Origin of the sequence: Methylobacterium sp. yr668, from assembly GCF_900116245.1 — a bacterium.
Lineage (GTDB): Bacteria > Pseudomonadota > Alphaproteobacteria > Rhizobiales > Beijerinckiaceae > Methylobacterium.
The window spans coordinates 55,149-97,847 of sequence record NZ_FOZY01000020.1; the positions used below are offsets into that span (position 1 = coordinate 55,149).

The following is a 42,699-nucleotide window of genomic DNA, read 5'->3' on the forward strand; positions in this document are numbered from 1 at the left end:
GTCGGGCTGCTCCTGGCCGATGATCATCCGGAACAGGGTGGTCTTGCCGGCCCCGTTCGGGCCGACTAGGCCGACCTTCTCGCCCCGCTGGAGGGCGGCCGAGGCCTCGATGAAGACGAGCTGCCGCCCGTTCTGCTTGGTGATCTTGTCCAGGCGTATCATGGCGGCGGGCGCTGTCCGGGAGGTCGCTGTCCGGAAGGTGTCCGGGAGTATCCCGGCCGCTTACGGCATCGGCCGACGCGGCGCAAAGGCAGGGTGCCGCAGTGCGGGATAACGCTTGCGTCCGGCGCAGGCCTGGGCGCATCCCGGGACCCGGGATGAGGCTCGGCCGTTGCCCTGGGCAACATGAGGATCGCGATGCTGTTCGGTTGGTGGATGACGGGCATGGATATGGCCATGCTGGGGCTGGAGGCGCAGGGCGTCATCGCGCAGCGCATGGCGATGTTCGCCCTCGGCGGCCCGGCGGCCCAGGCCGAGGCGCAGCTCATGGTGACCGAGAAGATGCTGGCCGCCGGCGAGGCGGCGCTCATGCTCGCCGCGGGCGCCTCGAACGGCAAGGTGATCCGCAGCTACCGGCGGAAGGTCCAGGCCAACGCCCGGCGGCTGAGCCGGGGGTGAGGCGTGTGCCCGCCGGATCTCCGCGCGCCGTCAGTGCGAGAGGAGCGAAGCAATCCAGCGGCGCCACATCCGGCGACGTCACGTTACCCTGGACCGCTTCGCTGCGCTCGCGATGACGGGGGCGGCTCGTGAAGCCGCGATCCGCCTTCAGTTGTTGGCCGTCCGGAACGTGTCGCAGGACTTGGTCTGGCCGCTCTTGTAGCCGGCCATGAACCAGCGCTGGCGCTGGGCCGAGGAGCCGTGGGTGAAGGAATCCGGCACCACGTAGCCCCGCGAGCGCTGCTGCAGCGCGTCGTCGCCGATCTGAGCGGCGGCGTTCAGCGCCTCGTCGATGTCGCCCTGCTCGAGCTCGGCGTACTTGTCGTTGGAGTTCTTGGCCCAGACGCCGGCGAGGCAGTCGGCCATCAGCTCGATCCGCACCGAGAGGGCGTTCGCCTCGGTCTTGCTGGAGGCCTGCTGCTGGCGCTGCTGGACCTTGCCGAGGATGCCGAGCACGTCCTGGACGTGGTGGCCGACCTCGTGGGCGATCACGTACGCGTAGGCGAAGTCGCCCTTCACGCCGAACTTCGAGGCCATCTCCTTGAAGAAGCCGGTGTCGAGATAGACCTTCTTGTCGAGCGGGCAGTAGAACGGCCCCATCGCGGCCTGGGCCGAGCCGCAGCCGGAGCGCGTGCCGCCGGTGTAGAGCACCAGCGTCGTCGGGGTGTACTGCTTGCCGGTCTGCTGCGGCAGGATCTGGCTCCACACGTCCTCGGTGTTGCCGAGGATCTTGGAGGCGAACCGGCCGCTGTCGTCGGTCGGGGCCTGGCGCCGCTTGGCCTGGGTCTGCGGGTCGACCTGCTCCTGCTGGCTGCGGCCGCCGCCACCGATCTGCTGGGCGCCGCCGATCAGGATCGCCGGGTTGATGCCCGTGAAGTAGCTGATGATCAGCAGCACCACGATGGTGCCGATGCCGAGCCCGCCGGCGCCGCCGCCGGGAAAGCCCATGCCGCCACCGCCGCCGCCCTCGCCCCGGCGATCCTCGACGTTGTCGGAGCTGCGTAGATCTTCCCAGCGCATGGTTGGGTCCCGCCATCGGTGCTGCGCCGGCCGCCTCGGGCGGGCCGGGATTGGCTGTGCGTCGTCGTGTCCGGCCGATGGCGCGCCAGCAGCGGGAACGAAGCTCTAATGGCGGGAGGGGAGAGCCGGTTCCGTCACTCCGGTCAAGCTCGCGGTCACGCTTTCCCGTCGAGGAGGGCGCGCAAGGACCGGAAGTCCCGCCACGCGAGGCGCTTCTGGACCGGCTGGCGCAGCAGGAAGGCCGGGTGGAGCGTGGCGAGCAGCTTCACCTCGCGGCTCGGCAACTTGTACGGGAAGAGGCGGCCTCGGGTCCGCAGGATACCGTCCTTGGTGCCGGTCAGCGTCTGGGTCGCGGGCGCGCCGAGGCAGACGATGATGTCCGGGTCGACGAGTTCGATCTGGCGCTCCACGAAGGGCCGGCACACGGCCACCTCCTGGGGGGTCGGGTTGCGGTTGCCCGGCGGCCGCCAGGGCACGATGTTGCCGATATAGGCGCTCGTCCGGTCGAGCCCGACCGCCTTCATCATCTTGTCGAGGAGCTGGCCCGAGCGGCCCATGAAGGGCTTGCCGATCCGGTCCTCGTCGGCGCCGGGCGCCTCGCCGAGAAACATCACCCGCGCCTCGGGATTGCCGTCGGCGAAGACGAGGTTCTTCGCCGTGAAGCGCAGCGGGCAGGCGTCGAAATCCGCGAGAATCCGCTCGAGCTCGTCGAGGGACTTGGCCTGCCGCGCCCGGGCGCGGGCGTCGCTCGCGGCCTCGTCGGGCTGGGCGCTGGCGGCGCGGCCGAAGGTGCGCGGCGCCGCGGTGGGCGCGGCCGTGGCCGGGGGCGCCGATCCGGGGGGCGGCACGAGCGTGTTGGCGACCGGGCTGACCGGCGGCTGCTCGGCGGCCCGGGGGGGCGCCCGGCGCGGCGCGCGCAAGGTAGGCGCGGGCGTGTCGGCCTCGTTGAAGCGGTCGTGCGGCTGCTCGTCGAGCGCCGCGTCGGCCCCGGCCTCCACGTGGAAGTCGAGATAGGCGATCAGGTCGGCTTGCGCGTCGGTGGGGCTCGGCATGGGACTCAGCATGTGGGATCGCCGGGGCCTGTGGACAACTCGCCGAATCGCTCCGGGTGGCAAGGACTTGCGTGACCGAACAGCGCGGCGCGGCGCAGCGCTGTGACGCCGTTCCCTGCGGCAAAGGGAACTTTGCCTTGAGCTTGAGCGTCGGCAACTTGCCTTTCTAGCTTGGAATCGCTTGAGACGGCATCAGGAAGGCCGGCCCGGCGACGAACCGGGCGCCGGAACAAGAAAAGGAACCCGAGGATGGCGCTGCCCGAACGCGAGAGCATGGATTTCGACGTGGTCGTGGTGGGCGCCGGCCCGGCCGGCCTCGCCACCGCGATCCGCCTGAAGCAGCGCGCCGCCGAGATCGGCGAGGAGATCTCGGTCGTCGTCGTCGAGAAGGGCTCGGAGGTCGGCGCCCACATCCTGTCGGGGGCGGTGATCGACCCGATCGGCCTGGATCGCCTGCTGCCGGAGTGGCGCCAGGATCCCGAGCGTCCGCTGAAGACCGAGGTGCAGCGCGACGAGTTCATGATGCTCACCAAGAACAGCGGCATCACCCTGCCGAACGTGTTCTTCCCCAAGCTCATGTCGAACCACGGCAACTTCGTCGGCTCGCTCTCGAACACCTGCAAGTACCTGGGGGCCCAGGCCGAGGCGCTCGGCGTCGAGATCTATCCGGGCTTCCCAGCCTCCGAGGTGCTGTTCGACGGGAACGGCGCGGTGGCGGGCATCGCCACGGGCGATCTCGGCATCGGCAAGTCGGGCGAGCCCCGCGACGACTACACCCGCGGCATGGAATTGCGCGGCAAGTACACGGTGTTCGGCGAGGGCGCCCGCGGCAACCTGACCAAGGGGCTGATCCAGCGCTTCGCGCTCAACCGGCACAGCGACCACTTCAAGTACGGGCTCGGCGTGAAGGAGCTCTGGCAGCTCGCGCCCGGCAAGTTCGAGCCCGGCCTCGTGCAGCACACCATGGGCTGGCCGCTGCCCAACAAGGCCGGCGGCGGCTCCTGGCTCTACCATTTCGACGACCACCTGCTCTCGGTCGGCTTCGTCACGCACCTGAACTACGAGAACCCGACCCTGTCGCCGTTCGAGGAGTTCCAGCGCTTCAAGACCCACCCGATGATCGCCGAGACCTTCGAGGGGGCCAAGCGCATCGGCTACGGCGCGCGGGCCATCATGGAGGGCGGCTGGCAATCGGTGCCCAAGCTCGTCTTCCCGGGCGGCTGCCTCGTCGGCTGCTCGGCGGGCTTCGTGAACGTGCCGCGGATCAAGGGCTCGCACAACGCGATCCTGTCCGGCATGCAGGCGGCCGACGCCATCGCGGACGCCCTGAAGGCGGGCCGCGCGGGCGACGAGCTCACCGCCTACGAGGCCGGCTGGCGCGACAGCCCGATCGGGCAGGACCTGAAGGCGGTGCGCAACGTCAAGCCGCTCTGGTCCAAGTACGGCACGCTGGTCGGCGTGGGGCTCGGCGGGATCGACATGTGGGCGACCTGCATCCTCGGCGCCTCGCCGTTCGGCACGCTGTCCCACGGCAAGCCCGACCACGCCTGCCTCAAGCCGCTCTCGGAGGTGACGCCGATCGTCTACCCGAAGCCGGACGGCAAGCTGACCTTCGACCGGCTGTCCTCGGTCTACCTGTCGAACACCAACCACGAGGAGGACCAGCCGCCCCACCTCAAGGTCCGCGACCTGGAGCTGCAGAAGCGCTCCGAGCACGACGTCTACGGCGGGCCTTCCGGCCGCTACTGCCCGGCGGGCGTCTACGAGTGGGTGGCGGATGCCGCCGCCAGCGACGGCGTGCGCTACCAGATCAACGCCCAGAACTGCGTCCACTGCAAGACGTGCGACATCAAGGATCCGAACCAGAACATCGACTGGGTGACGCCGGAGGGTCCGGGCGGGCCGAACTACCCGAACATGTGAGGTCAGCCCTCGGCCGAGGGGCCGAGGCTCACGTCTTTGCGAGCGCAGCGAAGCAATCCAGTGAACCGCTCCGTGGGCAGACGTCCCGCCGCCCTGGGTCGCTTCGCTGCGCTCGCGATGACGGGACGGCCGACCAACCCGGCCTCAACCCCCGCGCCATCCTTTCGCCTTGCGGGGCTGGCGGGATGGGTTCAGTGTCCCCAACGTTTTTTCGGGGATGCCCCGCCATTCTCGCGCCCGGCCCCCGACGGGCCGGCGCCCAGGAGCCGCGATCGGTTCATGATGATGACACGCGCCCGCCGGAGCGTTTCGGCGCTCGCCCTGCTGCTCGCCGCCGGGCTCCCGCAGACCGTGCTCGCCGCGCAGCCGAAGGAATCGACCCCGGTGCTCGACTACGAGCCTGCGGACTCGCTCGAGGGCAACTTCCTCTCCGCCTACATCGCGGGCGCGTCGCGGGACACGGCGGCGGCGGCGACCTTCTACCGCGAGGCGGTGAAGGCCGACCCGCGCAACGCGGAACTCGTCGAGCGCGCCTTCATCTCGCTGCTGGCCGACGGCGCCCTGCCGGACGCGTTCCGCACCGCCGAGAAGCTGATCGCCCGCGATCCGACCAACGGCCTCGCCAACCTCTCCCTCGGGGTGCGCCAGATCAAGGCCGGCCAGTGGGCCGCCGCCCGCCAGAACTTTTCCCGGAGCGGCCGGGGCGCCGCCACGGACCTGACCGCGACGCTGCTCACCGCCTGGTCCTACGCGGGCGCCGGCGACAGCAAGAAGGCGCTGGAGACGGTCAACAAGCTCCGGGGCGAGCGCTACTACAACACCTTCCGGGACTACCATGCCGGCCTGATCGCCTCGGTGACCGGCGACAACGCCGAGGCCGAGCGCCGCCTCAAGGCCGCCTACGACGCCGACCACAACACCCTGCGCATCGTCGACGCCTACGCCCGCATGGAGGCCAGCCTCGGCCGCACCGACCTGGCGATCCAGGCCTATTCCGACTTCGACCAGCTCTCGCCGCGCCACCCGCTGGTGCGCGACGCCCTCGAGAAGCTGAAGGACGGCAAGCCGCTCACGCGGCTGATCGGCACCGCCCAGGAGGGCGCCGCCGAGGTGCTGTACGGGCTGGGCTCCGCCGGCTCGACCCAGGGCGACGAGCTGCCCGCGGTGATCTACCTGCGGCTCGCCCTCTACCTCGCCCCCGACCACGCGCTGGCCCGGCTGACGCTCGCCGACACGCTCGACCGGATGAAGCAGCCCGAGCGCGCCAACGAGGCCTACGCGCAGATCCCGGCCAATTCCCCGCTCAAGCTCAACGCCGACATCCAGATCGGCCTGAACCTGGAGCAGATGGGCAAGGGCGACGAGGCGCTGGCCCATCTCGACGCGGCGATGAAGGCCCACCCGGACGACATCGACGTCATCACGGCGCTGGGCAACGTGCAGCGCGCCCGCAAGAAGTACGAGGAGGCGGCGGCCACCTACACCCGCGCCATCGACCTGATCGGGAACCGGCCGCAATCCAACTACTGGACGACCTACTATTTCCGCGGCACCGCCTACGAGCGCGCCAAGCAGTGGCCGAAGGCCGAGGCCGACCTGAAGAAGGCCCTGTCCCTGGTGCCGGCCAACCAGCCGGCCGCCAAGGCCCAGGTGATGAACTACCTCGGCTATTCCTGGGTCGACCAGAACATCAACATCGACGAGGCGTTCAAGCTGCTGCAACAGGCCGCCGACGCGAGCCCGCGGGACGGCATGATCGTCGACAGCCTCGGCTGGGCCTATTACCGCCTCGGCCGCTGGGACGACGCGGTGCGCGAGCTGGAGAAGGCGGTCGAGCTGAAGCCCGGCGATCCGACCATCAACGACCACCTCGGCGACGCCTACTGGCGCTCGGGCCGGCGCCTCGAGGGCAAGTTCCAGTGGCAGCACGCCAAGGACCTGAACCCCGAGCCGGACGACCTCACCCAGATCAACGCGAAGTTGAAGGACGGGCTGCCCGACATCGAGAAGCCCACCGCCACCGCCGAGACGGTGCCGGCCCCGGTCGCCGCCCCGCACAATCCCGACAACCCGGAACTCCCGAAGGGCGCCCCCCAGCCGCACGAGGCGCCGGGCTCCGCCGACAAGGCCAAGAAGTCGGGGGGCTAGGCCTCCCGCCAAGTCCCGCCTCGGGGCGGTGCGGCTGCCGCGCCGTCCCGACGATGCGCGGGCCATTTCGGAACGCGAGGCCGCGAGATCCGGCCCGCGCCCGCCGCCCTGTCGCGGCTTCGGGCGCCCGCGCTGCGGCCCGGAGGCCGTAGGTCGAGCGACCTAATTGCCCACCGATCCGCGCCCGCTATCGTCGCGCCTCCGCAACGTTCCGGAGTGCGACGTGAGAGTGCTGAAGCCTGTCTGTGTCCTGCTGGTCCTCGCCTGCGCGGCGTCCGGGATCGGGGCCGATCCCGCGCGGGCGCAGGACGCGGCGTCGGCGCCGAAGGCCTTCGCGCTCGATTCCGTTCCCGTCTCGGCCGCGCCGCTCGGCCGCTTTCCCTACTTCGCGCTGCCCGACGGCTACCAGCCGGTGAACCTGCCCGAGACGCGGGAATTCGGGCATTTCCTGTTCTGGACCGGCGCAGCGCTCCACGAGGTCGAAGGCAAGGTCTTCCAGTCCCTGATCGGTCCCAAGGACGGCAAGACCTACTCCGCCTACGAGCTGAAGAAGAACATCGAGGCCGTGCTGACGCAGGCCGGCGGCCGGAAGATCGCCGACGGCCGGATCCCCAACTCCGTGACGGAGACGCTGCCGGAGGAGATCCGGATCGGGATGTATGAGGGCCTGGGCGACGTCTACAACGTGCCCGTCCAGACCTGGGTGATCCGCCGGCCGGACCGGCAGATCTGGGTGCATTTCGTGCCCGACAGCTTCACCGCGGCCTGGACGATCCTCGAGACGAAGCCGTTCGTGCAGACCGCCGCCCTCCTGCCCGCCGAGCGGCTGAAGCAGGATCTCGACAAGACCGGGAAGGCGGTGATCCAGGTCAACTTCGCCACCGACAGGACCGAGATCCTGCCGGCCTCCGCCCCGCAGATCGACGCGGTGGCGGCCCTGCTCCAGACGGATCCCGGCCTGCGGCTCGCGATCAACGGCTACACGGACGGGACCGGGGCCGCCGCGCACAACCAGGCCCTGTCCGACGGCCGTGCCAGAGCGGTCATGGCGAGGCTCGTCGGCGCCGGAATCGCGAAGGACCGGCTGAAGGCCAAGGGCTTCGGTTCAGCCAGCCCGGTCGCCGCCGACGACAGCGAGGCGGGGCGGGCGCAGAACCGGCGCGTCGAGCTGGTCAAGTTCTGAGCGGCGCGGGCGCGCGAAGACCCCCGGCGGCCGGGCTCGGACGGACCATCCGGTAGCGCTCCGGCGTCGGAGCGGGGGACAGCGCGATCGACAAGAGTATTTTGTCCGCCAGCTCATAAAAATCGACGCGCATTTTCGCGAGCTTTGACGCACAGTGCGTGGCCGTTCGCGGGCGGCCACGCCGCGTCCCGCCCGGCAGGAGATTCGCACGGCAAGAGCCGGCGGGCGGGCACGTGCCCGCGACCCAGGGAGGAAGGCCCATGCCGTCAGACATCGAGATCGCCCGCGCCGCGACCCTGAAGCCGATCGCGCAGGTCGCCGAGAAGCTCGGCATCCCGGATGACGCGCTCCACAATTACGGCAAGCACATCGCCAAGATCGACCACGGCTACATCGCCGGGCTGGAGAGCCGGAAGCCCGGCAAGCTCGTGCTGGTGACGGCGATCTCCCCGACGCCCGCGGGCGAGGGCAAGACCACCACCACGGTGGGCCTGGGCGACGCCCTGAACCGTATCGGCGAGAAGACCATGATCTGCCTGCGCGAGCCCTCGCTCGGGCCGTGCTTCGGCATGAAGGGCGGCGCGGCCGGCGGCGGCAAGGCGCAGGTCGTGCCGATGGAGCAGATCAACCTGCACTTCACCGGCGACTTCCACGCCATCACGTCGGCCCACAGCCTCGCGGCCGCGCTGATCGACAACCACGTCTACTGGGCGAACGAGCTCAACATCGACGTCCGCCGCATCCACTGGCGCCGGGTCGTCGACATGAACGACCGGGCCCTGCGCGCGATCAACCAGTCGCTCGGCGGCGTCGCCAACGGCTTTCCCCGCGAGGACGGGTTCGACATCACGGTGGCCTCCGAGGTGATGGCGGTGTTCTGCCTCGCCAAGGACCTCGCCGACCTGGAGGAGCGCCTCGGCCGGATCGTCATCGCCGAGACCCGCGACCGCAAGCTCGTCACCCTCAAGGACGTGAAGGCCACCGGCGCCATGACGGTGCTGCTCAAGGACGCCCTGCAGCCGAACCTCGTGCAGACCCTCGAGGGCAACCCGGCGCTGATCCACGGCGGCCCCTTCGCCAACATCGCCCACGGCTGCAACTCGGTGATCGCCACGCGGGCCGGCCTGCGGCTCGCCGACTACACGGTGACGGAGGCCGGCTTCGGCGCCGATCTCGGCGCCGAGAAGTTCCTGGACATCAAGTGCCGGCAGGCGGGCCTGACTCCCTCGGCCGTGGTGGTGGTGGCGACGGTCCGCGCCCTCAAGATGCACGGCGGCGTCGACAAGAAGAACCTCGGGTCCGAGAACATCGATGCCCTGGAGAAGGGTTTCGCCAATCTCGCCCGTCACGTCACCAACCTGCGCGGCTTCGGCCTGCCGGTGGTGGTCGGCGTCAACCACTTCCACGCCGACACCGACGCCGAGCACGCCAAGCTCAAGGACCTGTGCCGCGAGCGGCTCGACGTGGAGGCGATCACCTGCCGCCACTGGGCCGAGGGCGGTGCCGGGGCCGAGGAACTCGCCCGCGCGGTGGTGAAGCTCAGCCAGGCCGAGCCGGCGCCGATCCGCCACGCCTACGAGACCGAGAGCCGGCTCACCGACAAGATCCGGGCGATCGCCACCAAGCTGTACGGCGCCGCCGACATCCAGATCGAGACCAAGGCCGCCGGCAAGCTCGCCACCTTCGAGAAGGACGGCTACGGCCACCTGCCGATCTGCATGGCCAAGACCCAGTACTCCTTCTCCACCGACCCGACCCTGATGGGCGCCCCCGAGGGCCACATCGTCGGCGTGCGCGACGTCCGGCTCTCGGCCGGCGCGGGCTTCGTGGTGGCGATCTGCGGGGAGATCATGACCATGCCGGGCCTGCCCCGGGTGCCGGCCGCCGACACGATCCGGCTCGACGCCAACGGGCAGATCGACGGGCTGTTCTGAGAAACGTCGCGCGGGGCTCGCCCACGGGCGGGCCCCGCCGTTCGTCGTTGCGAGCGGAGCGAAGCAATCCAGGGACACACCGCATCCGGAGATCGCGCGCTGCCCTGGGTCGCTGCGCTCGCGATGACGGAGCGGGTCGGATCAGGGGCCGCCCCTACGCGTCCCCGAACAAGTCCACCGCCAGCCGGGAATGCGCCTCGCGCAGCATCCCGGTATCGACCCCGAGCGGCTGCCCGTCGATCACCCGCCAGCGCCCCGCGACCATCACCCGGTCGGCCCGGGTGGCGCCGCACAGGACGAGCGCCGCCAGCGGGTTGTGGGCACCGGAGAAGCGCAGCTCGTCCAGGGTGAACAGGGCGAGGTCCGCCTCGCGGCCCGGCGCGATCCGGCCGATATCGGAGCGGCCGAGGCAGGCGGCCGAGCCCTCGGTCGCCCAGCGCAGGGCGTCGAGATGCGTCACGGCCTCCGCCCCGTAGGTGAGCCGGTTGATCATGAGGGCGTGGCGCACCCCCTCCATCAGGTTCGAGCTGTCGTTCGAGGCCGAGCCGTCAACGCCGAGGCCGACGGGCGCGCCCGCCGCCTCCAGCTCGCAGGTGCGGCAGCGGCCCGAGGCTAGGGTCATGTTCGAGGTCGGGCAGTGGCAGACACCGACGCCGGCCGCGCCGAGCCGCGCGACCTCGGCATCGGTGAAGTGGATGTCGTGCGCGAGCCAGACCCGGTCGCTCAGCCAGCCGACCTCTTCGAGGTACTCCACCGGGCGGCAGCCGAACATCTGCTGGCAATAGGCCTCCTCGTCGCGCGTCTCGCCGAGATGGGTGTGCAGCCGGCACCCGCTGCGGGCGGCGAGCTCCGCGCTCGCGCGCATCAGGCGCTCGGTCACCGAGAACGGCGAGCAGGGGGCGAGGGCGATCTGCACCATCGCCCCGGGGGCGGGATCGTGGAACAGGTTCAGCACCCGCTCGCAGTCCGAGAGGATCGCGTCGTCGTCCTGGGTCAGGGCCGCGGGCGACAGGCCGCCCGCCCGGTCCGACAGGCTCAGGGAGCCGCGGGTGAGCGCGGCCCGGATCCCGAGGTCGCGGGCCTCCGCGACCTGGATGTCCATCGACGCCTCGAGGCCCTTCGGGAACAGGTAGTGGTGGTCGCCCGCCGTGGTGCAGCCCGAGAGCAGCAGCTCGGTGAAGGCGACCCGCGTGGCGAGCCGGAACGCCTCCGGGGTGATCCGCCCCCAGACCGTGTAGAGCGCCTCCAGCCAGGGGAAGAGCGGCTTGTTGAGCGCCAGCGGATGGGCGCGGGTCAGCGTCTGGAAGGCGTGGTGGTGGGTGTTGATCAGCCCCGGGATGACCACGTGGCGCGACGCGTCGAAGGTCGCGTCCACGGGCGCGGCGGGGCGCGCGCCCGCCGGCACGCACTCGACGATCCGGGTACCCGCCACCACGATCCCGCCGCCGGCGCCCTCGGCCAGGACGGCGCGCGGGTCGCGGATCCAGAGGCGTCCCGATCCCGGTTCCCCTGCCTCGGCCATGCGCGTCCGCTCCCGTCGCCCGAGGGCCTGCGTAGCGGAGGCGTCGGACCGGGGGCAATCCCGCGGGTACACGCTTGAGGATCCGGAGCGGTCGGCGCCCCGGCCGCCCCGGCCAGGGTTGACGGGCCCCGGCCGCCTTGAGAAACGTCATGGGGACTGACCTATCACCCGTTGGGAGCGGCCGCGCCGTGACACGGACAGCCCCGCGCGAGGAGATGTTCGCGCCGAAACCCGTCCCGGGCGCCGCGCCGGCCGCCCTCGGCAGCGACGACCTGATCGAGCTCCTGTTCTTCGCCTACCGGGATTTCGTCGGCGATCCGGACAGGATCCTGGCCGATTACGGGTTCGGCCGCGCCCATCACCGGGTGCTGCACTTCGTCGACCGGTACCCGGGCCTGACGATCGCCGAGCTCCTCGACATCCTGCGCATCACCAAGCAGAGCCTGAACCGGGTGCTCAAGGACCTGATCGGGCAGGGCTACGTCGCGCAGAAGCCCGGTTCCAGCGACCGGCGCCAGCGCCTCCTGTACTGCACCGAGGCCGGCGCCGGGCTCGCGGCCGACCTGACGCGGGTCCAGGCCCGCCGCCTCGCCCGGGCGCTCGCGGCGCCGGATGCCCGGGGCTCCCCGGAGGACTTCCTGATGGCGATGATCGAGCCGGAGGACCGGCCGGCGGTCCAGCGCCTGATGGCGCGGCGCGGGGGCGGGGCCGAGGGGCGCCTCGACGCGGAGGAGCCCGCGTGAGCCACGCCGCCCGGTCCGACCTGCCCGACGAGGCGCCCCACGTCCTCGTGGTCGACGACGACCGCCGCCTGCGCGAATTGCTCGCCCGCTACCTCACCGACCAGGGCTTCCGGGTCACCGCGGCGGCGAGCGCCGCGGAGGCGCGGGCCCGGGCCCAGAGCGTCGTGTTCGACGCCATGGTGCTCGACGTGATGATGCCCGGCGAGAACGGCTTCGACTACGCGCGCAGCGTCCGCGAGACCTCGCGCGTGCCGATCCTGATGCTCACGGCCCGCTCCAACCCGAACGACCGGGTGATGGGGCTGGAGATCGGCGCGGACGATTACCTGCCGAAGCCGTTCGAGCCGCGGGAGCTGACGCTGCGGCTCAACAACATCATCAAGCGCAGCGTGCGGCCCCGCGCGGCCTCCGCCGAGGCCGTGACCTTCGGGCCGTTCGCGTTCCGAATCGACCGGGGCGAGCTGCGCCGCGACGACGAGCTGATCCGCATCACCGAGCGCGAGCGCGAGATCCTGACGATCCTGGCGACGGCGGGCGGCGCCAATGTCGAGCGCGAGCAGCTCGCTGGTCCGGGCGGCGCGGCGGCGGAGCGCACCGTCGACGTGCAGATCAACCGCCTGCGTCGCAAGACCGAGGTCGATCCCGCCAACCCGGTCTTCCTGCAGACTGTGCGGGGCGTCGGCTACCGGCTCGCGGTGGATTGAGCCGCCCGCGGGCCGCCGCCGGGCGGCTCAGACCACCCGCGGCGTGTCGGGTTTCAGCTTGAGGGCCTTGGCGATCCGGGTGGACAGGCTCCCCACGATCGCGAGGCTGGCCGACGGGCCGGCGAGGGCGCGGACGGCCTCCACCGCCTCCTCGGCGCTGGGCTTCATCACCGCGTAGACCGTGGCGCCGGGCGCCGCGCCGGCGCCCTCCGCGGTCACGGAGACGAGGAAGGTCGTGTGGCGTCGCCGCGGGCGTCCAGGCATGGTCCAGCATTTGGCATGTCGGCTAACCATCACCAATGCCTGAGACCCGGAGCCGGCCGGGAAACCGCACGCACCCGGCACGATAACCCGTGCCGGGTCTCTCAGATCAGGGCAAGGTCGATGCCGGGAAGCCGCAGCCCGTCGAGGCGCGTGCGCCAGCGCTGACCGGAGGCGACGGGCAGCGCGTCCGTCAGCGTGCCCGTCGTGACGACAGTCCCGGCCGCGAGCGGTGGGGCCACCGGATCGTTAGCCAGCGCATCGACGAGGTGGGCCAGGGCCGCGAGCGGCCCCGTCCCGAGCACGCAGCCGCCGCCGCCCCGGTCCGCGACGGCCCCGTCCCGCAGCAGCTCGACGGTGAAGCCCGCGAGTTCGCCGAGCCAGGCCGGTCGCGCGTCCGCGGCGATCCTCACCCGCTCGCCCACCACCAGCAGCCCGTGCAGGCCGAAGGCCGCGACGGTGTCGGGCGCCGCGAAGCGCCAGCCCGGATAGAGTGACTGCACGATCTCGAAGCCGCTCGCCGCCCAGTCGAGGCAGGCGATCAGCGCCGCGGCATCCATGCCGGGCTCGGGCGCGCGCGCCAGCCCGAACACGATCTCCGGCTCGATCCGCGGCTCGACGAAGGCGGCGAGCGGCACCGGACCCGACAGGGCGGCCCGGTCGCGCAGGGTCGTGTCGTAGACGTGCCCCCAGATCGGCGCGCGGACGCCGTAGCGCTCCCACAGGGTCGTGTTGGTGAAGCCGATCTTGTAGCCGACCGGCCGCTCGCCGCGCTCCCCGCGCAGGACCCGGACCGCCTCGGCCACCCGGTAGGCCGCCGGCAGGTCGAGGGCCGGATCCCAGTCGGTCAGCGGCGCGATCGGGCGGCGATGCTCGTGCGCGGAGAGGATCGTGCGGGCATGGGCCGCGGCGGAGATCGGCTCGGTCATCGGCGCACGGCGTGAGGGCCGACGGGGCGGCACCCGCGCCGGGCCGCCTCGATCGCGGCCGACTGATCTTACCCGAGGTGACCGTCGCCGGGAACGCGCGCTCTGTCGCTGCGCCGCCGACGCTCGCCGGCCCGTCCCCCGCGCGGAGCGCGCTCCTGGGGCGTTCGCTCCCGGCCCCGCCGCCCGCAGCATATTTTCATTAGAGGAATACCAAAATACGTTTCTTAAAGATGTGTCATCGGAGGCACATACTGCTCACGAATCCGTGATAGCTGGTCATCGGCGCGTATCTTCGCCCAGTAATTCCTGTTTAGAGTCGGTACAATGTCGAGATATGTCAGTGACCGGGCCGCGTCGCGCGCGTTCGATCATGCGGAGAGGCTGCTCCGGATCGGGTTTGTATCGTCGACATCTATACTCACGCTCGGGGCGGCCGCGCTCGCCCAGCCCGCGCCCGCCACGGACATCGAGCTGTCCGAACTCAGCGTGACGGGCGAGGCGCGCGGGCGCAGCCTGAACAGCGACCTGTACGGGCGCGGCGGGGCGACCGGGCCGGTGCCCGGCTACGTCGCCAGCCGCAGCACGGTCGGCACGAAGACCGACACGCCGATCCTGGAGACCGCGCAGTCGGTGTCGGTCATCGGGCGCCAGCAGATCGAGGATCAGAACGCCCTGACCATCAATCAGGCGCTGCGCTTCACGCCGAGCGTCACCACCGAGCAGCGGGGCGGCGCCGGCTCGACGCGCCTGGAGCAGTTCTACATCCGCGGCTTCACCGCGCCGATCTTCCTCGACAACATGGCGCTGCCCGGTAACCGCGACGCTTTCCCCAGTGTCGATCCCTACCGCCTGGAGCGGGTCGACATCATCAAGGGGCCGGCCTCGGTCCTCTACGGGCAGTCCGGTCCGGGCGGCCTCGTCAACCTCGTCTCGAAGGTCCCGCAATTCGTCCGCCACGGCGAGATCTTCGTCCAGGGCGGCGGCTTCAGCGAGGTCCGCGGCGGCTTCGACGTCGGCGGCCCGATCGCGTCCGACATCCCGGGTCTCGCCGACCAGTTCGCCTACCGGGTCATCGGCCTCGGCTGGAACGGCGACGGCCCGGCCGTGACCACCAAGGTCGAGCGCGCCTTCATCAACCCGAGCCTCACGTGGCGGCCCTCCGCCGACACCTCGCTCACGGTCATCGCCAACTACCAGCGCGACCCGTTCTCGGGCTTCTACGGCGGCTTCCCGGCCGTCGGTACGGTGTTCCCGCGCAATTTCGGCAGCGGCGTCTTCGGCCGGCTGCCGGTGAACTTCTACGACGGCGACCGCACCATCGAGCGCTCCGACCGCACGCAGGCCTCCGTCGAGTACCTGTTCGACCACCGGATCACCGAGAACCTGCGCTTCCACTCGGCCGGCCGCTACCTGCGCTCGAACGGCGACTACCGCAGCGTGTTCACGACCTTCGGCGACGTCAACGGCCCGTACACGAGCGGCCCGATCATCGGCCGGTCGGTCGGCGGCACCCAGGTCGACATCGAAGCCTACACGATGGACAACAACTTCATCGCCGATTTCGACACCGGCCCGATCGCCCACACGGCGCTGCTCGGCGTCGACCACCGGACCTTCAGCACGCGGTCCGTCACCGGCCCGTTCCCGGCGACGACGAGCCTGAACGCCCTCGCCCCCGACCACGACCTGCCGATCCGGTTCCCCGCCTTCACGTCGACCTCGCGGATCGACGCGCAGCAGACCGGCGTGTACTTCCAGGATCAGGCGAAGTTCGACCGCTTCATCCTGACGCTCGGCGGCCGCTACGACACCGCCCGGCAGACCGGCCCGACCCGCACCTTCGCGCCGAACGGGCTGACCATCCAGGACGTCCCGGCCGAGGCCTTCACCGGCCGCGCCAGCCTGCTCTACCTGTTCGACAGCGGCGTCGCCCCGTACGTCTCCTACAGCGAGGCGTTCGAGCCGATCGTCAACGGGCGGATCTTCGACGCCGCCTTCGGCTCGGCCGGGCGCATCCCCGTCCCGATCGCCAGCAACCAGTACGAGGCCGGCATCAAGTACCAGCCCCCCGGCACCGACATCCTGCTGACCACCGCGTTCTTCGACATCCGCCGCTCGAACGCCACCACCACCGACCCGGTCAATCCCGGCTTCGTCGTGCAGACCGGCGAGGTCGGCGTGCAGGGCGTCGAGTTCGAGGCGCGGGCCACCCTCGCCGAGGGCCTCAGCCTGATCGGCGGCTTCTCGCTCCTCGACATCCGCAACGTCCGCGACACCGGCTTCACCACGAACGACCTGACCCGCCGGCAGGTGCCGCTCCAGGGCCTGCGGCCGGTGCAGGTGCCGGACACGACGGCCTCGCTGTTCGTCGACTACCGCTTCACCGACGGCCCGCTCATCGGCCTCGGCCTCGGCGGCGGCGTGCGCTACCTCGGCCCGTCCTGGGGCGATCCCGCCAACACGTTCCAGGTGCCCGAGAGCGTGCTGGTCGACGCCGTCGCCTCCTACGACATGAAGCACCTCGACCCGCGGCTCGCCGGCCTCAGCGCGCAGATCAACGTGCAGAACCTGCTCGACGAGCGCTACGTGACCGGCTGCTTCACCTACTCGGGCTGCTATTACGGCCTGCCGCGCACGGTCTACGCGACCCTGCGCTACCGCTGGTGAGGCGGTCGCCGTGGGCAAGACCTTCCGGCAGTCGATGGCGTGGCTCCACGCCTGGTCGGGCCTCGTCGTCGGCTGGGTGCTGTTCGCCGTCTTCGTGACGGGCACGGCGAGCTACTACCGGCCCGAGATCTCGCAGTGGATGCGGCCCGAGCTCCGCACCGACCGGACCTTCGGGCCGGCGGAGCTCGCGGCGGCGGCCGAGCGCGGCGTCGCCCACCTGCAGGCCCATGCGGGCGGCGCGCGGACGTGGTTCCTCGCGCTGCCGCGGCCGGACCGGCCGGTGCTGGAGCTGTTCTGGCGGACCGGCCCGGGCCGGCCGCCCGGCCACGTCCTCCTGGATCCCGACAGCGGCGCGCCGGCGGCGGTGCGGGCGACGCGCGGCGGCGACTTCCTCTACCGCTTCCACTTCGAGCTGAATCTGCCGCCGCTCTGGGGCCGCTGGATCGTCGGCGCCTGCGCGATGATCATGCTGGTGGCGCTGATCTCGGGGATCGTCACCCACCGGCGCATCTTCGCCGACTTCTTCACCTTCCGGCGGGACAAGTCCGCCCAGCGGGGCTGGCTCGACGCGCACAACGTCACGGGCGTGCTCGCCCTGCCGTTCCACCTGATGATCACCTATACCGGGCTCGCCACCCTCATGGTGATGTACGTGCCCTGGGGCCTGAACACGGCCTATCGCGGCGACAGCCAGCGCTACTTCGCCGAGTCCGGCCAGATCACCGCGCCGCGCTCGCCCGCCGGCCAGCCCGGCACGCTCGTGCCGGTCGGGCCGCTGGTGCTCCGCGCCCTGGCGATGCGGCCGGAACCCCTGGAGCGGATCACGGTGGTCAACCCGGCGGACGCGCGCGCCACCGTGGTGGCGGTGTTCGAGGAGCCGCACGGCCTCTCCCACGAGCACCCGCAGATCGCCTTCGACGGCGTGACGGGCGCGGTCCTGGAGGTGCGCGCGGGCGGCCTGCGGCCGGCGACCAAGACGTTCACCGCGATGGTCGGCCTGCACGAGGCGCACTTCGCCGGCCCGGCCCTGCGGGTGCTGTTCTTCCTGTGCGGCCTCGCCGGCAGCGCCATGGTGGCGACCGGGCTGCTGCTCTGGGCGGTGGCGCGCCTGCCCAAGGGGGACGCGCCCCGGGGCTTCGGCCTGCGCCTCGTCCAGGGCCTGAACGTCGCGACGATCGCCGGCCTGCCCGCGGCCGTCGCCGCCTATTTCCTGGCCAACCGGCTGCTCCCCGCCGCGCTGCCCGCGCGGGCGGAGTGGGAGGTCGGGGCCTTCTTCGCCGTCTGGCTGCTCGTCGCCGTGGCGGCGCTCCTGCGCCCGGCCGGGCGGGTCTGGCCGGAGACGCTGACGGCGGCGGCCGCGTTGTACGGCGCCGTCGCGGCCGCGGATGTCGGGCGCCTCGTCGCGCTCCGGCTCGGCGGCGACGCGCCGGTCGAGCCGGTCCTCCTCGCCTTCGACGGCGCGATGCTGGCCCTCGCCGCCCTCTTCCTGCTCGCGGTCCGCACGATCGCGCGGCGCGGCGGAGCGTCCCGCGGCCCCGCGAAAGCCGCCGGGCTCTCGATCGCGGGGCACGCGCGGCGGGACCAGGGCCGGCCCGGCATGCCGGTACCGGGAGATCGGGAGCCGATATGATAAAATTGAACTGGTATATTGAATCCAGTGCGGCGAATTAATTCAAAATAACTCCCGAAGCCTGACATATATCGGATGCGCGTCGACTGTATCTGTGCAGAATGGTTCGGCCGGCATGCCAGCCGGTCGCGCCTGTGTCGTCGATTTTCACGCCCTTAATCCTTCGGCCCAGGCGTTCCAGCGCGGTCCATCCCAAGCGCACGCTGGACATGTCCCCGAGACCCAGAACTTGAGCCTCGAGGCGCGGCCCTCGGGGCTCTTTTTCTGCCGCGCCGGGCAATGCGGGCCCGGCGGCTGTTCACGGGCCCCGCGTCCCCGTACCAGAAGGCCCAGGGAGCGGCAGGACGGGCATGCAGCGCATCACCATCACCATCGACGACGCCCTGCTGACGGCGGTCGACGACCTCTGCGCGCGGCGCGGCTACGGCAGCCGCTCGGAGGCGGTGCGCGACATCGTCCGCGACGCCCTGGCGCCGGTCCGCGCCGCGGAGACCGGGGGATCGGCGGCCTGCTACGGAGCCCTGAGCTACGTCTACAGCCACGGCACCCGCGACCTGGCCCGCCGGCTGACCGGCGAGGGGCATGAGCACGGCGTCTCGATCGCCAGCCTGCACGTGCACCTGACCCACGACGCGTGCCTCGAGGTGGCGGTCCTGCGCGGGCCGGTGGCCCGGATGCAGAGCTACGCCGACGCCGTCGTCACGCAGCGCGGCGTCCGCTACGGTCACCTGCACCTCATCCCGGAGGGTGACGACGCCCGCACCCATCCGGGCCACGGCGACGACGGCCCGGGGTGAGGGCGCCCCCCGCCCGCGATCCGGCGCCCCGTCGACTGCGCCCCACGCGCAACACGGCCGGCCTAATCCGCCCGTATGATTTTTTCGTATGTTTATCATACGGGCGGCGTGCGAGAGTCCGGGGATCGCCACGCCTCGCCCGGTCTGCCGGTGTCCCGCCCGACTTCCCGCTCGACTTCCCGTCCTGTCTGCCGTCACCGGCCTGCCGCCCCCGGCCTCCGCGCCGTGACCCGGCTGCTCGCCGCGGGCGGCCTCGTCGTCGCGACCGCCGGGCGCGGCTGGGCGGCGCCGGGTGAGGGCGCCCCGACACCGTCGGCCGTCACCCTGTCCGAGATCTCGGTGGTCCCCGCGGCGCCTCCGGTCATCCCCGCGACGGACGGGCCCGGCGCCAGCGCCGGCTATGTCGGCGGCGTCACCGGGATCGGCGGCGCCCTGCTGAGCGTCGACGCGGCCAGCGCCGGCCTCATCGGCGGGGCGGTCCTCAACGCCCGCCCGGTCACGCGGCCCGGCGAGGTGCTGGAGGCAGTGCCGGGCCTGATCGTCACCCAGCACAGCGGGGAGGGGAAGGCCAACCAGTACTTCCTGCGCGGCTTCAACCTCGACCACGGGACCGACATCGCCATCAGCGTCGACGGCATGCCGGTCAACATGCGCACCCACGCCCACGGCCAGGGCTACGCCGACCTCAACTTCCTCATCCCCGAACTCGTCGGCGCAGTGGAGTACCACAAGGGGCCGTACTTCGTGCGCGACGGCGACTTCGCCTCCGCGGGCTCGGTGCGCATCGACTATCTCGACACCGTGCGGGAGAATCTCGCGCTGACCTCGATCGGCAGCTTCGGCTACAAGCGGGCCCTGTCGATCGCCTCGGCCCCGCTGGGCGAGGGCACCCTGCTGGTGGCCGGCGAGGCGCAGGTCTACGACGGGCCGTGGACCGTCCCGGACGCGCTGCGCAAGCTCAACGGCGTCGCCCGCTACAGCCAGGGCACGGCGCTGGACGGGTTCGCGGTCACCGGCATGGCCTACGCGTCCCGCTGGACGGCCACCAACCAGATCCCGGAGCGGGCCGTCGGCGCGGGGCTGATCGGCCGCTACGGCACCCTCAACCCCACGGATGGCGGCGACACCGCCCGCTTCTCCCTGTCGGGTCGGTTCAGCGCGACGGACGACACCGGCATCACCCGGGCCTCGGCCTACGTGATCCGCTACCAGATGAACCTGTTCAACGACTTCACCTACTTCCTCAACGATCCCGTCGGCGGCGACCAGTTCCACCAGCTCGACCAGCGCGTCCTCGGCGGCGGCGAGGTGCTGCACATCTTCCAGGGCGACCTGTTCGGCCGGCCGCTGGAGGTCGAGGTCGGCGCCCAGACGCGGACGGACGCGATCCGCGTCGGCCTGTTCAACACCGCCTTCCGCCAGTACCGCTCGACCGTGCTCGACGACCGCGTGCTGGAATCGAGCGGCGCCCTCTACCTCGACACGCGGGTGCGCTGGACCGAGTGGCTGCGCACGAGCGTCGGCGTGCGGGCGGACGGCTACTACGCCGACGTCCGCTCGGACACGCCGGCGAACTCCGGACGGGCCACCGACGGCATCGTCAACCCGAAGCTCGGCCTCGTGCTCGGACCGTGGTCCGACACTGAGATCTACGTGAATTACGGCGGCGGCTTCCACTCGAACGACGCGCGCGGCGTCACCGCCACGGTCGATCCCGCGAGCCCCCTGTTCAACATCACCCGGTCGCCCTTCCTGGTGCCCTCCACGGGCTACGAGCTGGGCCTGCGCAACCGGTCGATCGCCGGGCTGGAGACGAGCCTCGCCCTGTTCCGGCTCGACTTCGCCTCGGAGAACATCTTCCAGGGCGACACCGGCACCACGGAGCCGAGCCGCCCGACCCGCCGGTTCGGCGTCGAGTGGACGAACCGCTACGCGGTGACGCCGTGGCTGTCCCTGGACGGGGATCTGACGATCACCAACGCCCGGTTCTCCAGCTACGACCCGGCGGGCAACCGGGTGCCGGAGGCGCCCACGACCATCGCGTCGGCGGGCGTGACCTTCGGCGAGCCCCTCGGCTGGTTCGGGAGCCTGCGGGTCCGCTATTTCGGGCCGCGCCCGCTCATCGAGGACAACGCGATCCGCTCCCGGGCGACCGCCCTGCTCAACGGCCGCATCGGCTACCTGTTCGACACCGGGGTGAGCGTCTCGCTGGACGTGCTCAACCTGACGAACAGCAAGGCCGACCAGATCACCTACGCCTACGTCTCGCGCCTTCCGGGCGAGGCCGCCGAGGGGCTGATCGACCGCGTCTTCCACCCGGTGGAGCCCACGGCCGTGCGCCTGACGATCGCCGGGCGGTTCTGACCGCCGGCGCCACGACGACACGCGGGTCCCGACCCCCCTCGCGGCAGACCCACGCCGTGACGGACTTCGTCCCGGCGTCCCGGTCGCGTCAGCCGCCGCTGCGCGAGACCCGGTAGTCGCGCGGGGTCAGGCCGTACGTCTCCCGGAACGCGCGACTGAGCTGGGCGCCGCTCCCGAAGCCGTAGGCCTCCCCGATCGCGCCGATCGACCGCGGCTCCAGCGGATTGTCGAGGGCGGCCCGCACGGCCGCGAGGCGCTGCCGCGCGCGGTAACGCGCCACCCCACCTTCCGGCTCGAACAGGCGGTAGAGCTGGGAGCGCGATATGCCGAGCGCCCGCGCGATCGCGTCGATCCGGGGCGGCGTGTCGAGCTGGCCGCGGATGAGCCGCTTCGCGGTCCTGAGCCGGGCGGCCTCGAGCGGCGCGGCCGCGCGGGCCGCTCCCTCCAGGCTCGGGCGCGCGCAGGCCGCGACCATGTGGAGCGTGGCCTGCGCGATCGGGGCGGCGTCGGTCGCGGTGATCGCGCCGCTATGCGCGGCCAGGCTCCGGATATGGTCGGCGAGCAGGCGGCCCGCGCCGCCGGTCAGGATCAGCCCGTGCATCGCGTCCTCGTCCGGCAGCACGGTGGCGATGGAGGCGCGCGGGACGGCCAGGATCAGCGAGTCCGTCTCCGGCACCCGGCTGCGGCGGTACGGCTGCGACAGGTCGTTGAGGCTGACCGCGCCCGCCGGAACCTCCGCCACGCCCCGTTCGGTCTCGACGCTGTAGGCGTGCCGGCTGAGGTGCAGGAGGAACCCGTCCTGACCGTCGCGCCGGATCCGGGAGCGGGATCGGGCCGGCCCCTGCGGTGCGGCGCTCATGACGCGCAGGGCCATCGGGCCGATCAGCGTCGTCTCGATCCGGCCCGAGAAGCCGTGCGGATCGGCATCGAGGTCGTGGGCTGCGAACAGCGCGCGCCACGCGGCGAAGCGGTCGCGCTCCGGCAGGGCATCCGTCGTGAAGAGGGAACGGGGTACGACGTTCACGGCGGGACCGATGAGCGAGGGTTGAGTGATTTTACCTTACGTTGCGCGATCGACGAGTGCGCATGGGACACAATCTACGATCTGACGCGACCCGCTCCCGTGGGGCGAATGTTTGTACCCCGGGGCCATCGTCCCATCGCGGCAGTGCCGCGATGGGACGACCATCGGGCCGCCAGGGCTTGCGAGAAACATAACGCGTTATATAATTGATGTCGGGAGAACCGACATGCCGGCAGATATCCTCGACGAACTCGGGCCGCTGTTCCTGGGCAGCCGCCTCAAGCGCCTCGCCGACCGCTTCCAGGCCGACGCCGCCCGGATCCTGCGGGACGAGGGGCTCGGCATCCAGCCGGCCCAGTTCCCGCTCCTCGCCGCCATCGACCGCTACGGGCCGCTGACCATCGGCGACGCCGCCGCCGCCCTCGGCGTCAGCCAGCCGGCGGCCACGCGCACGGCGGCGAGCCTCGTCGCGCTCGGCTTGCTCGAAGAGGCGCGGTCGGACGCGGACCTTCGCCAGAAGGCGCTGTCGCTTAGCGGCGCGGGCAAGGCCCTGATGGCGCGCGCCAAGGACGCGCTCTGGCCGCGCGTTGACAGGGCCGTCGCGAGCCTGTGTGCCGGCCTGTCGGGCCCCCTGCTGGACCAAGTCGCCGCCCTGGAGCGCAGGCTCGACGCCGTCCCGTTCGCCGCCCGCATCCGCCAGGACGGCGCGGCCGGCGACGCCGCGACGGGCCTGACGATCCGGGACTACACGGACGCGCTGGCGGACCGCTTCCGCGACATCAACGCCGAGTGGATCGAGGCGATGTTCGCGCTGGAGGAGAACGACCGCCGGATCCTGTCCGATCCCCGCGGCGAGATCCTGGACCGCGGCGGGCTCATCCTGTTCGTTGAGTCGGCGGATCTCGGGATCGTCGGCACCTGCGCGCTGATGCGGACGGAGGCGGGCTGCTACGAGCTGACCAAGATGGCCGTGTCCGCGCGGGCCCGGGGCCGCAAGGCCGGCGAGCACCTGCTGCGGGCGGTGCTGGCCCGCGCGGCGGCCATGGAGATCGAGACGCTCTACCTGCTGACCAACACCAAGTGCGCGGCCGCCGTGCACCTGTACGAGAAGGTCGGGTTCCGGCACGACCCGGAGATCATGGACCGGTTCGGCCGGCGCTATGCCCGCTGCAACGTGGCCATGCGCTATCCCCTGTGACGCCGCGCGCCCGACGCGCCGAGGGCGACCCGTTCCCGGTCGTGCCGCCCGGCGCGGCGACGAAGCGCGGATCCCGGCCGTGCGCGGGCCCGCGCGGCGCCGCAGCGAGCCGCTCCCATCCGCGGAGGACAGTCGCGCACTCTGCGTCAGATCTCGTTCAGCAGTGACGATGCGCGGACAGACAAAATGATGGGCGCGAAGAGTTCAACTGAAAATTGATTTGGGCGATCTGTTTGTGAGAGTATCAGCAACAGATCCCGTAACGGAATCTTATCGTCGCGCTTCCATCTTGGCGGTCTCGCTCTGGAGCTGCGCTCGGACAATGAAAGCTTGGTTCGCGAAACTCTCGATCCAGCACCGGCTGGTCGGAGCACTCGGGCTGCTCATCGTCTGTCTGCTCCTCGTCGGCGGCGTGGGCCTGCACGCCGTCGGCGATCTCGCCGAGGACCAGATCCGCCTCGGCAACGGCACCCTGCCCAGCGTGCGCTACGCCGGCGAGCTGCGCGGCAACGTGATCGACGTGCGCGTCAGCGTCGTGAACCACATCCTCTATCCCGAGGCCGCCCACATGCGGGCCGAGGAGGCGGCCCTGGCGAAGAAGACGGAGGCGGTGGCCGCCGCGATGCGCAACTACGCGCCGCTGATCGACGGTCCGAAGGAGCGCGCGCTCTTCGACGTGTTCGACCGGGAATGGAAGAGCTACCTCGCGGCGATCCCCGCCGTGCTGGAATACTCGCGGACGGGCCGCAAGGATCTGGCGCTGCGCGAGAGCTTGGTCGGCGTCCGCCCCCACATCAAGGCGGCCTCCCAGGCGCTCGAGGAGATCGTGGCGCTCAACAACGCCAGCGGCGAGACGGCGATCGCCCAGGGAGCGGCCGCCGCCTCCGGCGCGAAGCGGCTCATGCTGGCGATCGGCGCCATCGCCCTCGTGCTCGCGACCGCGCTCGGCGCGCTGATCGTGCGGAGCATCGCCGCCAGTGTCCGCGCCGTGCTGGAACCGATGCGGCGGCTGGCGGCCGGGGACCTCGCGGTCGCGATCCCGCACCAGGGCGAGCGGAACGAGATCGGCCAGATCGCCGACGCCGTGCAGGTCTTCAAGGATTCGGGGATCGAGGCGCGGCGGCTGGCCGCCCTCCAGGCCGAGGCCGACGCCGCCAAGATGCGCCGCGCCGAGCTGCTCGACCGCATCACCCGCGGTTTCGAGCGGGAGGCCGGGGCGCTCACGGACGAGCTGACCGCCGCCGCCACCGAGATGGAGGCGACCGCCGCCTCGATGACCGAGATCGCCGCGCAGACCAACACCCTCGCGGCGAGCGTCTCGGTCGCCGCCGAGCAGACCTCCGGTAACGTCCAGCAGGTCGCGAGCGCGACCGAGGAGATGGCGGCCTCCGTGCAGGAGATCAGCGGGCAGGTGACCCATTCGGTCGAGATCGCCGCCTCGGCCATCGCGCGCGCGCAGGAGACCGGCACCATCATCCGGGAGCTGTCCGACAGCGCCGACCGGATCGGCGCGGCGGCCGGCCTGATCTCGGGCGTGGCGAGCCAGACCAACCTGCTCGCCCTCAACGCCACCATCGAGGCGGCGCGCGCCGGCGAGGCCGGCCGCGGCTTCGCGGTGGTGGCCGCCGAGGTCAAGACGCTGGCCGAGCAGACGGCCCGGGCGACCCAGGAGATCTCCGCCCGGATCGGCGCGATCCAGTCCGCCACGCGGGGCGCGGTGGAGGCGGTCCAGGGCGTGAGCCGCACGATCGACGACATGTCGGGCATCGCCACCCACATCGCCTCGGCGATCGAGGAGCAGGGCGCGGCCACGCGCGAGATCGCGCGGAACGTCCAGGCGGCCGCGCACGGGACCCGGCAGGTCACGGGCCATATCGGATCGGTGCGCGAGGGGGCCGGCGAGACCGGATCGGCCGCGACGCAGGTTCTCGACGCCGCGCGCACCCTCGCGGTCCGGTCCGACGGGCTCAGCCGGGCCGTCCGCAGCTTCCTGGACGAGGTCCGGGCCGCCTAGAGCTGCGCCCGATCGAGGCGCGACGGGGCGATCGCCGAGCCCGTGCCGTCCGCGGTGCGGGCCCCTCTCCCGCACGGCAGAGGAGGCATGGCGCGGCTGCCCCGCCGGAGCGTCTGTCTTCCGGATCTGTCTTCCGGAACGGTGCACAACGACTTGGACCGCCGCCCGCGTGAGGCCCCGCGGGTCGACGCGCCGGTCGGCCCGGGGATCGGGCAGCCCCGCCCGCGCTCAGTTGCAGCCGTCGCAGATGCTGCGCTCGATCTCGTTGAGCCGGGCGCGCTCGTGCTCCTGCACGGCGCGCGGCGGCACCTCGCCCGGGCCGAGGGACGTGCCGGGGGGTTTGGTCACGCCGAGGCTGTTGGTGTTCGGCGCCGTGATCGTCGTGGCCGGGCCGCCACCCGTGCCGGTCTGGTCGGGCGCCAGGCCCTGGGCCGCGAGGGTGGCCGGGACGGCCAGGCTCAGCAGGGCCAGGCCCGCGGAGCGGAAGAGGGTTCGGGTCATCGTACCTCCCGTCGTCGAGCGCGCGTGAAACAGCTTGGCAGTATCCGTCGCCTCCCGAAACCGCCTTCGTCCAGTCGTGAGCCGGATGGCCCCACTATCCACCGTAATCCGACTGGCCGATAGAGTCCCGACTGCGCTCAGAGCGATCGCTTGGCGGACCGGTTCGGCTGCCGGCCCGGTCGGTCCGATCCTATCGCGCGATCATCGGGCGAAATCTATCCAGTCAGATCTTAGTCGATCGCTAATAAATATTAGCTAAGTATTTACAAGAGCGGGATCGGGTCCCGTCGGGAGCGGATCCGGGAACAGGGAGCCTCGCATGTGCGTCGCGTGTGACTGGGCGCCCCATTTCCAGGCCTTCGGGGGCGGGCGCGCCGTCAATCGGCGCGCGGTGCTGCGGTCGGGCGCGGCCATCACCGCGACGGCGCTCGCGCTGGACCTCGTCCCGACGGGCGCCCGCGCCGAACCGGGGAGCGGCCGCGCGGCCGCGGCGGGGCCCGCCGACGTCGTGTTCCACAACGGCCCCGTCTACACGGTGGCGGGGCCGGCCCCCTGGGCCGAGGCGGTCGCGGTGCGCGGCAACACCATCGTCCATGTCGGTGACGCGGCCGGCGCGCTGGCGCTGGCCGGCCCGGCCACGCAGGTGGTGGATCTCCAGGGCCGGCTGCTGATGCCCGGCTTCGTCGAGGGCCACACCCACCCCTTCCTCGGCGCGTTCCTGACGTCCGGGGTCGACCTGCAGCGCGAGAACCTCGCCCAGGTCCTCGCGGCCATCGAGGCCTACGCGAAGGCGCATCCGACCGGGCCGATCCGCGGTTTCGGGTGGCGCGTCGACATGTTTCCCCCGGAGGGCCCCAACCGGGCCGACCTCGACGCCATCCTGCCGGACCGGCCGGCCTTCTTCTTCGCCATCGACGGGCACAGCCTGTGGGCCAATTCCAAGGCGCTGGCGATGGCCGGCGTCGACCGGGACACGCCCGACCCGATCCCGCGCTTCAGCTACTACGCGCGCGACCAGAAGGGCGACCCCACCGGCTACGTGCTCGAGGTCAACGCGGTCCTCGGGCTGGTCAACGCCGTGGAACCCATCAGCGTCGCCGCCATGGGCAGCCTGCTGGAGGGCTGGCTGCCCAAGGCCGCGGCCGCCGGCATCACCACGGTCTTCGACGCGGGCGTCCCGCCCGTCGGCAGCGATCAGGCCGCCATCATCGCGCTCTACGTGGAGGCCGAGAAGCGCGGCACGCTGCCGTTCCGCGTCTCCGCCTCCTACTCGGTGAAGTCGCTGCCGATCGACGACACGGTCGAGCAGTTCAACGCCGTGCGTCGGCAGGTCTCCGGCGAGCTCGTGCACGTCGACATCGTGAAGATCGTCGGCGACGGCTCGCAGGGCGGCTACACGGCGTGGCTGATCGAGCCCTACGCCGACCTGCCCGACTCGACCGGAGGGTCGCCCTTCACCGAGGCGCAGTGGCACGACCTCGTCGGCGCGGTCGACGCGGCGGGCTTCGACGTCCACGTCCACGCCTGCGGCGAGCGGACCGCCCGCGTCGCCCTCGACGCCATCGAGAAGGCCGTGGCGAACAACCCGGCCCGCGACCGGCGGCACGCCATCGCCCACTTGGTCTATGTCGAGGACAGCGACGCGCCCCGCTTCGCCCGGCTCGGCGTGACCGCGCAGTTCTCGGCCAACTGGTCGTCGGCCGACCCCGACACGCTGCAGAACATGATGGCGCGCTACGGCGCGCACCGCGCCAGCCGGATGTACCGGACCAGGATGATCCTGAAGCAGGGCGGGCGGGTCTCCTTCGGCACGGACTGGCCGGCGGCCGGCTACGTCTCGACCTACGAGCCCCTCACGTCGATCCAGGTCGGCGTGACGCGGCAGCTGGTCGGCCGGCCGGACGCGCCTGTGCTGAGCCCCGCCGACGAGCGCCTGACGGTCGCGGAGGCGATCCACGCCAACACGATGGGCGCCGCCTACCAGCTCCGCATGGACGACAGGATCGGGTCGGTGGAGGTGGGCAAGCGCGCCGACCTGATCGTCCTCGACCGCAACATCCTGACGATCGATCCGCACGAGATCCACCGGACCAAGGTCGCCCTGACCATGATGGACGGCGTCGTGCGGCACCGGGCCTGAGGACCTGGCCGACCGGTCAGGGGCCCGGCGCGGCGCCGGCGGCCGTCCCGCCCGGATCCGCGAGCCGGTCCGCCACCATCCGGCAGAACGCCTCTGCCGCCGGCGGCATCGTCCGCCCCGCCTTCTTGATCAGGCAGACCGGACGCTCGAACAGCGGGTCGTCGATCGGCCGCGAACGGAGCAGGGGCTCGGCCCGGATCTCCCGCGCCGCGCCCGGGAGGATCGTCAGGCCGAGGCCGGCCCGGACCATGCTGACGGCGGTCATCATGTAGGTGGCCTCGCAGGCCACGCGGGGCAGCCGGCCCGAGCCGACGAAGGCGCGGTCGACCACCGCCCGCACGCTCGTGGCCGGGTCCATCAGGATCAGGGGGTGCTCGGCGAGCGCCGCGATCGTGACCTGGGGCAGCGCGCCGATCGGGTGATCGGCGGGATAGATCACGTGCAGGGCGTCGCGCGTCCGGTGCAGGACGTCGATCTCCGGATCGCGGACGTCGCCGCCGACGATGCCGAGATCCGCCTCCTCCTCGCGCACGAGGTCGAGCACCCGCTGCGCGATGACGTCCTTGATCCGGAACGTCACGGCGGGGTGCTCGGCGCGGAAGCGGACGATCGCGTCGGACAGCACGCCCGCCGCGAAGGACGGCAGCGTCGCGACGCGCACGACCCCGTGGCGCCGTGCCGCGAGGTCGCGGGTGTCGACCACCACGGCGTCGAGGTCGCGCAGCACCCGCTCGAACACGGGCAGCAGCTCGCGGCCGAGCCGCGTCGGCGCGACGGTGCGGCTGGTCCGGTCGAGGAGCCGCGCGTCGAGCATCTCCTCCAGGCGCTGGATCTGAACCGTCAGGGCGGGCTGCGACAGGTTCAGCAGGGCGGCCGCGCGGGTGAAGCTGCCGACCTGGACGACGGACACGAAGGCCCGCACCTGCCGCAGGTTGAGATCCATAATCTCAGGCTATTGCTGCGATCCGATCTTTTCAATTGTGTCATGAAGCCGTCCGCCGTTTCCTGACCCGATACAGGCGCGGGTCCGAACCGCGCCGGCGCCAACGGGAGGAACGGATGCTGGCCCTGCTCGGCCTGTGCACGATCGCGCTGCTGCTCGCCGTCATCCTGACCAAGCGGATGTCGCCCCTCGTGGCGCTGATCGTCATCCCGGTCGCGGCCGCCCTGATCGGCGGGTTCGGGTTCGATACCGGCAAGTTCGTCCTCGCCGGCCTGCAGAGCCTCGCGGGCGTCGTCGGCATGTTCGTGTTCGCGATCCTGTTCTTCGGCATCGTCAGCGATGCCGGGATGCTCGACCCGATCATCGACCGGATCCTCGCCCGGGTCGGCACCCGCCCCACCCGGATCGTGCCCGGCACCACCCTGCTGGCGCTGCTGATCCACCTCGACGGGTCGGGCGCGGTGACGTTCCTGATCACCATCCCGGCGATGCTGCCGCTCTACGACCGCGTCGGCATCGACCGGCGCATCCTGGCCTGCGCCGCCTCGATGGCGGCGGGGGTGAATTTCCTGCCCTGGACCGGGCCGATGATCCGCGCCTCCGCGGCCCTCAAGCTGCCGATCCCCGAGATCTTCTCGCCCCTCGTGCCGGTACAGGCGGTCGGCCTCGTCTTCATCTTCGCCGCCTCGTACTGGCTCGGCCTGCGGGAGGAGCGCCGTCTGGCCCTCGTCCCCGGGACGACGGGGTCCGCGGGGTCCGCGCCCGGCCCGGCCACGACCGCCCGGACCCTCAGCGACGCGGAGCGGGCCCTGCGCCGGCCCGACCGCTTCTGGATCAACATCGTCCTCACGGCCGCGGTCCTCGGGACGATGGTGTTCCTGGCCGAGAAGGTGCCGCCGGCGCTGATGTTCATGCTCGGCACGGCGCTCGCGCTGGTCATCAACTATCCGCAGGTCGACGCCCAGCGGCAGCGCGTCGACGCGCACGCCAGGGCCGCGATCCTGATGGCCTCGATCCTCCTCGCCGCCGGCGTGTTCACGGGGATCATGCAGGGCACCGGCATGCTCAGGGCCATGGCCCAGACGGCCGTCACCTTCGTGCCTCCCGAGATGGGGCGCCACATCCCGTTCGGGCTCGGCCTCGTGTCGATGCCCCTGTCGATGCTATTCGACCCGGACTCGTTCTACTTCGGCGTCCTGCCGGTGGTGGCGGAGGTGGCCCACCAGCTCGGCGTCCCGCCGGTGCAGGTCGCCCAGGGGGCGCTGCTCGGCCAGATGACGACGGGCTTCCCCGTCAGCCCGCTGACGCCCGCGACCTTCCTGGTCTGCGGCCTGACCGGGATCGACCTCGCCGACCACCAGAGATTCACCTTCCCGTTCCTGCTGGCGGCCTCGGTGGTGATGACCCTCGCCTGCGTCGTCTTCGGCGTCTTCCCCATCTGAACCCCTCTGACAGCGGAGAGCGCGCCATGAGAACCGTCCGCCTCGGCGCCGGCGCCGGCTATGCCGGGGACCGCATCGAGCCCGCCGTCGAACTCGCCGAGCGCGGCGACCTCGACTACCTCGTGTTCGAGTGCCTCGCCGAGCGCACCATCGCGCTGGCGCAGCAGGCGAAGCTGCGCGACCCCGAGGGCGGCTACGATCCGCTGCTGGAGGCGCGCCTGCGGGCCGTCCTCGGGCCGTGCCGGGCCCGCGGCATCCGCATCGTCACCAACATGGGCGCGGCCAACCCGGTCGCCGCCGCCCGGAAGGCCGGGGCGCTCGCGCGGGAGATGGGCCTCGCCGGCCTGCGGATCGCCGCGGTGACCGGCGACGACCTGCTCGACGCGGTGCGCGCGGGCGACTTCGTCCTGGAGGAGAGCGGCGAGCCGGTCGCCGGCCTCGGCAACCGCGTCGTCTCGGCGAACGCCTATCTCGGCGCGGCGCCGATCGTGGCCGCCCTCGCGGACGGCGCCGACGTGGTCATCACCGGCCGCGTCGGCGACCCGGCCCTGTTCCTGGCCCCCCTGGTGCACGCCTTCGGCTGGGCGATGGACGACTGGGAGCGCCTGGGCCGCGGCACCCTCGCGGGCCACCTCCTCGAATGCGCCGGCCAGATCACCGGCGGCTACTTCGCCGATCCGGGCTGCAAGGACGTACCGGACCTCGCGCGCCTCGGCTTCCCCATCGGGATCGTGGCCGAGGACGGCACGGTCGAGATCACGAAGGTCGCGGGCTCGGGCGGCCGGATCAGCCTCGCCACCTGCAAGGAGCAGCTGCTCTACGAGGTGCACGACCCGGCCCGCTACATCCAGCCGGACGTGGTCGGCGACTTCTCCGACGTCGAGATGGAGCAGGTTGGCCCCGACCGAGTCCGGGTGCGCGGCGCGACGGGCGCGCCGGCGACGGGCCTCCTGAAGGTCTCGGTCGGGTACGTGGATTCCTATATCGGCGAGGGGCAGATCTCCTACGCCGGGCCCGGCGCCCTGGCCCGCGGCCGGCTCGCCCTGTCGGTGGTGCGCGAGCGCCTCGCCCTCACCGGCGTGGCGACGACCGAGCTGCGCTGCGACCTGATCGGCGTCGACGCGCTCCACGGCGCGGCGCTGTCGGGCGGGCGGGAGCCCTACGAGGTCCGCCTGCGGGTCGCCGGGCGGACCGAGACCCACGCCGAGGCCGTGCGGATCGGCAACGAGGTCGAGACGCTCTACACCAACGGCCCGGCCGGCGGCGGCGGCGCCTGGAAATCGGCCCGCGAGGTGGTGGCGGTGCAGTCGGTCCTCGTCCCGGCCGCCCTCGCCCGGCCGCGCGTGCACGTCGTCGAAGCCTGAGAGCCGGGAGACCCGAGGATGAAGCTGCGCGCGCTCGCCCATGCCCGCACGGGCGACAAGGGCAACACATCGAACATCGCGCTGATCGCCTACGACGCGGCCGATTACGAGCACCTCGCGGCGCACGTCACGGCCGAGCGGGTGCAGGCGCATTTCCGCGGGATCGTGACCGGCGACTTGACCCGCTACGCGTTGCCGAAGCTCGGGGCGCTGAACTTCGTGCTCACGGGGGCGCTCGGCGGCGGCGTCACCCGCTCCCTGGCCCTCGACGCGCACGGCAAGGGCCTCGGCGCCGCGCTCCTCGATCTGGACATCCCGGACCGCAGCGCCGGCCGAGCCGCACGCGGAAGCCCGAGACGGTGAGGGTCGAGGCCGCCGGGGCCTGATCGCGATGCGGGTTCGAACCAGAGGCCGCCCATGACCGTTGACGGTCGTTCAGCGTGACCGTTCGAAGAGCCCAGATGGACCGCCCCCGCCGCGTCGGACTGCCCTGGTACACCCCGGAGCAGTACCCAGCCCTGCGCACCAGCCTCGCGGACGGTGCCAAGCTGCCCCCCGACTACGAGACCTGGCGCGTCGCCACGGAGCAGATGGAACGGGAGGTGCAGCGCAGCGGCGTCGAGGTCGTGCGCGTGCCGGTCGAGCCGGAGATCTTCGCGGCGTGGTGCGAGCGCGCCGGGCTCCCGCGCGACGCCGCGGCGCGCGCCCGGTACGCGGCCGCCGCGCTGGCGGCGGACTGGGCCGTCTGAGAGTGGGCGTCGATCCGGGCGTCGATCCGGGCCCCGAGCCGGGCCCCGAGCCGGGCGACGTTCGGCGGGCCCCCGCGCCCGCGTCACGGATCACGTCGATCCCGCCATCCCTGCCGGGTTGTCCTGCGAGGACTAGCACATCGCAGTAGAGAGGTTGCGCGCAACTCTTTTCCGCCGATCTCACGCGACTCGTCCCGACGGGTCAGTCCGGGGAAATCTCGCAAATTAGAATTATTACATGTTGATTTTGTCTCTGATCTGCAACTGAACTGCCGTTATAGGCTCACAGGCGGGCTTGACCTATTGCGTTCCTGTGCGGCGGCCGCGCAGATGGAGGTCTCGCAGCCGAATCCGACCGCGGCGGCTGCAGCGCCCAAGAGTTGCCTGCATGTGCGTCGATTTCGCTCCCGCTCCGTCCGATCGACCACAGAAGCGCCTCCCGTATTGGGGGCCGCTCCTGCTGTCGGCGGCCGTCGGTATCTCGTTGCCCGCCGACGAATTGGCCGCGCAGCCGGTGAGCGGCGGGCAGTCTGCTGTCACCCTCGACGAGATCCAGGTTGTCGGACAGGGAGGATTGTCGCCCAACACGGCGACCGGGCCGGTCAACGGTTACGTCGCCAAGGCGAGCGCGTCCGGCACGAAGACGGACACGCCGATCATCGAGACGCCGCAGACGATCAACGTCGTGGGGGCCCGCCAGATTCGCGACGAGGGGGCCTCGACGCTGGCCGAGGCCCTGGCCTACACGCCCGGCCTGAGCAGCCAGGCCGTGGGCGGCTTCGCCAAGGTCTCGGACGGCTTCACGATCCGCGGCTTCACCGTCGAGGCGGGCAATTCGGGGCTGCTGCGCGACGGTCTGAAGCTGCAATCGGGCGTCTATGACGGGACGCAGGAGCCGTACGGGCTGGAGCGCCTGGAGGTCCTCAAGGGCGCGGCGTCGATCCTGTACGGCCAGCTCTCGCCCGGCGGCATCGTCAACGCCGTCAGCAAGCATCCGCTCCAGACGCCGTTCAACGAGATGAACGTCAGCTTCGGCCAGTACAATCGCAAGGAAGTGTCGGGCGATTTCACCGGACCGCTCACCGACGACGGCGCGTGGTCGTACCGGCTGACCGGGCTGATCCGGAACAGCGACAGCTATCTCGCGTACACGCCCGACGACAAGCGCTACATCGCGCCCGCGATCACGTGGCGGCCGTCGACGGCGACCTCCGTCACGCTGCTCGGCTACTATCAGGAGATCCACACGCGCTTCCAGCCGCCGCTCTCGGCGGTCGGCACGCTGCTGCCCAACGGCCGGTTCCCCCGCTTCGCCATCGATCGCTTCTACGGCGAGCCCGCCTTCGACCGGTACGATTCCCGGTCGGGCGCGATCGGCTACCAGATCGACCACGCCTTCTCGGACTCGGTCCGGCTGCGCCACGCCCTGCGCTACTACCAGTCGGGGGTCGACTGGGACTACCTGACCCCGACATCCCTACTGGCGAACCGGCAGGTCGCGACGCGCGGCGTCAGCATGCGCAATGAGAACGCGACGGGCGTGGCGTCGGACACCTCGCTCGAGACGAAGTTCGTCATCGGCCCGACCGCGCACACGCTCCTGACCGGCATCGACTACTACCGCAGCTTCCTGAACTCGGAGCGCTACACCAACGGCACCGTCGGCAATCTGAACGTCTACGCCCCGGTCTACGGCCTGACCTACCCGCGGATCAATTACGCGATCAACACCGGCTCGAAGAGCCTGCTCGACCAAGTCGGTATCTACGTCCAGGATCAGGTCAGGTTCGACCGCTTCGTCTTCCTGGCCGGCGGCCGCCAGGACTTCGCGCGCACGCAGGTCCTCACCTACCGCACCGGCGCGCAGCTCGATCAGAACGACAGCGCCTTCAGCGGGCGGCTCGGCCTGCTCTATCTCGGCGATTACGGGCTGGCGCCCTACGTCTCCTACAGCCAGTCCTTCCAGACCTTCGCGGTCACCGACCGGAACGGCAATCCCTTCCAGCCGTCGCTCGGCGAGCAGTACGAGGGCGGCCTGCGCTGGGAGGTCCCGGGCGCCGACACCCTGCTCAGCGCCGCGTTCTACCGGATCAACCAGACGAACGCGCTGGTGGCGGACCCGGTCAACCCGGTCTTCAGCACGCAGGCCGGGCAGGTCCGCTCGCAGGGCTTCGAGGCCGAGGCGCGGACGAATTTCGGCCCGCTGGAGGCGGTCGCCTCCTACTCGTACACCGATGCCCGGCAGACGCGGACCACGGTCGCGGCGAACTTCAACCAGCGCCTCGACCTCGTGCCCTACAACCAAGCCGGCGTGTTCGGCACCTACGACATGGGCCTATTCGGGATCCCGGGCCTGCGGCTCGGCGGCGGCGTGCGCTACGTCGGCAGCTCGAACATCTCGGGCGCGACCTTCGACTCGCGCGCGGCGACCCTGTTCGACCTCGTGGCGCTCTACGATTTCGGCGTCGCCGACCCGAGCCTCAAGGGATGGCGCGCCCAGATCAACGCCCGCAACGTCCTCGACCATTCCTACGTCACCTGCGTCACGGTGAATGGCTGCCGGTACAGCGAGCCGCGCAACGTGTTCGGGACCCTCACATACCGGTGGTGAGCCTCTCGCCGGCGGTCGCCCCCACGCGGGGCGGCGGGTCCGGACGCGGTGGGACTGCGCCCGGGCATCCGCGTCGGACGGCCGCCGTGAGCCCGCCAGCGTCGTCCCCGGCCGGATCGGCGCGCGGTCCCTGATCCGACGCATCCCTGCGCCCGCCGCGGACCGGACGCACCGCGCGCTCCGGGTCCCCGCCGCCGCCGCGGCCCCTCGTCCCGCGCGCGGGAGCAGAGATCGGCGCCGTCCTGTCGGGATCGACGCGGGCCCTCGCGGAAGGGCCCGCGCCCGGATCAGGCTTCGGCCGCGTCGAGGGCCTCGGCGAACGCGTCCTGGAACGCGGTGCTCCGGAGGATGTCCAGGTGCCGCGCGCCGGGAATGATCCTCAGGTCCGCGACCGGCGCCAGCGCGCTCCAGTCGCGCAGGCGCTCCGGTCGCGTCAGCGAATCCGCGGCCTGGAAGACGTGCACGGGCCGCGCCAGCGGCGCGAAGGCGTGGCGCTTGGCCCGCACGCGCTTGTCCAGGAGAGCCCACAGCTCGAACTCGCGCGCCGTCAGGTCGGGCCCGTCCGCGGGCAGCTCCGGGTTGTCGATGAGGTAGGCGTCGAGCGCCTCCCGCTCGTCCGCGTCCATGCGGGCGATCAGCCCGCGCCACTGCTCGGCCATCCGCGAGCCCTCCAGCCAGTCCGCGCGCCGCCGCGCGGCCAGCGCCCGCGCGTCCGCGTCCAGAGCCCGCGGCGCCGCGAAGGGCACCGACTCGAACACGTCCACGAGGCCCAGGAAGTCGACGCGCACGCGCCCGTCGAGATGGCGCGCGGTCTCGTAGGCGAGGTCGCCGCCGGACGACCAGCCGACCAGCGCGCACCGGCCGCCCGGCGCGTGCGCGGCGATGCAGTCCGCGTAGGAGCCGCTCAGCGCGGGCACATCGTACCCCTGCCAGCGCGCCTCCGTGTAGACGTGGCTGACGAAGCCGTGGACCGGCCGCTCCGGGCCGAGCCGCGCGGCCAGCGCGGCGAACTCGGTGGCGTTGGCGATCAGGCCGGGGACGCAGAAGAGCGGAATCCGTCCGCCCTCGCGGCGGAGATGGACGATCTCCGGCCCGCGCGGAGCCGCCGGCGCGACGCGTTCGGCGAGGTCGGCGAGGCTCTTCGCGCCGAGGATCTGGGCGAGGGTGAGGGTCTTGCTCCCCGCGACGCCCTGCCGGCGGATGCGCGCGAGCATCTTCAGGCTCAGGATCGAGTCGCCGCCGAGGTCGGTGAAGGCGTCGTGGCGGCCGATCGCGGACGGATCCAGGCCGAGGAGGTCGGCCCAGAGGGCGGCGAGTGCCCGCTCCGTCCCGTCCCGGGGCAGATCCTTCCCGTCCGTCCCGCGCGCCGCCTCCAGCGACGCCAGGGCGCGCCGGTCGAGCTTGCCGTTGGGGGTCAGGGGCAGCGCGTCGAGCCGGGTCAGGCTCGTCGGCACGAGGGCCGGCGGCAGGCGCTCCGCGAGTCGGGCCCCCAGCGCGGCGAGGTCGAGGTCCGGATCGGCCACGACGTAGCCGGCGAGGCGCGGGCCCTCCGCCCCGTCGGCCTCCGGTTCGGCGAGCGCGATGACGGCGGCGTCGCGGATTCCCGGAAGGTCGCGCAGGGCCGCGGCCGCCTCGCCGGGCTCGACCCGGTGGCCCCGGATCTTCACCTGGTCGTCGGCCCGGCCCACGAAGGCGAGGCTGCCGTCGCGGAGAAGCCGGACGCGGTCGCCGGTCCGATAGAGGCGCGCCCCGGGGCCGGCATGCGGGTCCGGAACGAACCGCTCGGCGGTGAGGCCCGGCCGGTCGAGATAGCCCCGCGCGACCTGCGGCCCGCCGAGGTAGAGCTCCCCCGTCGCGCCCGGCGGCACCGGTGCGAGGAATCCGTCGAGCACGCGCGCGCGGACGCCCGGGAGCGGCGTCCCGATAGGCGCGCCGCCGGCCCAGCGTCCGGCCCCGTCCTCCGGGCCGAGCGCACCGCCACGGTGCTCCGCCCCCGCGCGGACCTCCTCGCACAGCGCGCCGACCGTCGCCTCGGTCGGCCCGTAATGGTTGACCACCCGGCAGCCGGGCTTCAGCGCGGCGATCCGGTCGACGAGGGGCCAGCGCAGCGCCTCGCCGCCGAGGATGAGCAGCCGTTCGGGCAGCGCGGCGGCGGGATCGGCCGCCTGGAGCAGGGCGCCGAGGTGGCTCGGCGCGATCTTCAGGGCGTCGATCCTCCGGCCCCCGGCCGCGTCCCCTCCGACCGCCGCGGCGAAGCGGTCGGGGTCGAGGGCGGTCTCGTGGTCGAGGAGGTCAAGTTCCGAGCCGCCGGCCAGCGCGCCGAACAGCACGGTGTTGCCCAGGTCGGCCGCCACGGTCGAGGCCATCGCGACGCGGCCGCCGACGGGCAGGTCGACGCGCGCGAGCATTCCGGCCACGTACTGCGCGAGGCCGCCGCGGGTCACGACGACCCCCTTGGGCCGGCCCGTGGAACCCGAGGTGTAGAGGATGTAGGCCGCCGCGTCGGGATGCGGCGGCGCGGCCGCGAAGGGCGGGGCCGCCGCGTCCTCGGCCGGGTCGAAGCGCGCCGCGATCACCGGCCGTTCGGGCCGGTCGTCCGGAACAGGGTCGCCCAGGACGAGGCAGGCCCCGCACTCGGCCACGAGGTCGGCCCGGCGGGCGGCCGGGAGGCCGGGATCGATCGGCACGTAGGCGGCGCCGGTCTTGAGGATCGCCAGGAGGCCGAGCACCCATTCGGGGCCGCGGCCGAGATGGAGGGCGACCCGCGTCTCCGGCCCCGCCCCGTCCGCGGCCAGCCGCGCGGCGAGGCGGTCCGAGGCGGCATCCAGCTCGGCCCGACTGTGGGAGCGCCGGCCCTGCCGCAGGGCGGGCGCCTCCGGTGCCTCGGCCGCGCGGGCGCGCCAGGCCGCGACCACGTCGAGCGCGACCCCGTCGAGCGCGGCCGGGTCCGTCGCCGCGGCCGGGGCGGGGCTCGCCAGCGCGTAGAGCGGGCGGTCGGGTTCGGCGACGGCCGCGGCGAGCAGCGTCGCGAAGGCCTCGGCCAGGCCCGCGACGGTCTCGGGGTCGAACAGGTCGCGGGCGAAGGCCAAGCGGCCGCACAGGCCCTCGGCGGAATCGACGAGATCGAGGCTGAGGTCGAAGTGGACGTCGCCCCCGTCGAGGCCGCGCAGCCGCATCGGCCGTCCGGCGAACCGGGCGTCGGGCGGGGGCGCGGCCTGCTCGGTGACCTTGACCTGGAACAGCGGGTGGAGCCCGGGCCGGCGCTCCGTCGCCGACGCCGCGACGATCCGGTCGAACGGCAGGTCGGCGTGCGCCTGGGCGGCCAGCAGCCGATCGCGGACCTGCCGGAGATGGACGCGGAACCCGTCGCGCGGGTCGACCCGCGCCCGCAGGACCCCGATGCCCGTCAGGTGGCCGACCATGCCGCGCGTCTCGGGCCGCGCGCGGTCGGCGAGCGGCAGGCCGACGCGCACGTCCGCGCCGTCGCCGTAGCGGGCCAGCGTCAGGGCGAACCCCGCGAGGGCGGCCATGAACGGCGTCGCGCCCTCGCGGCGGGTGAGGCTCCGCAGGGCCTCGCTCACTTCGGGCGGGATCCGGAACGCGTGGATCCCGCCCGAAGCGGCGCGCTCCGCGCGGCGGGGCCGGTCGAGGGGCAGCGGCGTCTCGGCCGGGGACTCGCCCAGTTCCGAGCGCCAGTACGCGGCCTGGCGCGCGGCCTCCCCGGCCTCGAGCCGGCCGTGCTGCCAGAGGGCGTAATCCGCGTACTGCACGGGCAGCGGTGGCAGGCCGTCGGCCCCCGCCTCCCGCGACCGGGCCGCGTACAGGGCGTCGAGGTCGCGCAGCAGCAGGGGGATCGACTGCCCGTCGGCGGCGATGTGGTGCAGGCCGAGCAGGATCCGGTCGGTGCCGTCCCCGAGGCGGTGCAGCTCGACGCGGAGCAGGGGGCCGCCCTCCAGATCGAACGGCGTGCGGGCCAGGGCCTCCGCGAGGGCGTCGCTGCCGGCGGCGTCGAGCCCCTCGCGGACCCGGATCGGGACCGGGGCAGCCGGGTGGACGCGCTGGCACGGCTCGCCCTGCGGATCCAGCCCGAAGGTCGTGCGCAGCGGCTCGTGGCGCCGCACGAGGTCGTCGACGGCGGCCTGGAGCCGTGCCGGATCGAGGGTCCCGGCGATCTCGACGATGCCGGTCAGGTTGTAGGCCGGGCTCAGTGGCTCGCGTTGCCAGGTCAGCCACAGGCCGCGCTGCGCCGCCGAGAGCGGCAGCGCCGTCCTGTCGCCGTCCGCCGGGACGATCGGCAGGGTGGCGAAGTCGATCCCGTTCTCGGCGAGCTTGGCGAGGAAGGCCCGGCGCTGCACCGGCGCGAGCCGGGCGAAGCGTCGCGCGATCTGCGTGGCCTGAAGGGTCATGTCCGCGTCGCTCCTGCCGCCGTCTCGATCGCGTCGAGCCAGCTCTCCATGTCGGTGAGGTCGGCCGCCCCGGCCCCGCTGGTGCTGCCGGTGCTCCCGTCTGCGTCGATCCGGGCGGCCAGATCCGCCAGCGTCGGGTGATCGAAGACCGCGCGCAGCGGCAGGCGCGGTCCCAGGCTCTCCTGGACGGCGGCGACGAGCTTCATGACGAGGATGGAATCGCCGCCGCGCTCGAAGAAGGTGTCGGAGCGGGCGACGGCGTCGGGCCCGGGCAGGCCGAGCACCGCGGCCCAGAGATCGGCGAGGCGCCGCTCGGTCGCCGTGCGCGGCGGGTCGGCGTCCCGGGCGGACGCGTCCGCGTCGGGCTCGGGCAGGGCGCGGGCGTCGAGCTTGCCGCTCGTCGAGAGCGGCAGGGCATCGAGCAGGACGATCGCGGCCGGCACCAGGGCCTCGGGCAGGTCGCGGGCCAGGGCGCGGCGCAGCTCCTGCGGGTCGGGGTGCGCGCCCGGCGCGGGCACCGCGTAGGCCACGAGCCGCGCGGGGCCGCCGGGTTTGCGGCGGGCGACGACGGCCGCCTGGGCGATGCCGGGTTGCGCGCGCAGGGCGGCGGCGACCTCGCCGGGCTCGACGCGCTGGCCGCGGATCTTGACCTGCTCGTCGGCGCGTCCGCGGTAGTCGAGGGCGCCGTCGGGGCGGCGGGCGGCGCGGTCTCCGGTGCGGTAGAGGCGCGCGCCGGGCCTTCCGAACGGGTCGGGCACGAAGCGCTCGGCGGTCAGGCCGGGGCGTCCGAGATAGCCGCGGGCGAGGCCGGTGCCGCCGATGTAGAGCTCGCCCACCACCCCAACCGGAACCGGGTGCAGCGCGTCGTCGAGGACGTGGAGCTGCGTGTTGGCGATCGGGTGCCCGATCGGCACCCGCGGGGCGTCCGGCTCGGGCCCGCAGGTCCAGGCGCTGACGTCGATGGCCGCCTCCGTCGGCCCGTAGAGATTCGCCAGGTCGGCCCGGCTCTGGGCGCGGACGGCGGCCGCGAGGTCGGGGGCGAGCGCCTCGCCGCTGCACACGATGCGGGACAGGCTCGGGCAGGCGGCGAGCCGGCCGGACGCCAGGAACGCCTCCAGCAGGGCGGGCACGAAGTGCACGATCGTCACCGCGTCCCGCCGGATCAGGGCGGCCAGCGCGTCTGGATCGCGGTGGGCCTGCGGCGGCGCCATGACGAGGCGTGCGCCGCTGACGAGGGGCAGGAGGATCTCCCAGACGGCGACGTCGAAGGAGACCGGGGTCTTGTGCAGGATCACGTCGGCGGGGCCGACCGCGAAATGGGCCCGCATCCAGGCGAGGCGGTTGGCGATGGCGGCGCGGGTGTTGGCGCAGCCCTTGGGCGTGCCGGTCGAGCCGGACGTGTAGATGAGGTAGGCCAGGGCGTCCGGGTGCGGCGCCGCGGCCGGCAGGGCGGGATCGTCCGCCGCCTCTCCCGGCTCCGGGGTGAGGATCCGCAGGTCCGGAAGCTCCGCCGGCCCGGGCATCCGCGCGGCTAGGCCGGACTCGGTGACGAGGAGGCGCAGGGCCGCCTCGCGGGCGGTCGCGACGAGGCGCGGGCGCGGCAGCTCGGGGTTGAGGGGCAGGATCGCGGCCCCCGTCTTGAGAACGGCGAGCCAGGCGACGAGCAGCGCGCAGGACCGCTCCAGCCCGACGCCGACCAGAGTGTCGGGACCGGCCCCGGCGCGGGCGAGGCGGCGGGCCAGCGCGGAGGCCGCGCTGTCGAGGGCGCGGCGGGTGAGCGCGCCGCGCGCGTCGGTCACCGCGATCGCGTCGGGGTCGTGCGTGCGGTGGTCTGCGAAGGCGGCGAGGACGTCGCCGGCGCCGTCCGGGTAGGCCCGGGCGGTCGCGTTCGCCGACCCGATCATCGCCCGGTCGCTGTCGGGCAGCGGCGGCGGCAGCGCTCCGAGCGGGGTTGCCGGGTCGGCCTCGGCCAGGGCGGCGAGCTGGGCCACGAAGGCGGCGAGCAGCGCCTCGGCATCCGCGTGTCCCAGGCGATCGGCGGCGTAGCTCAGGCGTAGGGCCAGCCGCGTCCCGTCGGGGCCGGTCTCCGGCTGGACCACCAGGGTGACGGGGTAGTGCGTGGTCTCGGCGACGATGGCCGGGCCGAGGCGCAAGGCGTGCGGGTCGGCAGCGTCGCCGTTTCCGTCCCCGTTTCCGTCGCCGTCCCGTCCGTGGCGCGCGGCGGCGAGGGCTTGGTCGACGGGGTAGTTCTCGAACACCACGAGGCTGTCGAACAGGCCGCCCGTCCCTGTGCCCGTCCCTGTGCCCGTGCCCGTGCCCGCGGGGCCGGCGAGGCGCTGGACGGCGGCCAGGGGCAGGTGGCCGTGCTCGCGCAGGCCGAGACCGGCCTCCTGCACGCCCACCAGCCACGCGCCGAGCGGCCGGGCCGGGTCGAGGTCGACGACCACCGGCAGGGTGTTGATGAACAGCCCGAGCACGGTCTCGGCCCCGGGCAGGTCGGCCGGGCGCCCGGCCACGGTCGTGCCGAAGGCGACGCGCGCCTGCCCGGTGCGGGCGGCCACGAGCCGGGCCCAGGCGGCCTGGACGCAGGTGTTGAGGGTGAGGTGCGCGGCCCGGGCGCGGGCGAGCAGCCGCCCGGCGGCGGCCGGCGGCACCCGGTGCCGGACTTCGCCGTGATGCCGGACTTCGCCGTGATGCCGGACCTCGCCGTGGCCGGGGGGGCGCTGTCCGTCGCGGGCGCCGGGCGTGCCGGGCGGGTCGAAGGTGTCGGCGA

General features: G+C 72.5%; 30 protein-coding genes (1 of these 30 cut by a window edge). 19 read left to right on the plus strand and 11 right to left on the minus strand.

Translation table 11 applies throughout. The features are described 5' to 3' along the window. Nucleotides 1-162, minus strand: the 5' portion of a protein-coding gene (locus BM419_RS21960; RefSeq protein WP_091927663.1) for an ABC-F family ATP-binding cassette domain-containing protein. It extends 1,461 nt beyond the left edge of the window; only the first 162 of its 1,623 coding nucleotides appear in the window; its start codon is at nt 160-162; its stop codon lies off the left edge, out of view. Between the two features lie 195 nt (nt 163-357). Here BM419_RS21960 and BM419_RS21965 point away from each other — a divergent pair, with 195 nt between their 5' ends. Continuing rightward, entirely contained in the window at nt 358-618 is a 261-nt protein-coding gene (locus BM419_RS21965) for a hypothetical protein (RefSeq protein WP_020094308.1), read from the plus strand. A gap of 147 nt (nt 619-765) precedes the next feature. Here the strand turns inward: BM419_RS21965 and BM419_RS21970 are convergent, their stop codons facing one another. Both BM419_RS21970 and BM419_RS21975 read right to left on the minus strand, forming a co-directional pair. Beyond that, nucleotides 766-1,677 (minus strand): KPN_02809 family neutral zinc metallopeptidase, encoded by a 912-nt coding sequence (locus BM419_RS21970; RefSeq protein WP_056533500.1) that lies wholly within the window; start codon nt 1,675-1,677, stop codon nt 766-768. Nucleotides 1,678-1,832: 155 nt separating this feature from the next. Next, on the minus strand, nt 1,833-2,741 hold the full coding sequence (locus tag BM419_RS21975) for a uracil-DNA glycosylase (RefSeq protein ID WP_091927664.1): 909 nt from the start codon (nt 2,739-2,741) through the stop codon (nt 1,833-1,835). Between the two features lie 237 nt (nt 2,742-2,978). Here BM419_RS21975 and BM419_RS21980 point away from each other — a divergent pair, with 237 nt between their 5' ends. The 4 genes from BM419_RS21980 (at nt 2,979) to BM419_RS21995 (ending at nt 9,917) form a co-directional block, all read left to right on the plus strand. Then, nucleotides 2,979-4,652 (plus strand): electron transfer flavoprotein-ubiquinone oxidoreductase, encoded by a 1,674-nt coding sequence (locus tag BM419_RS21980; RefSeq protein ID WP_091927665.1) that lies wholly within the window; start codon nt 2,979-2,981, stop codon nt 4,650-4,652. Between the two features lie 279 nt (nt 4,653-4,931). Continuing rightward, entirely contained in the window at nt 4,932-6,800 is a 1,869-nt protein-coding gene (locus tag BM419_RS21985) for a tetratricopeptide repeat protein (protein ID WP_020094312.1), read from the plus strand. 223 nt (nt 6,801-7,023) lie between these two features. Then, nucleotides 7,024-7,983: an OmpA family protein gene (locus BM419_RS21990; RefSeq protein WP_091927666.1), complete on the plus strand. Its 960-nt coding sequence runs from the start codon at nt 7,024-7,026 to the stop codon at nt 7,981-7,983. Nucleotides 7,984-8,243: 260 nt separating this feature from the next. Continuing rightward, nucleotides 8,244-9,917 (plus strand): formate--tetrahydrofolate ligase, encoded by a 1,674-nt coding sequence (locus tag BM419_RS21995; protein ID WP_020094314.1) that lies wholly within the window; start codon nt 8,244-8,246, stop codon nt 9,915-9,917. Between the two features lie 154 nt (nt 9,918-10,071). On the opposite strand, the gene BM419_RS22000 is transcribed toward BM419_RS21995, so the two are convergent. Next, the gene (locus tag BM419_RS22000; protein ID WP_091927667.1) at nt 10,072-11,439 is read right to left on the minus strand and encodes an 8-oxoguanine deaminase; all 1,368 of its coding nucleotides are present in this window, start codon (nt 11,437-11,439) and stop codon (nt 10,072-10,074) included. A gap of 215 nt (nt 11,440-11,654) precedes the next feature. Between BM419_RS22000 and BM419_RS22005 the strand changes: the two genes are divergently transcribed. Both BM419_RS22005 and BM419_RS22010 read left to right on the plus strand, forming a co-directional pair. Further along, the gene (locus BM419_RS22005; protein ID WP_091682725.1) at nt 11,655-12,182 is read left to right on the plus strand and encodes a MarR family winged helix-turn-helix transcriptional regulator; all 528 of its coding nucleotides are present in this window, start codon (nt 11,655-11,657) and stop codon (nt 12,180-12,182) included. After that, nucleotides 12,179-12,886: a response regulator gene (locus tag BM419_RS22010; protein WP_020094318.1), complete on the plus strand. Its 708-nt coding sequence runs from the start codon at nt 12,179-12,181 to the stop codon at nt 12,884-12,886. Before BM419_RS22005 ends, BM419_RS22010 begins: the two co-directional genes overlap by 4 nt. Before the next feature lie 27 nt (nt 12,887-12,913). On the opposite strand, the gene BM419_RS22015 is transcribed toward BM419_RS22010, so the two are convergent. Together BM419_RS22015 and BM419_RS22020 are read right to left on the minus strand one after the other, a co-directional pair. Beyond that, the gene (locus BM419_RS22015) at nt 12,914-13,150 is read right to left on the minus strand and encodes a hypothetical protein (RefSeq protein WP_091927668.1); all 237 of its coding nucleotides are present in this window, start codon (nt 13,148-13,150) and stop codon (nt 12,914-12,916) included. A 101-nt stretch (nt 13,151-13,251) separates the two neighbouring features. Continuing rightward, a complete protein-coding gene (locus tag BM419_RS22020; RefSeq protein WP_091927669.1) occupies nt 13,252-14,076 on the minus strand; it encodes a 2-keto-4-pentenoate hydratase in 825 nt (274 codons plus the stop codon). Nucleotides 14,077-14,400: 324 nt separating this feature from the next. On the opposite strand from BM419_RS22020, the gene BM419_RS22025 reads away from it, so the two are divergent. The 4 genes from BM419_RS22025 (at nt 14,401) to BM419_RS22040 (ending at nt 21,534) form a co-directional block, all read left to right on the plus strand. Continuing rightward, on the plus strand, nt 14,401-16,743 hold the full coding sequence (locus BM419_RS22025) for a TonB-dependent siderophore receptor (protein WP_091927670.1): 2,343 nt from the start codon (nt 14,401-14,403) through the stop codon (nt 16,741-16,743). A gap of 10 nt (nt 16,744-16,753) precedes the next feature. Beyond that, nucleotides 16,754-18,373, plus strand: coding sequence for a PepSY-associated TM helix domain-containing protein (locus BM419_RS22030; RefSeq protein ID WP_091927671.1), 1,620 nt, complete (start codon nt 16,754-16,756; stop codon nt 18,371-18,373). Nucleotides 18,374-18,723: 350 nt separating this feature from the next. Beyond that, nucleotides 18,724-19,170 (plus strand): nickel-responsive transcriptional regulator NikR, encoded by a 447-nt coding sequence (gene nikR, locus BM419_RS22035; RefSeq protein ID WP_056533484.1) that lies wholly within the window; start codon nt 18,724-18,726, stop codon nt 19,168-19,170. A 225-nt stretch (nt 19,171-19,395) separates the two neighbouring features. Next, nucleotides 19,396-21,534 (plus strand): TonB-dependent receptor, encoded by a 2,139-nt coding sequence (locus tag BM419_RS22040; RefSeq protein WP_175556347.1) that lies wholly within the window; start codon nt 19,396-19,398, stop codon nt 21,532-21,534. Between the two features lie 88 nt (nt 21,535-21,622). Here BM419_RS22040 and BM419_RS22045 read toward each other — a convergent pair whose 3' ends face one another. Further along, nucleotides 21,623-22,558, minus strand: coding sequence for a helix-turn-helix domain-containing protein (locus BM419_RS22045; protein WP_091927672.1), 936 nt, complete (start codon nt 22,556-22,558; stop codon nt 21,623-21,625). Between the two features lie 226 nt (nt 22,559-22,784). Between BM419_RS22045 and BM419_RS22050 the strand changes: the two genes are divergently transcribed. After that, nucleotides 22,785-23,756 carry a bifunctional helix-turn-helix transcriptional regulator/GNAT family N-acetyltransferase gene (locus BM419_RS22050; protein WP_091927673.1) on the plus strand — a complete coding sequence of 324 codons (972 nt, stop codon included), beginning with the start codon at nt 22,785-22,787 and terminating at the stop codon, nt 23,754-23,756. Between the two features lie 322 nt (nt 23,757-24,078). Beyond that, the gene (locus tag BM419_RS22055) at nt 24,079-25,770 is read left to right on the plus strand and encodes a methyl-accepting chemotaxis protein (RefSeq protein ID WP_091927674.1); all 1,692 of its coding nucleotides are present in this window, start codon (nt 24,079-24,081) and stop codon (nt 25,768-25,770) included. Between the two features lie 228 nt (nt 25,771-25,998). Here BM419_RS22055 and BM419_RS22060 read toward each other — a convergent pair whose 3' ends face one another. After that, complete coding sequence (locus BM419_RS22060; RefSeq protein ID WP_091927675.1) at nt 25,999-26,271, minus strand: hypothetical protein; 273 nt, start codon at nt 26,269-26,271, stop codon at nt 25,999-26,001. Between the two features lie 319 nt (nt 26,272-26,590). Here BM419_RS22060 and BM419_RS22065 point away from each other — a divergent pair, with 319 nt between their 5' ends. After that, nucleotides 26,591-28,411: an amidohydrolase gene (locus tag BM419_RS22065; RefSeq protein WP_175556348.1), complete on the plus strand. Its 1,821-nt coding sequence runs from the start codon at nt 26,591-26,593 to the stop codon at nt 28,409-28,411. A gap of 16 nt (nt 28,412-28,427) precedes the next feature. On the opposite strand, the gene BM419_RS22070 is transcribed toward BM419_RS22065, so the two are convergent. Beyond that, complete coding sequence (locus tag BM419_RS22070) at nt 28,428-29,354, minus strand: LysR family transcriptional regulator (RefSeq protein WP_091927676.1); 927 nt, start codon at nt 29,352-29,354, stop codon at nt 28,428-28,430. A gap of 116 nt (nt 29,355-29,470) precedes the next feature. Between BM419_RS22070 and BM419_RS22075 the strand changes: the two genes are divergently transcribed. From BM419_RS22075 to BM419_RS22095, 5 genes are all read left to right on the plus strand, one after another. After that, nucleotides 29,471-30,796, plus strand: coding sequence for a CitMHS family transporter (locus BM419_RS22075; protein WP_091927677.1), 1,326 nt, complete (start codon nt 29,471-29,473; stop codon nt 30,794-30,796). Nucleotides 30,797-30,822: 26 nt separating this feature from the next. Continuing rightward, complete coding sequence (locus BM419_RS22080; RefSeq protein WP_091927678.1) at nt 30,823-32,160, plus strand: acyclic terpene utilization AtuA family protein; 1,338 nt, start codon at nt 30,823-30,825, stop codon at nt 32,158-32,160. Between the two features lie 18 nt (nt 32,161-32,178). Then, nucleotides 32,179-32,523: an AtuA-related protein gene (locus BM419_RS22085; RefSeq protein ID WP_091927679.1), complete on the plus strand. Its 345-nt coding sequence runs from the start codon at nt 32,179-32,181 to the stop codon at nt 32,521-32,523. Nucleotides 32,524-32,621: 98 nt separating this feature from the next. Then, nucleotides 32,622-32,909 carry a hypothetical protein gene (locus tag BM419_RS22090; RefSeq protein WP_020094334.1) on the plus strand — a complete coding sequence of 96 codons (288 nt, stop codon included), beginning with the start codon at nt 32,622-32,624 and terminating at the stop codon, nt 32,907-32,909. A gap of 484 nt (nt 32,910-33,393) precedes the next feature. Continuing rightward, nucleotides 33,394-35,520 carry a TonB-dependent siderophore receptor gene (locus BM419_RS22095; RefSeq protein ID WP_244540826.1) on the plus strand — a complete coding sequence of 709 codons (2,127 nt, stop codon included), beginning with the start codon at nt 33,394-33,396 and terminating at the stop codon, nt 35,518-35,520. 287 nt (nt 35,521-35,807) lie between these two features. Here BM419_RS22095 and BM419_RS22100 read toward each other — a convergent pair whose 3' ends face one another. Together BM419_RS22100 and BM419_RS22105 are read right to left on the minus strand one after the other, a co-directional pair. Further along, on the minus strand, nt 35,808-39,926 hold the full coding sequence (locus tag BM419_RS22100) for a non-ribosomal peptide synthetase (RefSeq protein ID WP_091927681.1): 4,119 nt from the start codon (nt 39,924-39,926) through the stop codon (nt 35,808-35,810). After that, nucleotides 39,923-42,580 (minus strand): non-ribosomal peptide synthetase, encoded by a 2,658-nt coding sequence (locus BM419_RS22105; protein ID WP_210188180.1) that lies wholly within the window; start codon nt 42,578-42,580, stop codon nt 39,923-39,925. Before BM419_RS22105 ends, BM419_RS22100 begins: the two co-directional genes overlap by 4 nt. Between the last annotated feature and the right edge of the window lie 119 nt (nt 42,581-42,699).

Bases quoted from the DNA above. Each gene is read 5' to 3' on its own strand.
- BM419_RS21965 (WP_020094308.1), top strand. From the start codon at position 358: ATGCTGTTCGGTTGGTGGATGACGGGCATGGATATGGCCATGCTGGGG.
- BM419_RS21970 (WP_056533500.1), bottom strand. From the start codon at position 1,677: ATGCGCTGGGAAGATCTACGCAGCTCCGACAACGTCGAGGATCGCCGG.
- BM419_RS21975 (WP_091927664.1), bottom strand. From the start codon at position 2,741: ATGCTGAGTCCCATGCCGAGCCCCACCGACGCGCAAGCCGACCTGATC.
- BM419_RS21980 (WP_091927665.1), top strand. From the start codon at position 2,979: ATGGCGCTGCCCGAACGCGAGAGCATGGATTTCGACGTGGTCGTGGTG.
- BM419_RS21985 (WP_020094312.1), top strand. From the start codon at position 4,932: ATGATGATGACACGCGCCCGCCGGAGCGTTTCGGCGCTCGCCCTGCTG.
- BM419_RS21995 (WP_020094314.1), top strand. From the start codon at position 8,244: ATGCCGTCAGACATCGAGATCGCCCGCGCCGCGACCCTGAAGCCGATC.
- BM419_RS22000 (WP_091927667.1), bottom strand. From the start codon at position 11,439: ATGGCCGAGGCAGGGGAACCGGGATCGGGACGCCTCTGGATCCGCGAC.
- BM419_RS22005 (WP_091682725.1), top strand. From the start codon at position 11,655: ATGTTCGCGCCGAAACCCGTCCCGGGCGCCGCGCCGGCCGCCCTCGGC.
- BM419_RS22015 (WP_091927668.1), bottom strand. From the start codon at position 13,150: ATGCCTGGACGCCCGCGGCGACGCCACACGACCTTCCTCGTCTCCGTG.
- BM419_RS22020 (WP_091927669.1), bottom strand. From the start codon at position 14,076: ATGACCGAGCCGATCTCCGCCGCGGCCCATGCCCGCACGATCCTCTCC.
- BM419_RS22025 (WP_091927670.1), top strand. From the start codon at position 14,401: ATGTCGAGATATGTCAGTGACCGGGCCGCGTCGCGCGCGTTCGATCAT.
- nikR (WP_056533484.1), top strand. From the start codon at position 18,724: ATGCAGCGCATCACCATCACCATCGACGACGCCCTGCTGACGGCGGTC.
- BM419_RS22050 (WP_091927673.1), top strand. From the start codon at position 22,785: ATGCCGGCAGATATCCTCGACGAACTCGGGCCGCTGTTCCTGGGCAGC.
- BM419_RS22055 (WP_091927674.1), top strand. From the start codon at position 24,079: ATGAAAGCTTGGTTCGCGAAACTCTCGATCCAGCACCGGCTGGTCGGA.
- BM419_RS22060 (WP_091927675.1), bottom strand. From the start codon at position 26,271: ATGACCCGAACCCTCTTCCGCTCCGCGGGCCTGGCCCTGCTGAGCCTG.
- BM419_RS22065 (WP_175556348.1), top strand. From the start codon at position 26,591: ATGTGCGTCGCGTGTGACTGGGCGCCCCATTTCCAGGCCTTCGGGGGC.
- BM419_RS22070 (WP_091927676.1), bottom strand. From the start codon at position 29,354: ATGGATCTCAACCTGCGGCAGGTGCGGGCCTTCGTGTCCGTCGTCCAG.
- BM419_RS22075 (WP_091927677.1), top strand. From the start codon at position 29,471: ATGCTGGCCCTGCTCGGCCTGTGCACGATCGCGCTGCTGCTCGCCGTC.
- BM419_RS22080 (WP_091927678.1), top strand. From the start codon at position 30,823: ATGAGAACCGTCCGCCTCGGCGCCGGCGCCGGCTATGCCGGGGACCGC.
- BM419_RS22085 (WP_091927679.1), top strand. From the start codon at position 32,179: ATGAAGCTGCGCGCGCTCGCCCATGCCCGCACGGGCGACAAGGGCAAC.
- BM419_RS22090 (WP_020094334.1), top strand. From the start codon at position 32,622: ATGGACCGCCCCCGCCGCGTCGGACTGCCCTGGTACACCCCGGAGCAG.
- BM419_RS22100 (WP_091927681.1), bottom strand. From the start codon at position 39,926: ATGACCCTTCAGGCCACGCAGATCGCGCGACGCTTCGCCCGGCTCGCG.